A 57,671-nucleotide genomic window follows, 5' to 3' on the forward strand; every position below is an offset into this window, starting at 1 on the left:
ATGAAGACGCTGGCTGCCATTCGCATGGGGCTCAGCGACAACTTGATTGTGAGAGCGGCGGACGTGACCCTCAAAGAGCGGCGACAGCTCGTTCTCGTCGTTCGTGAGGCGCCGCTTCACGAGCTTCACCTGGAAAACATGCATGCGCTCGCGCGCGCTGGCGCGGTAATCTTTCCGCCCGTTCTGGGTTTCTACCATCGACCGCGTACGCTGGACGACGTGATCGATCACGTCGTGGGACGCATCCTCGATCAGTTCGGTCTGTCGATGCCAGTCCCGCGATGGGGAGAGCCTGCGCCGCAAGGCGGTGCTTCCAACGAATCGACCCCACTTTGAAGTCTTGCCTGATGAAAATTCACTTTATTTACGACTTATCATCGGATGATTCACAAGATACTTAATTCCGTCTATGATCCATATCACACGTCGCAGTCAGCGCGGCGGGAGGCGAAAGTCGTGGCGTTTCTTTCATTTCGGGCTTGGCTAGAACATTTGAGGGAGACGGATCGGCTGGTGGACGTTGAGGTCGAGGTCAGCTTGCGGTACGAAGTCGCCGCCATCGCCAAGCGGCTCGACGGGCGCAAGGCCGTCATGTTTCACCGGCCGGCGGGGTCCAGCGTCCCTGTAGCCAGTGGCCTTGTGTCGCAAAGGCGTTGGATCGCGGAGGCGCTCGGGTGTGCGCCGGACGATCTCGTCCATAGGTTTCGCGAGGCATGCGAGCAACCCATGCCCGTGGCGCACGTCTCGGAAGGAGATGCGCCCGTGTACCAACGAGTTCAGACCGAGGGCATCGACCTCCTGAAAACGCTTCCTATCCCGACACATCACGAGCACGACGCGGGTCCCTATGTGACGGCCGGCCTGGTCATCGTCCGCGATCCGGCCACGCGAAAGCAGAACGTGGCCATTCACCGCCTGCAGGTGACTGGGCCAGATAGGATGGGCGTGCTGCTTCTCCCGCGCCACACGCTCCACCTGTTCCGTCAGGCCGAGGCGGCCGGCAGGCCGCTCGAGTGCGCCGTGGCCATCGGCGTCGATCCTGCGACGCTCATCGCGTCCCAGGCCAGCACGCCGTTCGGCGTCGACGAGCTCGAGATCGCGAGCGCGCTTCGCCGCCAACCGCTTCCTGTCGTTCGCTGCAGGACCGTCGACGTCGATGTGCCCGCGGAGGCGGAGATCGTGATTGAGGGCCGGATTCTGCCCCACGTGCGAGAGCCCGAGGGCCCGTTCGGCGAGTTCCCGCGCTACTACGGGCCACGCTCCGACAAGCACGTGATCGAAGTGACTGCCGTGTCGATGCGCGATGATCCCGTCTATCACACCATTGTTCCGGCGGGTTACGAGCATCTCTTGCTCGGCGGCATTCCCCGGGAGGCAAGCCTGTTTGAGACAGTTCGTCAGCTCGTCCCCACAGTCCGAGCTGTCCACATGACACCTGGGGGATCCTGCCGATACCACGCGGTCATTGCGATCCGAAAGACCGAGGAAGGGCAGGGCAAGAACGCGATCCTCGCTGCGTTTGCTAACAGCTTTGACATCAAGCACGTGGTCGTCGTGGACGAAGACGTGGACATCTACAACCCGGAGGAGGTGGAATGGGCCATCGCGACCCGGTTTCAGGCGGATCGCGATCTCGTCTTGGTGGAACAAACCCAGGGCTCCAAGCTCGATCCGTCGACCGACGACGGCCTGGGCAGCAAGATGGGGCTCGATTGCACCGTACCTCTGAACGCCGATCCGTTCCGCTTTCGGCGTATCACAATTCCCGGATTCGGCGAGATGGACTGGAGCCGATATGGGCTGACGGACTCGTTCGAGGGAAAGGAGTGAACGACGTGTTCGATGTGGAAGACGTCGATCTTGGCCAGCCGGAGGACTCACTGGATGAGGCGGCTCATCGCCTGTGGCGAAAGGCCATTGCCTTCGGAACCTGGGATCCTGCGAAGATCGATCTCGAACAAGACAAGCGGGACTACGAGTGCCTTGATCCCGCGATGCGCGCCTATCTGGAGTCGTTCTGCGGGGCATTCTATCACGCCGAGGAGAACGTCGCCCGACTGTTCTGTCCCTGGATCATGGCCATATCGTCCACATGGCAACAGGCCTATCTCAGCACACAGCTCGTCGAGGAGTTCAAACACACGGATTTCTTTTCTCGCTACTTCAAAGAGGTCTTTGGGCTGTCCGCTCCTAAGCGCCGCTTGGAGAACCCCGTTCACGATTCACTGCTCGAACGATCGCGCAAACTGCTCGCCAGCCTGGAAGGACCAGAGGAAGAGAGAGCCGCGTGCATCGTGGAGGCGTTTACGCATTATCAAGGGATCATCGAAGGCGTGCAGGCCAACGCGGGCTACCACATCTTCGTGCACGTGTTTGGCAAGCACGGCCTCTTCCCTGGACTCTCCCAGGGCTTTCGAAACATTCAGCGCGACGAAGGCCGACACGTGGGCTTCGGCATGCGCGTTCTACGCCATTACGCCGAGCGCGATCCGGCCCTCGGGGCGCGGATCCGCGAGGTGTATCAGGCGTATTTGCCGCTCATCCGCGCGCGGTATGGCCAGCCCATCGAGGTGGATGGCGTTCGCTACGATCCGCCAGCGGAGGAGCGCGGACTGGAGCGCTTGATGGAGATGTATGAACGGCGCATGCGCGACATCTTCGGTTCACACTGGGAAGTGACCTTGCAATAAAAATTCTATTATGAGGAGGATTTGAATGTCCATTTCAACGGCTAGCCCTTACGCCGTTCAGCCAACGCGCAAGCAGGTGGTGACCGCGACCATCGCGTCGCTCCTCGGCTGGTCATTGGACTTGTTCGATCTGTTCGTCCTCTTGTACGTCGCGCCGGACGTCGGAAAGCTGTTTTTCCCATCGACCAACGCTACCCTATCGCTCGCCTCCGTGTACGGATCGTTCGCAGTCACGCTGCTCATGCGTCCGCTCGGAAGCGGGCTGTTTGGCTCTCTTGCGGACCGGTTTGGCCGCAAGCGAGCGATGATCACGGCGGTGGTGGGCGTCGGCGTTCTGACCGCGCTCTTCGGCGTCCTTCCCACGGTTCACCAGGTTGGCGTCTTGGCACCCATTCTGTTCCTGATCCTCCGCCTCGTCCAAGGGATCTGTGTCGGAGGCGTCGTGGCTTCCACGCACACCATTGGAACTGAATCGGTGTCGCCGAAGTGGCGAGGACTTGTGTCTGGGCTCATCGGCGGCGGGGGTGCGGGCATTGGCTCGCTGATTGCGTCCATCGTCTACGCGATTTGGTCCTCCGTGTTTCCCGGCCCGGCATTTGACGTGTGGGGATGGAGGTGCATGTTCTTCTCCGGCATTTTGAGCGCCGTGTTGGGCGTGTTTGTGTTCAACTCGCTCGAGGAGTCTCCGCTTTGGCAGCAGGTGAAACATCTGGAGGCCCAGACTGCCCCGAAGGCGCCGGTGCGATCCGTCTTTAGTACCTATCGGCGAATTCTGTTGGTCAACCTGATGATCACCGTTGGCGGCGGGAGCGGTTACTATCTCACGTCTGGCTACCTGCCTACTTTTTTCAAGGTCGTCAACAAGCCCCCGCACGGCACCGTATCCATGGCGCTGATCGCAGCGAGCCTCGTCGTCATCCTTGCGGCCGTCGTGGTGGGGCATCTCAGCGAGGTCGTCGGGCGAAAGCCGGTGTTTTTGACCGTGGGCGTGACCGCGCTTATCGCCGTCCCATTCTTGTATCACGGCATGGCGACCACACATTCGCCAGGAGCGCTGGTCGCGTACGCACTGATCTTGGTCTTCCTGGGCAACGCAGCGTACGCGCCTATCGTGGCGTTCTTGAACGAGCGCTTCCCGACGCAAGTGCGGTCGACGGGAACGGGCCTGTCGTGGAATATGGGTTTCGCCGTAGGCGGCATGCTTCCGACCTTCGTCTCGTTGGCGGCGGGCACCACGGCGAACATCCCGACTGCACTGACCGCCTTCCTGATGGCGGCGCTCGCCTTGTATCTGATCGGTGCCCTGGTCATCCCGGAGACCCGGGGGGCACTTCGAGTGAGTTGACGTCGAGCGGGAGGATTGCTGAATGAAGACCTACCAGAATTACATCGCAGGCGCTTGGCAGCCATCGAGCTCTGGGCAGACGTGTGAATCCATCCATCCGGCGACGGGCCATCTCGTCGCCAGGACGCAGTCCTCCACGCGGGATGATGTGGGGCGAGCCGTGGAAGCGGCTCGCACCGCGTTCGAGGCTACGGATTGGGCGATGAATTCGAGCATGCGCTCACGGGCGCTCGCGGCATGGGCGGACGCCATGGAGAGGAAGCAGGAGGCGTTGGCTCGCCTGTTATCCGAAGAAAACGGCAAGCCCATTCGCGAGGCTCGCGGCGAGGTCGCGAGCGCCATCGATGCCTTGCGCTACAACAGCGTCATGGCCCGCAACGTGTTCGGGCGGACGTTTCAACCGTCGCGTGACGCGTACGGCTTTCTGGTGCGAGAGGCCGTCGGCGTCGTGGCCGTGATCACGCCGTGGAACTGGCCGGTCCTCCTCTTAATGCGCGATCTCGCGCCTTGCCTGGCGGCGGGCAACGCCGCAATAGTCAAACCCGCGGAGCGCACGGGTGCGGTCACGGCCGCCCTGTTCGAACTCGCGGCGGATCTCGGCGCCTTCCCGCCGGGGATCCTGCAGCTCGTCACCGGCAAGGGCAGCATCGTCGGCGACGCGTTGGTTGATCACCCCGGTGTGGACATGATCGCGTTCACCGGCAGCACCGAGGTGGGACAGGGCATCATGGCCAAGGCGAGCCGCGGCGTGAAGAAGGTCGCTCTGGAGCTTGGAGGGAAATCGCCGAATCTCGTATTTGCAGACTGCGATCTCGAGCGAGCCGTGTCGACTGCATGCCGGTCGGTTTTCATGACGAGCGGCCAGATCTGCATGGCCGGGTCTCGACTTTTGGTGGAGGCCCCGGTGTACGAGCAAGCTCTGGCGCTCGCGAAGTCGTACGCGGAGTCGCTTCGAGTTGGCATGCCGCTCGACGAATCGACGGACATGGGGCCCGTGATCTCGGAAACGCAACTGCAAACCATCCTCGCGTTCATCGAGGAGGGGCGCAGGCGGGGCCGTGTCATTGCCGGTGGGAAGCGTCTAATGCAGCCGCCGTACGATCGCGGTCATTTCGTGGAGCCTACCGTGATCGCCGACCTGCCTGTCGACTGTTCGGTCGTTCAGGAGGAGATCTTCGGCCCCGTGCTCGTCGTGGAGCGGTTCGAATCGGAAGAGGAGGCGGTGCGCCTCGCGAATGCGACGCGCTACGGGTTGGTCGCAGGCATTTGGACGAAGGACCTGGATCGGGCGTTCCGGGTGGCCCGTCGCCTGCAGGCCGGGACAGTGTGGTTGAACGGATACAACCGGAATTACGCGGAGGCGGAGTCCGGCGGCTACAAGATGAGTGGGCTCGGGCGATCCCGCGGGATCGAGGGGCTGTACGAGTTTACCGAGCTCAAGCATATTCATCTCACGTTGGACATGTGAGCGAGTGGAGATGAGCCTATGGCATATGGCATTCACATTCCGACGCGGGTGAGGTTTGGTGAGGGCGTCACACGGGAGTTGCCTGATGTGCTGCGCGAGATGTCGGCTTCACGCGTGATCGTCGTGACGGATCCCGGCCTGAAGGAGGCTGGCGTCGCGCGCCAGGTGGAGGCGCTCGCTCGGGAAGCGTGCGATGACGTGCGCGTATACGCCGACGTGGAGCCCGATCCGAGCGTGGACACGGTTCATCAGATCGCGTCCTTCTGCCGCGAAGGCGGAGCCGACGTGCTGGTGGCCGTCGGCGGTGGGTCGGCCATGGATGTCGCCAAGGGTGCTCGCATCGTGGCAGAGCTCGGCGGCGACATCCGCAGGTTTGCCGGAACCCATGCCGACCCTATCCCGGGACCGCTTCGCATGCGGCTGTGCGCGATCCCGACGACGGCTGGCACAGGCAGCGAGGTGACCTTCTTTGGCGTGTACTCCGATTGGGAGCATCAGGTGAAGGTGACGGTCACGAGCCCGCATCTCGCCGCAGATGTGGCGCTGGTGGATCCTCTGCTCACCCACAGCGTGCCGCCCAAGGTGACCGCGGCAAGCGGAATCGACGTGTTGGCTCACGCGCTGGAGGCGTATGTTTCGCGGCAGGCCACGCCCTTTTCGGATGCGCTCGCGCAAAGGGCCATGGAACTCGTCGGCTCGAGCCTGGTTCGGGCCGTGGAGGATGGGAGGGACGCCTCGGCGCGCAGGGATATGGCGGAGGCAAGCCTCTTTTCCGGGATCGCGTTCAATCACGCGTATCTCGGGTTGACGCACGCGATCGCGGCCGCCGTGTCGGGGCACGCGCACGTGCCGCACGGCGTCGCCATCGGCATCTGCCTGCCAGCGGTGATCCGATACAACGCACACGTGTGCGCCGACAAGTACCGCCGCGCCGCCGACATTCTCGCGAGGGGGCGGGGGTTAGGCGCCGGAGATGCGGCCGGGATCGTCGAACAGCTCGCCCGCAACATAGGCCTGCCGTCGCGGCTCCGCGACGTCGGGGTGACGAAAGACATGCTGGCCGGTATCGCGCGACAGACTCTGGTGAGCGTCCAACTACGGCACAACCCCCGCGAAGCGAGCGAGCAGGATGTTCTTAGCCTGGTGGAGTCTCTCTGGTGATGGAGGCGATGGTCCGTGAACCTGGCGCGCATGTTCGAAATGGCGGCGGAGCGGGAGCCTCAGGCGATCGCGATGATCGAGGGCGATCACGCCCTCAGCTATCGGGACATGCACGCTGCGGTCAACCGCGTGGCCCATGCGCTGCACAAGCTCGGAGTCAGGCGGCGAGATCGCGTGATGGCACTGATGAAGAACCGGCAGCAGACAGCCATCCTCTTTTGGGCCGTGCAGAAGCTCGGCGCCGTGTTTGTTCCCCTCAACTATCACATGGCGCCGGGAGATCTGGAGCGATGCATTCTGGATGTGGAACCCAAGCTCATCTGTTTCGAACGCGCCAGCAAAAATGCGCTGCGGTGTATTCATCTCCCCGAGAAGCCGATCTACGTGAGCCTCGATCCCGACGATGGAGACATCACGTGGGAAGAACTCGTGCGCAACGGCGCACCTTCCTTTGACGCTGTGCCTGTGGAAGACGACGATCCGGCCATCATGCTGTACACGTCCGGCACCTCAGGCCATCCCAAAGGTGTACCAAAATCCCATAGAAATGAATACGTATCCACATTGTCGCAGATCATTCAGAATCGGTATGATCGGTCTGACGTCATGCTCGGCGTGATGCCCCTATATCACACCATGGGCATTCATTCGTATCTCGCGATGGCGTTTCTGAACGGCAGGTACATCGTAATTCATGATGTGACAGAAGAGTCTCTCGCCGATACCCTTCACTTCCATACCGTTACATGCCTGTATGCGATGCCGGCGATGTTTCGGCACATCCTGCAATCGCGCCGAGTGGATCCTGTCCGGCTTCGTCAGATTCGGAAGATCGGCTACGCGGGGGCTCCGATGTCCGAAACGCTCATCCAGGCGTGTTTCGAGGCCTTTCAGCCCGAGGTGTTTCTCAACCACTACGGAAGCACGGAGATCCACACCTTCACGACCTGTGCGTATTTGCGCGAGAAGCCCGGTTGCGCGGGCAGGCCTGGGATCAATCAGCTCATCCGCGTCATCGCGATTCGCCCCGACGCCACCCCGGACGACGAGGTCGAACCGGGTGACGTCGGCCAGGTGATCGCCTACACGGGTTCTCCCGAGGCGTTCAAGGGGTACTGGAATCGGCCCGATCTCACCCGCCAGGCCATCCGTGACGGCTGGTACTACACCGGCGATCTCGGCACGCGCGATCTGGACGGTGACCTCTACATCGTCGGCCGGACCGACGACGTGGTGGTCTCCGGCGTGGATCGCGTGTGGCTCGGCAAGGTCGAACACGTATTGGAACATCATCCGGACGTGCAGGAGGTGGCGGTCGTCGGACAGCGGGATGATCAACTAGGCCACATCGTGACGGCGTTCGTCGTCCCACGCCGCAAAGACCTCACTCCATTTGAATTGGACCGATTCTGTCAACGGGACGGTGGCCTGTCGGACTTCGAGCGGCCGCGGAAGTACGTGTTTGTCGACGGTCTGCCAAGAGACGCGTCGGGGAAAGTGATCCGGCGCTCTCTTGTCGAATGGAGCGACTGACACATGGGCAGCGATGCGAGGAGGGATGCGCTCGATGTGTGACGTGCTGATTGTCGACGAAGATCTGGCGGCACGCCAGCACGTGCGGGGGCTCTTGGCCTCAGGTGAGTATCGGTATCTCCGCGCCACCGAGGCCGACAGCGCCGCGCGCGCCCTCCCGATCGTGCGCCAGCATCACCCGTTTGTGGTCCTGTACGATCCGTCCGTGCCTGACGCGGGCGGCCTCGAATTCGGCCGCAAGATCAAAGAGCACGATCCGTTGATTCACGTGGTCATCCACAGCCAACTGAAGATGTTCGAACTGGTGTACCAAGCGATCAATCAAGGCTTCGACGGCTATCTCCTGAAACCCGTGATTCGAGAGGAGCTGAATCACGTATTTGGCCGCTTGATCCAGAACGATCTGCGTCACTCGCTTCACCAAGGCGCGAAGCGCGCTCTGGTGGCGCGGCAGGAATCTCCGGCCGATCTCGCCAACCCCATCGAAAGCGCCATCGCCTACATCGAGGAGCACTTCCATGAGCCGATCTCGCTTCAGGAGGTGGCGGAACGGGTCTATCTCAGTCCTTCCTACTTCAGTCGCCTCTTCAAGTCGGAAGTCGGCACCACGTTCATCGATTATCTGACCCAGTACCGAATCCAGAAATCCAAGATGTTGCTTCGCGTCACGTCGCTTCCCATCGAGATCATCGCGAATAACACGGGATTTTCAAATTCCAGCTATTTCTCGACTACGTTCAAGCGGATCGTGGGCCGAACGCCGAGCGAGTACCGCGCCATGATGAGCGCGCTCAAGGAGCGCTCGGACGACGAACCTGCTCAAGAAAACAAAACTGACCACGAGTGAATCCCGAAAGGTGCGCCGCAGGGCGGCGATACAATGAATCTGAAAGCGTTTCCTCGCGGCCAAGGCCACGAGACAAGGGAGGCGAGCCGCATGGAGGACATTCGGGAGAAATACGAGAACCTGCTGGCTGCGCTTCGGGAGATGGGCCGCGTACTGGTGGCCTTCTCAGGCGGAGTGGATAGCACGTTTCTGTTGAAGGCGGCTCTCGACGCGCTCGACCGCGACCATGTGCTCGCAGTCACGGCGGATTCGGAGACCTATCCCGCGCGCGAACGGACTGAAGCCATTCAGGTGGCTCGACAGTTGGGTGCGCGGCACGAAATCATGGAGACTAGTGAACTCGACATTCCCGGATATGTCGAGAATCCGTCGAATCGGTGCTTTTTTGTAAGCGAAATCTGTTCGATCACCTCTGGGACCTGGCGGCCAGGCGGGGATTTCCCCACGTCGTCTTCGGCGCCATTGCGGACGACCTAGGCGATTACCGACCGGGTCTTCAGGCGGCCAAGAAGATGGGCGTGAGGGCCCCACTCTTGGAATGCGGACTGACGAAGCGCGAGATCCGTCAACTGTCGTACCAGATGGGTTTGCCGACGTGGGATAAGCCGTCGTTCGCGTGTCTCTCGTCGAGGATTCCGTATGGCGAGCGGATCACGCGCGAGAAACTCCGGAAGATCGATCAGGCCGAGTCCTTTCTCCGGGAACTCGGATTCCGCCAGGTCCGCGCTCGCCAGCACGGTGAGTCCATGGTGCGCATCGAGGTGCCGCCGGAGGAGATTCCGGCGCTCGTTGGCGTGCGAGAACTCGTGATCGCCAAGTTGAAGGAGATCGGCTATGCCTACGTGAGCGTGGATCTCGAAGGGTATCGCAGTGGCAGCAGCAATGAGGTGTTGAACACCCCGATGCACACGTCGACATCACAGGTGGGATGAGGGAAGTCATGACATCGACGAGGGAGATTTTGGAGCAGGTTCAATCGGGCCGCCTGTCCGTGGATGAGGCGCTTGACCAGATCCGGGGGCTTACGGTCGAAGACCTTGGTTACGCTCGGATCGATCACGATCGCGTCCGCCGGCGCGGATTTGCGGAAGTCGTGTACTGCGAGGGTAAGACGCCGGAGCAGTCCGCCGAAATCCTCGCGCGCCTGGCGGCCCGGGGCGAATCGAATGTGCTCGGCACGCGGGCGGACGAAGAAACGTTTGAGATCTTGAGGCGGAAGGTGCCCGATGCCGAGTATCATCCCGTGCCGCGGGCTATTGTGGTGCGCCGGGGTACAGAACGGCACATTGGGTCGGTGATAGTGTTGGCGGCGGGAACGTCGGACCTGCGTGTCGCGGAGGAGGCTGCGCTCACAGCGAGCGTCATGGGCAGCCGCGTGGATCGCGTGTACGACGTCGGCGTGGCGGGGCTTCACCGGCTGCTGCGCGAGCTCGACCGCATCCGCAAGGCGAGGGTCGTGATCGTCGTGGCGGGCATGGAGGGGGCCCTGATGAGCGTCGTCGCTGGTTTGATCGATAAGCCGGTGATTGGGGTGCCAACGAGCGTCGGGTACGGCGCGCAGTTGCACGGGCTCACGCCCATGCTCGGCATGCTGACCTCGTGCGTGCCCGGATCGTCGGTCGTGAACATCGACAACGGCTTTGGTGCGGGCTATCTGGCGCACATGATCAACGAGCTCGGGGAGGGTGCCCATGGCCATCGCGAAGATTGACTGTTTTGCGGGGGCAAGCGGCGATATGTTTCTCGGCGCTTGGCTCGACGTGGGCATCTCGGAGGACGCGTGGCTCTCCGGCGTGCGCCCGCTGCTTTGGGGCGAGGGCGAGATCGAAATTGCCCGCGTCATCAAGCAGGAGATTTCCGCCACGCGGGTCCTGATCCGGCACAAGGAAGGGCATGTCCATCGGCATCTCGCGGACGTCGAGGCCATCATCGACGGGGCGGATCTTCCGGATGTGGTCAGGCGAAAAGCCAAGGACGCGTTCTTCCACCTGGCTGTGGCCGAGGCTTCCATCCACGGCACCACGCCCGACGCCATCCACTTCCATGAGGTGGGCGCGATCGACGCCATCGTGGATATCGTCGGGGCGATGTGGGCGTGGCACCTGGCGGGCGAGCCTGATTGTTATGTCTCCCCCATCGAGGTGGGGGCGGCAGCGCGATTTGCGCGCACGGCCGAGTTCCCGTGCCGGCTCCGGCCACGCTGGCCTTGTTGAAGGGCTTCCCCATCTACTCGTCCGGCCTGTGGGGAGAGACCACGACGCCGACGGGCGCCGCGATCATCCGAGTGCTCGCGAAGGCGATGCCCGTGCGGCCGATGCGCGTGGACGCGATCGGCTACGGCGCCGGGACCAAGGATCTCCCGGTCGCGAATGTGCTTCGCATTTCGCTCGGGGAGTGGGTGGGTGCAGGACCGGATGCGAGCGAGGCGCTCCACCGCCCCGAGCCGCACGGCGGTCACGTTCACCATCACCATCATCACCCGCACGAGCACACCAACGGCGGGAATCACACCGAGCATCACCCATCGCACGCAGGGGAGGGATCGACGAGATGAGGCTCGTGAACACGATCGCGAAGATCATCGACGAAAAGTGCACGGGTTGCAAGATTTGCGCACAGGTCTGTCCGACGCTCGCGATTCGCATGGAGCCGTTGAACGGACATCCGTACAAGAAACTGGCGGTGCTCGATGCCGAATACTGCACGGGCTGCACGGCGTGCGAGCAGCGTTGCCCGTTTGACGCGATTCAAATGGAATACCTGGACGAACCTTACACCATCGGCGTGGATGTGTCCGAGGTGGACCAGGGTGCCGTCCGCGAATTGTGTGCGAAGGCGCGGTTTCACCCCGAACAGGTGGTCTGTTACTGCACAGGGACGCGCGCGGAGGAGGTGGCCGCGGCCATTCTCAAGGGCGCCAAGACGCCGGACGACATCTCGCGCGCGACCGGCCTTCGCACAGGTTGCACGGTGGAATGTCTCCAGCCCGCGATGCGGCTTCTCAGGGCCGCGGGGATTGAGCCGGTCCCCCAGAAGGGCTTCTACCAGTGGTATGGCGCCACGCCGACCATCTGGGACATCCCGGACGAGGTCAAGGCGAAGTACGCATCGCGCGGCTTCTACTTCGACGACGATATCGAATTTTTGCAGAGCATTCAAAAGCGATCGACAGAACAAGTGGAAGAGGAGGAGATCAAATGAGCACGGTGCGACCTCCCATTCGTCCCTTGCCGCCTCGGCCCTCTCGCTACGGCGTGGACCCGAAGTACGTCACCAAGCGGATGGCCGATCTCCCGAACATGACGTCCGTCCTGCTGGAGGAGCTCTTTCCAGACAGCCCGAAGGTGCTGTATCCGAGTGAAGAGGGCATCCAGGCGATCCGGCGGGCGACCGAGGCGGCCATGGAACGCATGGATCTGTCGATGATCCAACCTGGCCACACGGTGAACGTCTTGGCTTCTCACCACGGCTTCACGTTGCTCGGTGGAGAGCCGTACGCAGAAATGCTTCGAACGGTGTACGACGTGGTGAAATCGCGCACCGGCGCAAAGGAAGTCCGCCTGCGCGCCGGGGTAGGCCTGCGCTTCCGAGAGACCGAGGAGTACATCCAGAGGTTTAATCTGAAGAAGTACTTCGATCGCGCCCTGGGCATGGCGCCCATCGATGAGGGGATTCCCATCGAGACCGAGATCGGGACCTTGTACGGACTGAAGCGCGCCTACGACGCCGACTGGATCATCCATGTCCACAACAGCGACGTGCGCGAGGTGCACTTCCACCGTCAGGTCGATCGCGCCGTGAAGCCGTTCGGCATGTCGTACGCGCGCATCGAGACGCGATCGACATACCACCAGAACTTGGGTCCCCGAGCCGCCAACTTCACCGCGCGCGCCATTTTTGAGTCGGAATTTGTGCAGAGCAAATTCGTCGGGGCCGTCTTCATGAACATGGCACCGGGCGGCGTGGTGAGCATCGAGGCGGACAACGACCTGTATCGGATCAACGACACGGTGATGTACGATGGCCTGCGGTACTACGGCAAAGTGTTTCATCTGCTAGGGATGATCGACGAATGCATCGTGGGCCTCGACTTCCCTTGCCCGGTCCCGTATGTGTTCTCGGCCGGCGTGATCTACTGCAACTTCGTCGGGGCAAACGTGGACCTGTTTGACCTCAGCGTGAAGCTGCCGCCGTACACCTGGTACACGGAAGCCCTGTACGGAAAAGACGGCAGACCGCTCGTCCCCGATGTGCCGCCAGTGAACCCTGCCATCAAGATGGTGGTGCACAACTATGCGTGGATCGGGTATCCAAGTGCGTTTTTCGCGGAGCATCTTCCCACCATCGTCGTCGGCAAGAAACAGGCGGAGATCTTCGAACACGACCCGCAGAACCTGGAGTACATGAAGTACGCGCTCATCGCGTCGAATCTCGACGAGGCGATGGCGTTCGCGTACCGCACGACGGGGACCGATAAGGTGATTGCATTCGACGGGGCTGTGGGCGGGATCAATGTCAGCGTCTCTCTGGCCGAGGATCTTCGCCGACTGGCGCCGAAGGCGAGCCGCGAGGTCGATACCATCCTCCTGCCCAAATGGCTCAAACAGCGCGGGCTGACCGCGTTGGCGCAGGAGGCGTGACGCGTGGCTGAGACGTTCGACATCCGCGATCCTCTCTTTGCCCCGATTCGCGGTCGCGTATTCCGCGCGACGGTCACGGCCACGCGCCCTGGGCTCGTGGCCGGGATCGAGGAAGCGTCCGCGCAAGCCGACGCAGCAGGCGTCGAAGTATCAGCGGAGGTGTGGGACGGGGAGTGGGTCGCGCCGGGCGACGTCCTGCTGTCACTTCGCGGTGGTCCGAAGGCGATAGCCCTTGCCGAGGATCGCATCCTGGGGCCGCTCATGATGGCTTCTGGCTGGGCGACGCGCGCGGCCGAACTCCGTCACCTTGCCCCAAAAACACGGCTCGTCTGCGGTGGGTGGAAGAAAATACCTAACGCGATCAAGCCGCTTCTTCATAACGCGCTGGTGTCCGCAGGCGTCGGGCTGCGGATGGTCGACGAGCCGTTTGTCTACATCGACAAGAACTACCTGCGCATGTTTGGCGGCATTCGCGAGGCGCTCGCGGCCGCCTCGATCTTTCCCGAGCGGGTGAAGGTCGTGCAGCTTCGGGGCGAATGGGGCGACATCGGCGAGGAGGCTGTCGAAGCGCTGGAGCACGGCGCGGATGTCGTCATGGTCGACACGGGATCGCTCGCCGATCTCGACGTCGTGTGCCGCATCGTGCAATCGCGCCCCGGGGCGCGAGCCCGCGTCGCCTTCGCGGGAGGTGTGACGCCCGAGACCTTGATGGTCCTGGTGTCGCGCTTTGACGTGTACGCGGTGGACATCGGCGGCGCCATCTTGGACGCGCCGCTGCTCGACCTGCGCCTCGACGTGGAGAGTCGACATGAAGCCGGGAGGTGAGGCTGCATGGAATACAACCTGCTCCGCAAGACCGAAATCCGCGTCCATGGCGTTCGCCTGACGGATTGTCATCTTGGCGACCTTGCGCGCGCCGTGGCTTCATGTCTTCGCCTGCCCGAGGAGCGGGTCATCGTAATCGACGTGCGCGAAGATGAGGTGGCGTTCGACGTGTTGCTTCACGAGCTCCCCGCGGAGACCGTGGTGGGCCGGGAAGCGGATCTGCTGTCCGCGCTCGCCGCGGTTCCCGGGGTGACTCTCGGACCAGGCGCACAGGTGGTCGCGGACGGCGTCCTGGGACTCATCGCGCTTCCCGAAGAGATGCGCGATCAACTGCTCGAGGAGTCCGCGCGCATGGGGGACGAGATCGCGCGGCGCGTGAGACAAAGGGCCATCGTGTTCCCCACAGGATTCGAAGTGATGCAAGGGATGATTGAGGACACCAACACGCCCTATCTCGCGGGCGAGCTTGAGCAGATGGGATATCGCGTGAAGCGGGGCGCCGTCCTTCCCGACGATCGCGACGCGGTAATCGGAGCGTTCAACCGGGCCATCGAGGAAGGGTACGGGCTCGTGATCACGACAGGGGGCGTCGGGGCCGAGGCCAAGGATGTGAATGTCGAGGCGATGGAGGCGGTGTGCGATGAGGTGTCCGCGCCTTACGTGGTGCGCTTCGAGCGGCCGAATCATCGCCATCAGAAGCCTGGCATTCGCGTGGGCGCCGGCCGAGCCGGCATCACGAAGATCATCAATCTGCCGGGCCCACACGACGAGGTGATGCTGTGTTTTGAGGCGATCCGCCCGTTGCTTGACGCGCCTCCGACCCTGATCGCGACGGCGATGGCGGACGCGCTGAGGGATCGGTGGGCGCACTATGCGGGTCACCTGAGCGCGCAGGGACATGGTGCGGCGCCAATGGGTTGAGGAGGTCGAGAGGTGGATAGGCTCGCACTGGTGGTGGACGGCTATCGCGGCGCAAGCGCGGCGGCGCTCTGCGCTTGTCTCTATGACGATCGCGACCGTTGGCTCGCGAGTGACGCGGCGAGCACAGGCCTGAACGTGCGTCTGACGTTGCGCACGTGTGGGACGCCTCGGCCCGAATCCACCCGCGCGGCGGGATGGGAAGGCGCGATACCCGAGTGGGTTCGTGCCGGTGATGTCGTGGCCAGGCTTTCCGCAGCCGGCGACACGAGCCGCCGGGCGGCAGAGATCCTGTCCACAGCGTTTCGGTACCTCGGGCTTGACGCCGATGACCGGGCTCAAGGTCGGGACGTGGCCTGGCTCGTGGCCTGCGCCGCTTGGTTCGCGTCACGCGCGGGCATCCCCGTGTACTGCGCTCGCCTCGTCGGCCGTCCGGAGTCGAACCGATCGCTCGACAACGCGAGTGGCCCCATGCTCGATCCCGGCGAGATTCGGTTGTTCGCGGGGGTACCCATCGTGCTCCGACCAGATGGCCCGGTCAAAGGCGATCTCGTCGCGCTTCTCAAGTCAGTGGCGTCGTTCGAACCGCCCGCGCTCGTGTTCTCGGACGTGAGGCTTGGCGAGGACGCGATGGGCCTCGGCATGGCGGTGTATGTCGCGAATCGGGCGGGCGAAGACCTTTCGCCCGGCGCCTTGCGCGGTCTGCTCGACGGGCGGCAGCATGAACCTCCTCATTGCGTCGTGGAGACGAACATCGACGACATGAACCCCGAATGGGCGACCCACCTCATTCCCCGTCTTCTGGACGTGGGCGCAGATGACGCGTATCTCACGCCCGTGCACATGAAGAAAGGGCGCCTCGGCTTCGTGCTCAGCGTGTTGTGTGCCAAGGAGCGACTGGCCGCCGTCGAGCGGGTGATCTTCCGAGAAACCACATCCATCGGCCTCCGCTACCACGAGGTGCGGAAGCGGGCGCTCGCTCGCGAGTTCGTCACCGTGGAGACCCCGTATGGACCCGTTCGGGTGAAGGTGGCGTACCACGACGGGATGGTCGTGAACCGGGCGCCGGAGTATGAGGAGGCGCGCCGTGCCGCGGAGGCGGCCGGGGTATCGGTGAAAGAGGTGTACGAAGCGGTCTACCGAGCGCTTGACGGATCGACACCGTAAGGCGGGGAGGCGGGAGTTTGGCAGCGATGTCCACCTTGATCGCCCTTGTACCCATCGCGGCCATCGCGGTTCTGCTTCTCGCGTTCCGGATGCCGAGCCACCTGGCCTCCGTCGCCGTTTGGGCGCTGACCGCGACGTTGTGCGTGTTGCCCACGCCATTTCACACGGACTGGGGACGGTGTGCGGATGCCGCGGTATACGCTTTGATGTCGGCGCTGCCCATCATGATCGTGCTTGCGTTCGGCGCTCTGCTCTATCAGTTGCTTTCGCTCACGGGCGCAATCGCCGCGCTGGCGCACAGGGTGGCATCCTCGTTTGCAGATGAGGTGGTGAGCGCTCTCTTCATCTCGGCGGCACTCGGCACGGGATTCGAGTGGGCGAGCGGGTTTGGTTTGGGAATCGTGATGGTGGCCCCGCTTTATCGGCTGCTCGGGCGGTCACCGGCGCAAATCGTGCAACTTTCGCTGCTCACGCAGTTTTGGATCCCGTGGGGCGCTTATGGGGCGAGCTCCATGGCCACGAGCGAGCTCACCGGCATGCCTTTGCACGACCTCGCGAGTGACAGCGCGATCGTGGGCTGGCCCCTCGCGTTCGTGTATCTGTGCCTCATCGCCGTGATCGCGGGTGGATGGAAGGGCCTCAGGGCGCGCTGGGTGATTGTCTTGGCGAGCGCCGCCGTGATGGGGATCGTCACGTGGGGCGTGAGCCGATGGCTCGAGCCGACGACGGCCGGGGGATGTGCGGCCGTTGCGCTGGGCACGTTGCTCTGGTGGTATGCGCGCGGATGGCGGTCGGATGAAAGGAGCAGGAACGCGGGCAGGGCGCCAGGGTTGAGCATGTGGCGGGTCATGTCGCCCTACGCCCTGGTGGTGTTCTATCTCGCTGCCGTCAACGGGATTCCGGGATTGCATCGGCGGTTGGCCGAGTGGATGACGTGGTCCGTATCGAATCACGCAACGCGCGTGTCATTTCTCCTGAGCCCCGGCATCGCGCTGCTGCTCGCTTGCCTTCTGGCGGTCGGACTCCTTGGGCCGAGCGGCCAGCGACGGCACCTGTGCCTTCAAGCCGTGGGCAACACGTCTCGCCAGGTGTGGAGGACGCTCGTCGCGACGGTCGCGTTCATGGAGACCTCGTCCTGGATGGCGGAGAGCGGCATGTTCCACGTGCTCGGATTGGACCTGGCGCGACCCGGCGTGATCGCCGTACTCGTGGCCTCTCCCGTCTTGGCGGCTCTCGGCGGATTTATGGCCGGTACGAGCACCGCGTCGAATGCCATGCTGGCCCCGTTGCAGGTTCAGATGGCACACGTCACACACCTTCCGATTGCCATCTTTGCTGTCGCGCAGAACGTGGCATCGGCTCAGGCTGCGTACATCGCACCGTCGCGGATTGCGTTTGCCACGAGCTTCGTCAACGAGCAGGGGAGGGAAGGGCGGTACATGCGCCGGTTGGCGCCGTGGAGCCTGTTGGCTGTGGGCTGGGTGGCCGTCGCTGACCTATTGATGTGGGTATCTCATCTGTGAGGTCCGGCAAAAGGACGAAAGCGTTTGCGGATGGGATGTGAAAATGGCGCATGTCGCACGGGGTTAGAGTGAGGCGTAGCGGCAGGATGTTGCGAAGGGAGAGAATGGAAGGATGCGGAAATTGCAGGCCGCCATTGTGGGATCGGGCAATATTGGGACCGATCTGATGATCAAGTTGCTGCGAAGCCCGTGGTTGGAGCCGCGCTGGATGATCGGGATCGACCCGGAGTCGAACGGGCTGCGCTGCGCCGCGAAGCTCGGACTTGAGACGTCCGCTGAAGGGCTCAAGGCCGTGCTCGATCGCGGCGCGAGGCCGGACGTGGTGTTTGATGCCACCAGTGCGAAGGCCCACGTGCGCCACGCGAAGCTGTTGCGCGAAGCGGGCATTCAGGCGATCGATCTCACGCCAGCAGCGCGCGGGCCATACGTGATCGCGGCAGTCAACCTCAAGGAGCACCTCGATTCGCCAAACGTGAACATGGTGACGTGCGGGGGCCAGGCCACGGTGCCGATGGTGTACGCGGTGAGCCGGATCGTGCCAGTGCGATACGCCGAGATTGTGGCGACCATCGCGAGCAAGAGTGCAGGCCCGGGGACGAGGCAGAACATCGATGAGTTCACGCAGACCACCGCGCGAGCGCTTGAAACCATCGGCGGGGCGAAGAGGGGAAAGGCCATCATCATCCTGAACCCCGCCGAGCCACCGATTCTCATGCGAGACACGGTGTACTGCATGATCGAGGACGCGTCCAAGCCCGTGGTGGACCGCGTGATCGAGTCGATCCACGACATGGTCCGCCATGTGCAGACCTACGTGCCCGGATATCGACTGAACCGCGATCCCATCGTGATGGACAACGTGGTCAGCATCTCGCTCGAGGTGGAGGGACTGGGGGATTACCTCCCGGTCTACGCCGGGAACCTGGACATCATGACGGCAGCGGCGGTCAAGTTTGGAGAAGAGTATGCGAAGCACAGGCTGGCGGCGGAGGGAGTGGAGATCGCGCAATGACGGCGATTCGGATCACGGATGTCACGCTGCGGGACGGCATGCACGCCGTTCGGCACCAGTTCAGCTTGGAAGACGCCAGAGCCATTGCGAAGGCCCTGGACGCAACGGGTGTCGACATTGTCGAGGCCTCTCACGGCGACGGCCTCGGCGGCAGCTCGATTCAATATGGATTTGCGAAGGAGGACGAAGAGGCATACCTGCGCGCCGTCTGCGAAGCGGCGCCGAACACCAAGGTTGCGGCGCTGCTGTTGCCTGGCATCGGCACGGTAGACGACATGAAACGCGCGATCGACTGTGGGATTCGCGTCATTCGCATCGCGACGCATTCCACGGAGGCGGACATTTCTGAGGAGCACATGCAGGAGGCGCGCAAACTGGGCCTCGAGGTCGTGGGGTTCCTGATGCTCTCGCACATGACGCACACAACTGTACTGGTGGAGGAAGCCAAGAAGATGGCCTCGTATGGCGCCCACTGCGTCTACATCGTCGACTCCGCGGGAGCGATGCTGATGGATGAGGTGACAGAGAAGGTCTCCGCATTGCGCGAGTCGTTGCCGCCTGAGGTGGAAGTCGGGTTTCACGCCCACAACAACCTCGGCGTGTCTGTCGCCAATTCGATCGCAGCGGTGCGCGCGGGTGCGGTGAGGATCGACGCCAGTCTCGCGGGATTAGGGGCGGGGGCCGGCAATACGCCGCTTGAGGTGTTGGTCGCCGCGTGTGAGAAACTCGGCATCGACACGGGCGTCGACCTGTACCGGGCGATGGATGCGGCAGAAGACGTCGTCAGGCCCAGGATGCTTCGGCCTGTGATACCCGATCGCGACAGCCTGACCCTGGGCTATGCAGGCGTCTATTCGAGCTTCTTGCTGCACGCGGACCGGGCGGCGAAGCGCTTCGGCGTGGACGCGAGGGATATCCTCGTGGAGCTCGGCAAGCGGAAGGTCGTCGGCGGGCAGGAGGACATGATCGTCGATGTGGCGCTTCAGTTGGCTCAAACCCTTGCTCGTCAGACAGAGGGAGTGGAATCGACGTGATCGTGAAGCGAACGCTCATTCGCCTTGCGGGCGGGATCGCCCTGCTGCACGCGGTGGCGCTCGCGATGCTTGCCCTCGGTGCATGGCACCATCCGGCTCTTATGGGTCTCGGTGCGGTGGCGTACACGCTCGGGATGCGCCACGCGTTTGATGCGGATCACATCGCCGCTATCGATAACACGGTTCGCAAGCTTCGTCAAGATGGGGTGGACGGGACCAGCGTCGGCTTTTTCTTCTCGATGGGGCACTCCACCGTCGTGTGCCTGATGGCGATCGCGACGGCATTCGCGGTGCGTGCGGCGGAACGGAGCTTGCCCACGCTCGAGAACATCGGCGGCTACGTGGGGACCGTGGTGTCTGCCGGGTTTCTATTCATCATTGGGCTCGTGAACCTGGTCATCCTGCTGCAACTCGTTCGCCATTGGCGTGGGCATCGGCTCGGCAGTCCATCTCCCGCAGAAGTGGAACAGTTGTTGCAGTCGCGAGGGTTCATCTACCGGATGACGGGACGTCTCTTTCGGCTGGTTCGGAGGAGTTCCGACATCTATCCCATCGGCTTCCTCTTTGGACTGGGTTTCGACACCGCGAGCGAGATCGCATTGCTCGCCATTTCTGCGGGGGCGGCCAAATCGGCCTTGCCCGCGGTCGGGATCCTGGCTTTGCCGCTGCTCTTTGCGAGTGGCATGAGTCTGTTCGACACCGCCGACGGGGCGTGGATGTGCAGTGCCTATGGGGTGGCGCTCGCATCTCCCGTGCGTCGTCTATCGTACAATGTCCTCACAACCGGCCTGTCCGTCTTCGTGGCGCTGAGCATCGGCGCGTTGGAGGCAGCGCAGGTCCTGACGCAATCCGTCGGATGGACCCGCGGTTTCTGGGGATGGTTGCAGAATCTCGATCTCGGCCCGATTGGGATGGCGATTGTGGCGATCTTTGTCGCCTTGTTCGTGACAAGCTACGTGATTTGGGCGCGTATCCCGCCGTCTGCTGGCCAAGAGACCTGAGCCGGATGTGGGATAGGGTGGATATGGTGAAGGGAAGGGGCTGTCCCAAAAGTGCTGACAACCAAGAACAAGGGGGCTAGCCCCTTTCGCCATCTGACGCATGGGTTTTGGGACAGCCGCTTTTACAGTTTGGTTGGCGTTGGTCGCGATTTTCGAACTTTTTTCGAACAGTTCAGAAAGCCTTTACATGTGCGGCGATTCGAGTGAAAATAGGGGCAGAGGCGCATTCGTCGCTTGCGCGGCGATGCGGTGCATCGTATAATTAACTTAAACAAGCAAGCGCTTGCTTTTGAGGGCTTCTGCAGGAGGGGAGACGAGAATGCCGAGGCCGAGTCAGAAAGACCAAATTCTCGCCGCGGCGAGAAGGCTATTCAGCGAAAAAGGGTATCATGGCACGACGATTCGCGAAATCGCGGTCGAGGCCGGGGTGCTTTCCGGCAGCCTGTACGCTCACATCGAATCCAAAGAAGACTTACTATTCGAAATTGCCGACGAAGGTGCGGAGGCGTTTCTTCTCGCTGCCCGATCCGTGGAGTCCAAGTGGCGGGATCCGGTCGACCGCCTGCGCGAGGGGCTGCGCGCGCATATCCGCGTGGTGGCCGACAAACAGGAGTCCGCGAAGGTGTTCTTTCACGAGTGGCGAGCTCTCTCCGATGACCGGCGTGAGGTGATTCAGGCCAAGCGGGATCGGTACGAGGCCCATTGGCGCAAGTGGATCGAAGAGGGCATGCGAGACGGATCGGTGCGCAGAGCGGATCCGAAGTTCGTGCGGCTGTGCCTGCTTTCCGTCGCGAACTGGGTATATCAGTGGTATCGGCCGGGAGGCGAGCTGACCCCGGAAGACATCGCGGATCATTTCTGGACCCTTTTGTTCAACGGGATCGGCGCGGAGCAGGACGCGGCATGCGAATTGCTGGGCGAGGTTTGAGGCAGCGCTGTGCGCGAACCGAACGGCATCAACAATCGGCATGGGAGGCGAATGCGATGTCGGACGCTCGTATGGAAGATTTCATGGCGCGGATTCAACGCGGAGACAAGATCGAGGCGCACGACTGGATGCCTGAGGACTATCGCCTCCTGTTGTTGCGGCTCATTCACATGCACGCCGTGAGCGAGATCATGGGCGCGTATCCTGAGAAGGAGTGGGTGCCCAAGGCGCCGACCCTGCGCCGCAAGATGTCGCTCATGGCCAAGGTTCAGGACGAGATCGGCCATGGCCAACTGCTGCTGCGCGTGGCTGAGGATCTGGCGGCGCCGCTCGGGCGCGATCGCGTCAAACTCATGGACGACGTGATCACGGGGCGTGTGAAGTTCCACAACGTGTTTCACATGGAAGCGCCGACATGGGCGGACGCGGGCATCATCGGATGGCTGGTGGACGGCGCGGCCATTATCACGCAGACGGCCCTGCTCGACTGCTCCTATGCGCCGTACGCGCGGGTGTTGAAGCGCATCTGCGCGGAGGAGAGTTTCCACATGCAGCACGGGGAGTCGATCATTCTGTCGCTGGCCGAGGGCGAACCTTGGCAGCGGCAGATGCTGCAGGAGGCGCTCAACCGCTGGTGGGAGGCCATCCTCTTCTTCTTCGGGCCGCCCATCGTCACCGACGCGGCCCGGCGCATGATGGAATATCGCATCCGATCGCGCACAAACGAAGAGTTGCGCCAGAAATTTTTGACGCGGTACGTACCCCGGATTCGGGCCGTGGGCCTAGAGATCCCGGATTCCGCACTCCGGTACGACGAAGAAAAGGGGCTGTGGCGCTACACGGAGCCCGATTGGGAGCGCCTGTCGCGCATGGTGCGGGACAACACGGGGCCGAAGTCGCAGGAGCGCATCGCGCTGCGCCGCATGGCTCATCGGGATCAGGTGTGGGTTCGCGAGGCGCTCGTTAGGGTCCGCACGGCGGCCGCGGTGTAGGAGGTGGGACGGATGGCGATGTCACAAATGGAGCGAAATCGCGCGGATGAAGGCGCCACAGCGACGTCCTACGACGTCTACGAAATCTTCGTCCAGACCTCCGATCTCGAACCCCACGTGCATGTGGGCAGCCTGCTCGCGCCCTCGCCCGAATGGGCGCTGCAGCTTGCCCGCGAGAACTTCCTCCGGCGCGCGCAGGCCGTGAGCGTGTGGGCCGTGCGCCGCGACGACGTTCACGCCACACCGGCCGATCCCGACTGGTTCGCGCGCGAATTCGAACGGAAATACCGGGACGTGTCCGGTTATGCCGACAACGCGCGGCGGTGGAAGCGGTTCAAGGCGCAGGCGATGAACATCGACGACGTGATCGCGGACGTGCGAAAGGAGTGAGCGCGGTGGCACCGAACGGGGAGATGGAAAACCGCGACAGCATCGTCGGCGCCCTCGCCCTTCAGCTTGGCGACGAGGAGTTGTTCCTTGGCCATCGAGATTCCGAATGGCTGGGTCTCGCGCCGGAGGTCGAGGAGGATGTGGCATTTGCCTCCATTGCGCAGGACGAGGTCCGGCATGCGGCGTTCTGGTATGAGATCGCGGAGGCCTCCGGGCTCGGACAGGCGGATGCACTGGCGTTCGATCGCGACGCAGCGGAGAGGAGGCACGCGGCGCTGTGCGCGCGGCCGAACGGGGACTGGGCGCACACCGTGCTCCGCCACTACCTGTACGACGCGTGGGACGCCGTTCGGCTCGCCGCGATGGCGGAGGCGGGAGACGAGACGTGGGCGCACGGAGCTCGGCGCATGCTGCGGGAAGAACATTACCACCACCTGCATATGGAGAAGTGGGTGATCGATCTCGGCCGCGCAGGCGGCGAAGCGGCGGCCAGGCTTCGCACCGCGTTTGAGGCGCTGCTCCCGGATCTGCCGGACCTTGCGGCCTTTGCGGTGGATCCACAGGCGCTTCTCGATCTCGGCATCCTGTCGCGGCCCTTCGCGGAATTGCGCCGGGCGTTTGTGGCGCGCATCGCGCCCACGCTCTCGAAGGCCGGGCTGCCGGTGGATCGCGTCGAGGCCGTGATCGCCGCACACGCAGGCGAACGCGCGCGGCCCATCGCGCCGGTGGACGATTCGATGGAACTCCTCGCGACGATGAACGGCGTGCGCAGCCTCGGCGCCGCCACCTGGTGAGGAGGGATGCGCGTGACCATCCGCTCGATGTCTGAGGAGGCGGTCTGGCAGGCGCTCGCCTGCGTGCCGGATCCCGAGTTGCCCGTGGTGAGCGTGATCGATCTCGGCATGGTGAAATCGGTGTCGGTGGACCATCGCGTCGCGCGCGTGGAGCTCATCCCCACGTTTCTGGGCTGTCCGGCGCTGGGCTGGATTGCAGACAAGGTGAGGGCAGCCTTGGCGGAGCAGGGGTTTGAGGCTGAGGTGGCGTTTGCGCTCGACGTGATCTGGGACCCAAGCCGCATCACGCCGGACGGGATCGACAAGCTGCGCCAGATGGGTGTGGCGGTCCCGGTGAAGAGCGACGCCGCGCCCGTCGCATGTCCGTACTGCGGCGCGCGCGACACCGACATTGAGAGCTTGTTCGGCCCAACGCCGTGCCGCGCCGTCTACTACTGCCGAGCTTGTCGCCAGCCGTTTGAGGCGATGAAGCCGTAAACGGAGGAGAACCAAACAGCCGTTCGCGCCTTGATGGAAGCGCTTGCATCGCGTCGGCCGCATGCGTGCCGATAGGAACAGGAGGCGAATGCCGGTGGCCATGATGTATCAGCCCGAGTTGGAGACCATGTCCCGCGCGGATTTGGAGGCACTGCAGCTTGCGCGACTCCGCGCGATGCTAGAGCGGGTCTACGCGCGGGTGCCGTTTTATCGCGCTCGCTTCGACGAGGCGGGCGTGAAGCCGTCCGACTTGCACACGCTCGCCGATCTAGCGCGATTTCCCTTCACGCGCAAGCAGGACTTGCGCGATCACTATCCGCTCGGCCTGCTGGCCGTGGATAAACGCGAAGTGGCGCGCATCCACGGCTCGTCTGGCACGAAAGGCAAGCCGACGCTCGTCGCCTACACCCAGGGCGATCTCGGCCGATGGAGCGAGATCGTCGCGAGGTCCATCGTGACGGCGGGCGGCAGGCCTGGCGACGTGTTTCACGTCATCTACGGATACGGCCTGTTCACGGGCGGGCTCGGCTTCCACTACGGCGCGGAGCGGCTGGGCATGACCGTGGTGCCCGTCTCGGGCGGCCAGACGGCTCGCCAGGTGACGCTGATGGAGGATCTGCGGCCGCGCGGGATTGCGGGCACGCCGTCGTATTGCCTGACCATCGCCGAACATATGCGGGCAGAGGGGAAGGATCCGCGCGCCATCGGGATCCAGTACGGCATCTTCGGGGCGGAGCCTTGGACGGAGGAGATGCGGCAGAAACTCGAGGACGCCTATGGGCTCAAGGCGATGGACGTGTACGGGCTGTCGGAGGTCATTGGGCCTGGCGTTGGGATTGAGTGCATCGACGCGCAGGAAGGGCTCCACATCGCGGAGGACCACTTTCTCGTCGAGGTCATCGATCCAGAGACGCTCGAGCCTGTGCCACCCGGCACCTACGGAGAGCTGGTGTTTACCACGCTCACGAAGGAGGCTATGCCCGTCGTGCGCTACCGCACGGGCGACGTGGCGGCCCTCATCCCCGAGCCATGTCGGTGCGGCCGCACGCACGCGCGGATGACGCGCATCAAGGGGCGGATCGACGACATGCTCGTCGTGCGCGGGGTGAACGTGTTTCCTTCGGAAATTGAGGCGGTCCTATTCGCCACCGAGGGGCTTTCGCCGCACTACCAGATTGTGGTGGAGCGTGAGAGCGGTTTGGATCGGCTGACCGTGCTCGTCGAGCCCGACGTGGTGTGGGCGCGACAGGCGGGCGATGCGGCCGAACCGGGCGTCGAGCAGGCCCTGTGCGCCCGCGTCGCCTCGAGGCTGCGGGACGTCCTTGGGCTCAGCACGGACGTGCGTGCGGTGCCTACGGGCAGCTTGCCGCGCAGCGAGGGCAAGGCCGTGCGGGTGGTCGATCGCCGGCACGTGTACGCGTGACGCGTGCGAAACGCCCGGGCATCCATTTCCTATGCGAGAAAGGAAGAGTTGAGAGGTATGATCAAATTGATTGCGCTTTACAAAAAGCCCGCGGACGTGGAGGCGTTCGAGGCGCATTATCGCGAAGTGCATCTGCCGCTGGTGGAAAAGGTGCCAGGGCTCGTGCGCGCCGAGGTGACGCGCATCAAGTCCGACGCCATGGGTGGCGAGGCGCCTTACTATCTCATGGCGGAGATGTACTTCGAGAACGAGGAGACGTTCAGGCAGGCCATGAAATCGCCGGAGAACAAGGCCGCGGCGAAGGACGTCATGAGCTTCGCGGGCGACATCGTCACGATGATGGTCGGCCAGGTCGACGAGGGGTGACGCTCGGGGCGGAGGTGAAGGCGATGCGCGAAGGGCTGGCGCCAGGTCAACAGAAGTCGTGGGAGATCACGGTGACCGAGGACATGTGTCCTTCGTTCCTTGGAAAGCGCGTACATCCCGTGCTGTCGACGGCGACCATGATCTCGTACATGGAATGGGTGGCTCGGCGAACCATCCTCGACTACCTTGAAGACGGCGAGGAAGGCATCGGCCACAGCGTGTCCGTGCGGCATCTGGCGCCCGCGCCCGTCGGCAAGCGCGTCTCGTTTTACGCCGAGGTGACGCGCGTGGAGGGTCCGAGAGTGGACTGCCGCGTCTGGGCGGAACACGACAAGGCCCGCATTGGCGAGGGCGAGGTCGTGCAGTACATCTTGCCGAAGGCGAAGATCGAGGCGCGTATTCGGGCGATGGCGTGACGGCGTGGGCCGAACAGAGAAGGGAGATCGACATGACAGACACCCGGAAGATGTACATCGGTGGGGAATGGGTGGATTCGATTTCGGGGGAATCGCTGGAGGTGAGAAATCCCGCGACTGGCGAGGTGGTGGGACGCGCGGCATTCGGGGATCATCGCGACGCGCTCCGCGCCATCGACGCGGCGCACGCGGCGTTCCCGGAGTGGAGCCGGCTTTTGGCGAGAGAGCGCTCCCGCTACCTGTATCGTTTGTACGAGCTCGTGTATGAGCATCGGAATGAGCTCGCGGAGCTCGTGTCGGCCGAGATGGGTAAGCCCGTCCGCGAGGCGAAGGGAGAAGTGGTCGGTTCGGCCGACTACTTCCTGTGGTACGCGGAAGAGGCGAAGCGCGTTTACGGGGAGACCATTCCGTCGAGTTTTCCCAACAAACGGATTCTCGTGCATCGGCAGCCCGTGGGCGTCGTGGCGGCCATCACGCCTTGGAACTTCCCGGTGAACATGGTGGCGCGCAAAATCGCGCCGGCGCTCGCCGCGGGATGCACGGTCGTGCTGAAACCGGCTGAGGCGACGCCGCTCTCCGCCATTCGGCTGTTTGAGCTGATCCACGAGGCGGGCTTCCCGCCAGGCGTGGCCAACCTCGTGATTGGGCAACCCGACAAGGTGGGAGAAGCGTTCCTCAAGAGCCCGAAGGTGGCGAAGATCGCCTTCACTGGCAGCACGCGCGTCGGCAAGCTGCTTATGGCGGGCGCAGCCGAGCATGTCAAGCGCGTCAGCCTCGAGCTCGGCGGACACGCCCCGACTCTCGTGTTCGCCGACGCCGATCTCGATCTCGCGGTGAAGGGCGTATTCGAGAGCAAATTCCGCAACACCGGCCAGATGTGCATCTGCACGAACCGCCTGTATGTCGAGCGCTCTGTCGCGGAGCCCTTCGTCGAGCGGCTGGTGGAGCGCGTGAAAAAGGCGAAGGTGGGCGACGGCAGGAATCCGGATGTCGAAGTCGGCCCGGTCATCAATGAGCGCGGCCTCGAGAAGGTGCTCAACCACATCGAAGACGCGCGCCAGAAGGGCGCAACCGTGGTCTGCGGAGGAAACCGCCTGACCGAGGGAGACTACGCCAAAGGTTACTTCGTCGAGCCGACCGTTCTCACTGGCGTCGAGCGCGGCATGCGCGTCCTCGAGGAGGAGACGTTCGGGCCTGTGCTCCCCGTGGCGGTCTTCGACACCGAGGACGAGGCCATCCGCCTTGCGAACGATTCGCCCTATGGACTCGCGGCCTACGTGTACACGCGCGATCTCGGCCGGGCCGTTCGGGTCGCCGAAGCGCTGGAATTCGGCATCGTAGGTGTCAACGACGGGGCGCCGGTGCAGACGCAGGCTCCGTTCGGCGGCTTCAAGGAGAGCGGGCTCGGGCGCGAGGGCGGCCATCACGCCATGGACGAGTTCCTCGAAATCAAGCACATCTCGCTCGGATGGTGATGGGAGATGGGGGAGAAGCTGCGCGGGATCCCGCGCAGCTTCTAGCCGCTCCAGCGGATTTTGCGCTATGATGAACAGGGGAGAGAAGGGGGCATTCGCGCATGCATAAAAGCGTTCGCGTGGAACACCAGGGGGCTGTGATGGTCGTCACCCTCAACCGGCCGGAAAAGGTGAATGCCTTGACGCGGGATACGCTGTTCGCCCTGCGCGAGGCGTTTCAAGCCGCAGGAGAGGACGACGGCGTCCGCTGCGTCCTTCTGACGGGTGCGGGCCGCGGCTTCTGCGCGGGTCAGGATCTGGATCTCGGCGGCGGCGACGCCGATTACGCCAAGGTCATCCGAGAGACGTACAATCCGCTCATTCTCACCATGACGCACCTCGAAAAGCCCATCGTCTGCGCCATCAACGGCGTTGCGGCCGGCGCCGGCGTCAGCCTAGCGCTCGCCTGCGATCTTCGCATTGCCTCCGAAACGGCGACATTCATTCAGGCTTTTGTGAATATTGGGCTCATTCCGGACTCCGGCGGAACCTGGTTCTTGCCGCGCATCGTAGGTCTCGGCCGGGCCATGGAACTCGCCATGTTGGGCGATCGCGTCGATGCCTCCCGCGCCTTCGAGATGGGGCTCGTCAACCGCGTCGTGCCCGCCGACAGGCTGATGGCCGAGGCGATGGCGCTCGCCGAGCGGCTGGCTTCGATGCCCACTCGCGCCATCGGGCTCATCAAGCGCGCGCACTACGAGGGCATGGAGCAGACGCTGGCGCAGTCACTCGAGCTCGAGGCCGTGCTGCAGAAAGAGGCCGGCCAGACGGCGGATCACCAGGAGGGTGTGCGGGCATTTCTGGAAAAAAGACCACCGCGTTTTCAGGGCCGATAGGCTCTGACTTCGCTGTATTTCTTCGATGAAAGGAGATTTCACATGCGAAATGTGTGGATCGTCGAATACGTGCGGACGCCCATCGGCAGACAGGGCGGGGCACTGAAGCGCGTCCGCCCGGACGATCTCGCCGCGCACGTGTTGAAGCACGTCTGCGATCGAGCCGGGATCGAGCCGGGCCAGGTGGAGGAAGTGTACATGGGCTGCGCCAATCAGGCGGGCGAGGACAACCGGAACGTGGCGCGCATGGCGGTGCTCCTCCCGGGCTTTCCCGAGCACGTCCCGGGCGTCACGGTGAATCGCCTGTGCGCCTCGGGACTGGAGGCCGTGAATCAGGCGGCAAAGGCGATTGCGCTTGGCGAGATCGACATCGCCATCGCGGGGGGCGTGGAGAGCATGACGCGCGCGCCGCTCGTGTTCCCGAAGCCGGAGATGGAATACGTGCGCGGCAATCAGATCATGTGGGACACGACGCTGGGCTGGCGCATGCCGAATCCGCAGTTTCCGTATCCGCTCGAGAGCATGGGCGAGACGGCCGAGAACGTGGCGGAGCAATTTGGCATCTCGCGCGAGGATCAGGACGCCTTTGCACTCGCGAGCCAACAGAAGGCCGCGAGAGCGCAGGCGGAGGGGATCTTCGCGGAGGAGATTGTGCCCGTCGTTGTGAAGGAGAAGAAGCAGGAGATGGTGGTGGATCGCGACGAGCATCCGCGGCCTGACACCACCATGGAGGCGCTCGCGAAGCTCAAGCCCGCTTTCCGCGAGGGAGGCACGGTGACGGCGGGCAACTCGTCGGGCATCAACGACGGCGCGGCGGCGCTCGTGCTCGTGTCGGAGGAAAAGGGGCGGGAATTCGGCCTGAAGCCGCTTGCGCGTTGGGTGGCGAGCGCGACGGCGGGCGTCAGCCCGCGCGTGATGGGAATTGGCCCTGTGTACGCCGTGCGGAAGCTCCTCGCCAGGACGGGCGTTCGGGTGGACGAGATCGACTGGGTGGAGTTGAACGAGGCCTTTGCGGCGCAGTCGGTGGCGTGCATCCGCGAGCTGGGGTTCGATCCGGCCAAGGTGAATCCGAATGGCGGCGCCATCGCGCTGGGGCATCCGCTCGGCTGCTCGGGGGCGCGCCTCGCTGGGACGCTCGCGAAGCAGCTTGTGCGCACGGGGGCGCGCTACGGCATTGCTACGCTTTGCGTCGGTGTGGGGCAGGGCGTGGCGACGCTTCTCGAGCGGGTGGACGCGTGAGGTAGGACCGCGAGACGCAGTTTCTCGGCGCGCGAATGGCGTACCGCTGTGGCGTCGCACGAGGTACAATGGAGACAGCGAGGACGGCCTCCGGCCGGCGGAACAGGTCTTCCCCGCGCCGGCAGGCCGTTTCTGGCAGACGCGTAGGAGGTCGTGGTTTGCACGCAATCGACATCGTTCTGCTTCTCGTGTTGCTGGGGCTTGCGGCATGGACAATCTGGCGAGTGGAGTTGACGCAGCGCAACCAGCAGCGGTTATTTGCTCAGCTCGAGGCCCACGAACGGGCGCTGCGAGACCTGCGCATGGAGATGTCCCAGGCGATTCAGTCCCAGAGCCAGGCGCTGATGAGCGCGCAGGCGGAAGCCTCGCGCAGTCTCGCGCAGACCATCTCGCTGCAACATCAGAACCTGCTGCACGCTCTGGGCGAGTGGAACGAGAAGGATTGGGCTCAGCTTGAGTCGTTCAGCCAGCGATTCAGCGAGTGGGCGCAGCTCACGGCCCGCCAACTCGAAGCGACGCGCGAGACGGTCGAGCGGAGGCTCCAGTATCTGCAAGAGGAAAACCGCAAGGAACTCGAGCGCATGCGCCTGACGGTCGACGAAAAGCTTCATCAGACGCTCGAGCGCCGCCTGGGTGAGTCGTTCCAGCTCGTGAGTCAGCGCCTCGAGCAGGTGCACCAGGGCCTCGGCGAGATGCAGTCACTCGCCGCTGGCGTCGGCGATCTCAAGCGCGTCCTTTCCAACGTGAAGGCGCGCGGAATTCTCGGGGAGGTCCAGTTGGATGCACTCCTCGAACAGCTGATGAGCCCCGAGCAGTATGCGCGAAACGTCGCGGTCAAGCCGGGATCGGACGAGCGCGTTGACTTTGCCATCCGGCTGCCCGGACGGGAGGGGGACGATCCCGTCTGGCTGCCCATCGACGCCAAGTTTCCGCTCGAAGACTATCAGCGGCTCGTGGACGCGCAGGATGCGGGCGACCAGGCTGGATTCCTGGAGGCGGCGAAGGCGCTTGAGGCGCGCATCCGCGACGAGGCAAAGTCCATCCGCCAAAAGTACATCGCCCCGCCTCACACCACCGAGTTCGCGCTCCTCTTCCTTCCAATAGAAGGGCTGTTCGCCGAGGTCCTGCGCCGAAGTGGCTTGTGGGAGTCGCTGTCGCGCGAGTACCGCGTGATTGTCACCGGGCCGACGACGCTCACGGCGCTCCTCAACAGCCTGCAGATGGGATTTCGTACGCTCGCGATTCAGAAGCGTTCAAGCGAGGTCTGGCAACTGCTCGGCGCGATTCGGACGGAGTTCGGTAAGTTCGGCGAGCTGCTCGCGCGAACGCGCAAAAAGCTGGAGGAAGCATCGAATGCCATCGATCGCGCCGCGACGCGATCGCGCCAAATCGAGCGAAAGCTCGTGGCCGTCGAGGCGCAGCCGGAGCTTCCGGATGCCTCCTGGGGAGAAGACGCGTAAACCAGTAGGGCAGCACGGGCTGCGTGCCCGCGCTGCTTTTTTCAGTGTTTGTGGCTCGTCTTGATGCGGCGCCATTTGCGGTCGTCGTTGGTGGTCTCGGGGAACCGTTCGCCTTTGTGAAGGTATACGCGCTTCGGATGGTGGAGATCCTCGCTGTCGGGATGCACCCCCACCTCGATGTAGACGCCGTTGTTCGGCGCTTTGTACCCCGGCGTGAATTCGGATCGCTCGCCCACGGCCATCACCTCAGGCATAGCATGTCCGGAACGCGCGGCTGCATGACCGGAGCTTGTTTCCTGGTCTCGTCATCCGAGTGCGCTCACGAGCGCAGGCGCGAGGCCGAGCGTGATGAACGCCGCGACAATCATCGCGAGGCTCGAGCACGTGCCTTCCATGGCGCCATATTCGAACGCGCGCGCGGTGCCAATGCCGTGCGAGCCCATGCCGAACAGCGCGCCGCGGGCCACGGGGGATTTGAGGCGCAACAGCCGCAAGAGCCACGGTCCCACGACGACGCCGGTGATGCCGGTCAAAATGACGAATACGGCCGTCAAGGTCGGGATGCCGCCAATGGCCTGCGAAATGTCCATGGCGATAGGCGTCGTGACCGATCTCGGCGCGATGCTCGTCACCACGGCGTGGTTGAGGTGCAACAGCCTGGCCAAAAGGACCGAACCCGTGATCCCAGTGGCGGATCCGAAGGTGAGGCTCACCAAAAACTCCGGCCAGTGCGCCTTGAGAACGGGAAAGTGGCGGTGCAAGGGCACCGCGAAGGCCACAGTCGCTGGGCCGAGGAGCGAGGTCAGCCAGCGAGCGGAGGCGTCATACGTGGCGTAGGACACGTGCGCGAAGTGCAGGAACAGGACGAGCGCCACGAGCGACGTGATCATAGGGTTGAGGAAGACCACGTGGAAGCGGCGATACAGCGCTTTGCAAGCGGCGTAAGCTATCAGCGTGGATGCGAGGCCGAGCCACATCACGACGCGTTCGCCTCCCGCGACGGGTTCTGTTCAACGCGGGGCGTCCGGTTGCGTGCGCGCCACACCGCTTCCGCCACGCCTCCGGTGACCACCATCACCAGTACGGTGCCCACGGCAACAACGGCGACGACCTTCCAGCCGTCCTGTCGCATGAGCGGCGCATAAGCCATCACGCCCACCGAGGACGGAATGAAAAACAGCAGGAGCTCTCGAATGAGAAGATCTGCGCCTTGCTCCACCCAGCGCAATTTCACGATGCCGGATTGAAGCAGTGCAAACACCAGGGCCACGCCCAGGATGCTGCCCGGGACAGGCAGGTGCAGCCACCGCACCACAGCGTTGCAAAGCGCCGTGACGGCATAGAGCCCTGCGATTTGTACAAGCGCGATCCCGACATCTCTCAGGCGAGATGGTTGAAGGAATGATGGCACGAATGACCGCACGTGAATCCCCCCAGACAGTGCGATGCTTTGCTGATTTCAGGATACGCCACACAAAATGAGACGTCTAATATATAATTTTATTGTTAATGATATGTATCGTGAATCAAAAGTCCGAAGGGGCGGATGGATACGGAATTGCGCCAACTCGAATACTTCGTGGCCGTGGCCGAGGAACTTCACTTCGGAAGGGCGGCCAAGCGCCTGGGTCTCACTCAGCCCCCGCTCAGTCAACAGATTCAAAAGCTCGAGGACGAAATTGGCGTGACCCTGTTCGACAGGACGAACCGGCGCGTGCAACTGACGCACGCGGGCCGCGCGCTGCTCGCAGAAGCGCGGAAGGTGCTCGCCGACGCGCAGACGGCGGTGAAAGCGGCTCGAGACGCGGCCGCGGGCCGAGTGGGAAGGCTGTCCGTGGCGTTCGTGGGGTCTGCGACGTACGGCTGGCTGCCCGAGGTCATACGCGCGTACCAGGAACGGCATCCCGACGTCGAACTCGTGCTCAGGGAGATGCCTACGCCGGCGCAGATGGAGGCGCTCACTGCGGGCGAGGTGGACGTGGGGGTGGTTCGGCTGCCCGCGCAGCATCCGGATCTCCACATCCGGCTCGTCGAGCGGGACGACTGCGTCGCTGTGGTGCCGAGCGAGCACTCGCTGGTGGCGCGATCGTCGCTCTTCTTGGTGGAACTCGCGGAGGAGTCGTTTGTGCTGGTGTCCCGCGCCATCTGGCCGGGACTTTACGACGGGTTTATCACGCTCGCGCGCGCACTGGGGTTTGAACCACGGGTGCGGCTCGAGGTGACGGAAGTGCAGACAGCCGTGGGGCTCGTGGCGGCGGGACTCGGCGTCAGCATCGTCCCGAGCGCCGCGGAGCGCGTGCACCGTCGCGATGTCCGCTATCTGCACATCGATGGCCAGTCACCTACGGTCGAGCTCGGCGTGGCGTGGCGCCGTCGGGACACGTCTCCTTTGGTGGCCGCGTTTTTGGCGATTGCCGAGTCGGTTCGATCAGGGCTATCGTAGGCCATGTCGGCCTCACCGCGGGCGTCACCGCAGGCGCATGGCGTCGGGGACGCTCACCACCACCGCGCGCGCCTCGACGCACACCGTGTCGCCGGAGAAGACCAGGGTCTCGATCACGGCCTTGCGATCCGTCACCTCGACCACGCGTCCCACGGCGCGCAGGGTTGCCCCCATGGGCGTGGGCTTGCGGTACTCCACATGCAGGGAGGCCGTCACGCAGCGCGGCACGGGTGTGCCATCCCCCAGTTGTCCTCCTGCGGCCCGCAGCAGCGCGAGCGACCCAGAGCCGGTGCTGTGACAGTCGACAAGGCAGGCCAGGTAGCCGCCGTACACAAAGCCCGGCACCGCCGTGTACATAGGGTCAGGTTGCGCTTCCGTGACGGTGACGTCGCCGTCCCAGCGCGTCCGAAAGTGATGTCCGTGCTCGTTGAGTCGACCGCACCCGTAGCACCAGGCGAAGTCGTCCGCATAGTGGTCCTGAACGTAAGGCGAGACGCACATGTCAGGAGGCTCCCTTCGGCTTGGATTCATTTCCGGCGTGGTCACCGGGGTGGGTGAGGCTCAGGCGCCGCATCCAAGCGGCGACAGCGCGAGAATCGGCGTCGTCTTGGGATTCAAGCGCTTCCACGACGCGCGCACGGACTTCGGGTGGCTTGTTCTGGCTGAGTTTCGCCGCCGCCTCGATTCGCGCAATGTCGATGCGAAACGCGACGATGCCGCGCATTAGGTTTCGATAGTACGCGCGATCGCGGTCGGCGGGAAGTGGGGACCGCGGATCGTACGCGAAGACGAGGCGCTGCAAAAGATCCGCGACGGTTTCCTCATCTTCGATCACGCGCGCGCGGCCGTACACGTGGACGGCGACGTAGTTCCACGTCGGTACCTGCTCAGCAAGTCCGTACCAGGCGGGTGAGACATAGGCGTGCGGCCCCTGAAAGACGGCCAGGCACTGAGCCTCATGAAGATGCTTGGCCTGGAGATTGGCCCGCGCCAGGTGTCCGAAGAGCGCCGCCTCGACCGGATCGTAGACGAGAGGGACGTGAGTCGCCATGATGTCTTCGCCGACCGAGGTCACGAGGACGGCAAAGCTGTGCTCGCGAAGCACGGTTTCGATGAGACGCGCGTCTTTTAGTTGAAAGGATCTTGGGATGTACATGAGCCACCTCCCCCGTGGATGGGACGACCCAGACTCAACGTCCTGTCGATCTCCAGAATAACACGGAATGGAAGATCCGTCTGCGACCTCTCTTGACATTCTCGCGGAGTCTGGTATGCTTACGATAGTCAAGCAAGCGCTTGTTTTGGTCGAACCGGAGGTGTCGGCGGTGGGGACGGGGTCCATTTTGGCGCGCGGTTCACTGGCACACGTCGGCCGCTACGCGCCCGGCAAGCCCATTGAAGAGGTTCAGCGCGAACTCGGCCTCGCGCGCGTCATCAAATTGGCTTCCAATGAAAACGCTTACGGATGTTCACCGAAAGCCGTGGCGGCCGTCTCGGAGGAGATGGCGCGCGCGGCGCTGTATCCCGAGTCTTTTTCGCCTGCGCTCGCGCAAAAGCTTTCCGTGAGGCTCGGCGTCCGCGAAGATCAGTTGCTGTTCGGCAACGGCTCTGACGAGATCATCGGCCTGTTGACGCGCGCATTTCTCGAGGTAGGCGACGAGGTGGTCATGGCCGATCCCACCTTCACGCGCTACGAGCAGAACGTGGCCATCGAAGGCGGGGTTTCGGTCAAGGTGCCTTGCCGCGATGGCGTACACGATCTCGACGCCATGCTCGGCGCCATCACGGCGAAGACCAAGCTCGTCTTCGTGTGCAATCCCAACAATCCCACGGGCACGACCGTCGGCAAGGATGCCTTGCGTCAGTTCATCGAACAGGTGCCCGACCGCGTGATGGTGGTCGTGGATGAGGCGTACTACGAGTACGTCACGTCGGATGACTACTTGCAGACGCTTCCGCTGCTCGACGCGCATCCGAATCTCGTCGTCCTGCGCACGTTCAGCAAAATCTACGGGCTCGCGGGGCTCCGCATTGGATACGCCGCGCTGCACCCGGACGTGGCCTCCGTACTACACAAGGTAAGAGGGCCATTCAACACCAGTCGTTTGGCGCAGGTGGCCGCGCTCGCCTCCCTGGACGATCCGGACTTCGTCGCGATGTGCCGCGAGCAAAACGCCAAAGAGCGGGACCGCGTCGCCCAGGCGCTTCGCGAGATGGGCCTTCGCGTTTATCCGTCGCAGACCAACTTTCTTCTGTTTGAAGTGCCTGGATCCGGCGCGGCGGTCGCCGATCGCCTGTTGCGCCAGGGTATCATCGTCCGAGCCGGGGAAGGGCTCGGCGTTCCCGGGACGGTGCGGGTCTCGCTGGGAACGCCCGAGGAGAACGACGCATTTCTTCGCGCTATGAAGCATTCCATCGAATGAGGAGGTCTTGGCATGTTGGCCGAACACGATAGGGCAGAGCGGCTCACGGAAATCGCCAAGGCGGAAGGGTTGTACGAGGAGATTCACCTGCTGAAGGAAGACGGCACGCTGGCGGGGCCGGTGGACGACATCCCGCCCGAGGTCATGGTGGCGATGTACCGCCACATGGTGTTCTCCCGCGCGTTTGACCGGAAGGCCATTGCGCTGCAGCGGCAGGGGCGCATCGGCACCTACGCGCCGTTCGAGGGCCAGGAGGCCGCGCAGGTGGCGAGCGCTATGGCGCTCGCGCCGGAGGACTTTGTGTTCCCGTCGTATCGCGATCACGCCGCCACGATGGTGCTCGGTCAGTCGCCCGCAAACGTCCTTCTCTACTGGTCGGGGCGCGTGGAGGGCATTCGCAGTCCGGAGGGCAGGCACATCCTTCCGCCCAGCGTGCCGATTGCGACGCACGTGTTGCACGCCGTCGGCGCCGCCTGGGCCAGCCGGTATCGCAAGGAGAGCGCGGTCAGCATCGCGTACTTCGGCGACGGCGCGACGAGCGAGGGCGATTTTCATGAGGCGCTGAACTTCGCAGGCGTCTTCCACTTGCCGGTGATTTTCTTCTGCCAAAACAACGGGTACGCCATCAGCGTCCCGTTTGCTCGCCAGTCCGCATCCCGCACCATTGCCCAGCGCGCCATCGCGTACGACATCGTGGGCGTGCGCGTGGACGGCAACGACGCGTTCGCGGTGTACCGCGCCGTGAAGGAGGCCAGGTCGCGCGCGCTGCACGGCCTCGGGCCGACGCTCATCGAGGCGGTGACCTTCCGTATGGGCGCGCACACGACGGCGGACGATCCGACGCGCTACCGCGATCAGAAGGCGGTCGTGGAGGCGTGGCAGAAGAGAGATCCCATTGTGCGCCTGCGCCTGTACCTCGAGTCGCAAAAGCTGTGGTCGGAAGCCGACGAGGCGAAGCTTCAGGATGAGGTCAAGAGGCGGGTGGAGGCGGCTGTGGAGGAGGCGCTCGCCATCGCGCCGCCCGACATGGAGATGATGTTCGATCACGTCTACGCGGAAGAGCCATGGCATCTGGCCGCCGAGCGCGAGGAGTACCGCAGGACCCGCGAGGGGGTGTCCGTATGAGCAGGATGTTGAACTTGGTCCAGGCCATCAACGAGGCGCTCGATCTGAAGCTCGCGGACGATGCGCGCGTCGTGCTCCTCGGCGAGGACATCGGTAAAAACGGCGGGGTGTTTCGCGCGACCGACGGCCTTCTCGAGAAGTACGGCGAGGAGCGCGTGATCGACACGCCGCTCGCGGAGTCGGCCATTATCGGCACCTCCATCGGGATGGCGGTCAACGGCCTTATCCCGGTGCCAGAGATTCAGTTCTTGGCGTTCATCTTCCCTGCGCTGGATCAGCTGTTTTCGCATGTCGCCCGAATGAGGTATCGATCGCAGGGGCAGTTCCCGGTGCCGATGACCATCCGCACGCCGTACGGCGCGGGCATTCACGGCCCGGAACTCCACGCCGAGAGCGTGGAAAGTTTCTTCGCGCACACGCCGGGGCTGAAGGTGGTTGTCCCGAGCGGCCCGTACGACGCCAAGGGACTGCTTATCTCGGCCATTGAAGATCCGGATCCAGTGGTGTTCCTGGAGCCCACCAAGCTGTACCGGGCGTTTCGCGAAGAGGTCCCCGAAGGACTGTATCGCGTGCCCATCGGCAAAGCCAAGCGGGTGCGCGAAGGCGAGGACGTGTCCGTGTTCGCGTGGGGCTCGATGCTGCGCACCGCGCTCAAGGTGGCGGAGGCCCTCGAGCGCGAGCGAGGCTTCACGTGCGACGTGATCGACCTGCGCACGCTGTATCCGCTCGATCGCGACGCCATCGTGGAGTCGGTGCAGAAGACCGGGCGCGCGGTGGTGGTGCACGAGGCGCACAAGACGGCGGGGCTCGGGGCCGAGATTGTGTCGCTGATCAACGAGGAGGCGCTGCTCTACCTTCGGGCGCCCGTCAAGCGGATTGCTGGGTTCGATGTGCCGGTGCCGTTCTTCGCATTGGAGGACGAGTACATGCCGACCGAAGCGCGCATTCGCGCGGGGATTGAAGAGACCATCACGTTCTGAGGCGGGAGACGGATATGGAGTTCAAACTGGCGGACATCGGCGAGGGCATTCATGAGGGCGAGATTCTGCGCTGGTTGGTGAAGGAAGGCGATCAGGTGGAGCAGGATACGCCGCTCGTGGAGGTGCAGACGGACAAGGTGGCGGCGGAGCTTCCGTCCCCGGTGGCGGGCGTGATCGAGCGTATCGTGGCGCGCGAGGGCCAGGTGGTGCCCGTGGGCACGGTGCTCGCGGTTATCCGCGAGGCGGGCGCCCATCCGGCGGCTGCGGCAGCTTCGGTGGCGGCGCCTGTTGCGATGGACGCGCAAGCATCCGCGCAGGAGAAGCCCGCCACGCAGGCAAGTGCAGCGCAAGAGGAGCGAGCAACTGCCGCACCTGAGGCCAGTGGAGCCGCGCGGCGAGGAGGCAAGCGGCGCGCGCTCGCCACGCCGCACGTGCGCGCGTTGGCTCGCAAGCTCGGGGTGGACATCGACGAGATCGACGGGACGGGCCCGGTCGGCCGGGTGACGGAGGAAGACGTGCGCCGCTTTGCGGAGGGCGGACGCAGGCCCGCGGTGGAGCCGGCGCGTGGGCACACCGAGCATGCGGTGGAAGCTCAGCCGACAACCGCATCCCGAGTCGCAACGCCCGAGGCGTCCGGTGAGCTCGTGGAGCAGGTGCCGCTGCGCGGGCTGAGGCGGCGCATTGCCGAGCACATGGTGCTGGCCAAGCGCATCATTCCGCACGCGACGCACATCGACGAGGTGGAGATGGATGGCATCGAGGCGCTACGCGAGCGGCTGCGGCCGTACGCCGAGGCGCGCGGCGTGAAACTCACTTTGCTCGCGTTCTTCGTCAAGGCGGTGGCCATCGCGCTCAAGGAGTTCCCGTACGTCAACGCGTCGGTGGACGAGGCGCAGGAGCATGTGCTTCTCAGGCGCTATTATCACATCGGCATCGCGGTCGACACGGAGCATGGGCTCATCGTGCCCGTGGTGAAGCATGCGGACCAGAAGTCCGTCTTCGACATCGCGCGCGAGGTGTCCGATCTCGCCCGGCGGGCGCGGGAAAACCGCCTGTCGCTCGACGAGGTGACAGGCAGTACGTTCACTATCTCGAACGCCGGCGCGCTCGGGGGACTGTACGCGACGCCCATCATCAACTATCCCGAATCGGCGATTCTCGGGATCCACAAGATGGCCCCGCGCCCCGTGGTGCGCAACAACGAGATTGTCATCCGCAACATCGCCCACGTGTCCCTGTCGTTCGATCACCGCATTATCGACGGCGGCATGGCCATTCGCTTCACCAACCGCGTGCGGGAACTGTTGGAGGAGCCGGACCGGCTGTGGGCGGAGCTTCGATAGGGAGGTGCTCGCGTGGCGTACCTTTCCATCCACGATGACGGCCCCGTCCGCGTCATCCACATCGCGCGCGACGAGCGGCTGAACGCGCTCAATCTTGCGCTTGTGGACGAACTGGTTGCGGCTCTCGAGGCTGCGGACACCGAGACGCAGGTGCGCGCCATCGTCGTGACGGGCGGCGACAAGGCGTTTGCGGCGGGCGCGGACATCGCGGAAATGGCGGACAAGACCGCGGTCGACATGAAGCTGCGCGATCAGTTCCGCGCCTGGGATCGGATTCGCGGCGTTCACAAGCCCGTGATTGCGGCCGTGCGAGGCTTTGCGCTGGGCGGCGGTTGCGAGCTCGCCCTGGCGTGCGATCTCGTCATCGCTGGCGAGAGCGCGAAGTTCGGTCAGCCCGAGGTGAAGCTCGGGCTCATGCCGGGCGCGGGCGGCACACAGTGGCTGGCCCGCAGGCTGGGCAAGGCACGGGCCCTTGAGCTTCTGTGGCTGGGCGAGCCCATCACCGCACAGGAGGCCATGGCGCTCGGGCTCGTGAACCGCGTCGTCCCGGACGAGGCGTGCGTGGCTGCGGCGGTGGAACTTGGCAAGCGCTTGGCCGAGATGGCGCCCGTGGCGCTTCGCTGCATCAAGGAAGCGGTGTATCAGGCGATGGACACGGCGCTCGCGGACGGCCTCGAGGCGGAGAGAAATCTCTTTTATTTGCTGTTTGCGACGGAGGATGCGCACGAAGGGATGCGCGCGTTCATGGAACGGCGGACGCCCACGTTTCGCGGCCGCTGATGACGCGGAAGGTTCGGCGCACGGCTGCTCGAGGTCATCCGCAAACTCGCCCGCGGGCACGCCTGCGCGCAAAAGGGGGTGCGCGCGCCGTCATCCTGCGCTATGATGAAGGGCGTTGAACGAGAGAGAAACGGAGTGGCGCGCGGTGACGGATCGCAAAGGGCTGTGGTACGCGTTTTTGGCCTACGCGGGCTGGGGGCTCCTCCCTGCGTATTGGAACGTGTTCGAGCGGATGTCTCCGTATGAGCTCCTGTCGTATCGGATGGTGTTTTCGGCGTTGACCATCTGGATTTGGGTGGCGCTCGCGCGCCGCGTGCGAAACGTGGCGGGCGTGATGCGCGACGGACGCCGGGCGCGGCTCATGGCGCTCGGTTCGCTCATGATCACGGTGAACTGGCTGACGTTCATCGTCGCGGTGAACACCGGCCATGTGGTGGAGTCGAGCCTCGGTTATTACATCAACCCCATTGTGAACGTGCTCTTGGGCCTGCTCCTCTTTCGCGAGCGGCTCGACGGCTGGCAGTGGGGGGCGCTCACCATCGCCATGGCGGGTGTGGGCATTATGATGGGCGCCTACGGACAGGTGCCCTGGCTGGCGCTCGCGCTCGCCGGATCGTTCGGCCTGTACGGCGTGGTGAAAAAGCGCGTGGACGCAGACGCCGTGCAAAGCCTCACGTGGGAAACCACGCTGGCCCTGCCGCTCGCTGCCGCGTATCTCGCCGCCACGTTCGCCACACATCGCGTGACCATCACTCAACTCACAAGCTGGCAGATGGCGTTGCTTGTCCTCAGCGGCCTTTTCACGGCCGTGCCGCTGCTTCTGTTCGCCATGGCCGCCAAGCGGTTGAGCCTCGCGACCCTCGGCATGGTGCAGTACATCTCCCCAACCCTGCAACTCGTCATTGGCCTCGCGGTCGATCACGAAGCCTTCACGCGGGCCGACGCAGTAGGATTTGCGTGCATCTGGATGGCGCTTGCGCTCTACACCATCTCCCTCGTGCGAAACGAGCGGCGTCACCGCCATCGTCCGGCGAATTGCCAAGCGATGAGCGAGGCCGCGAAAGGGTGATATGAATCCATGCCCATGACGCCTAAAGCCGTGTTCCGCTCGGCGATGTTGGATATCACGCCGCTTCGCACGTCGCCCGCGTTTTGCGGCTCTGGATTGGCAGCGGCATCTCCTCGCTCGGGGGCACCATGACGCCCTTCGCGGTCATGCTGCAGGTGTATCGAGCCACGCACAGCACCCTCGATGTCGGGCTGACCGGCCTCGCCAGCGTGCTGCCAGGTGCGCTGTTCGTGCTCCTCGGCGGAAGCGTGGGCGATCGCGCCAATCGCCGCAAGCTCGCTCTTCTCGCCACAACCGGGCAGATGCTCGTGTCCGCAGTCCTCGCTGTGCAGGCGCTCATGGCGTGGTCCGCGTTCTGGCTCATCTACGCGCTGTTGTGCGCGCAGTCGGTGCTTGGAGTTATCAACGCCCCGGCGCGCCGGACGTTTGTGCCGCGCCTTCTGCCCAAGGAGCAGGTGCGAGCGGGGCAGACGCTGAACACTTTGGCCATTCGCTTTGGGGAGGTCGCTCGGCCTTCGCTTGCGGGCGTGATTGCCAGTTTCGCCGGACTCGGATGGTGTTACGCCTGCGACGCGGCGACCTTTCTCGCGGCGCTCTACGCCATCTATCGTTTGCCGCCCATGTTGCCAGAGGCCAATGCCAAGCAGGGGGGCATGTTGGACGGCGTGATGGAGGGGGTGCTTCTTGGGCGATGGCGCGCCCTTCTCGGCGCCATGTTGGCTGATCTCAGCGTCACCGTGCTCGGCGTGCCCACCGCGCTCCTGCCGGCGCTTGTGAGCGAGCGCTTTGGCGGCCGGCCGGAGACGCTCGGCCTGATGATGGGCGCCACCGGCATCGGCGGCCTGGTCATCCTGGCCCTGTCGGGCCCTGTGCGCCACATTCGGTCCGAAGGCAAAGCGATTCTGGTCGCCTGTGCCGCCTGGGCCATGGCTGCCGGGTGTCTCGTGGGGACGGGCGGTCCGCAGCTCGGCAATCTCCGCGCAGGGCTTGTGGGGAGTCTGCTCCCGCCCGGTGCGGCCATTGCCGTCGGCGGACTTTCCACGCTCGCCGCCATCTTTTGCGTCGGTTGGTTCGTGCCCGAGCTGCGGAGGGCGCGCGGGGATGGAGACTTCTGACCCCATTTGCCTTCTCCGCACTCGGTTTTTGAACCGTTTCTCAACCGCGCCGGTATTCGGCCTCCGTGACGTGCTCCATCCAATCGACCGGCGAGCCGTCGAGAGCTTCCTGAATCGCCACGTGCGCCATGGCGTGCTCTGGTGAAGCGCCGTGCCAGTGCCTTTCGCCAGACTCGAACCAAACGATGTCCCCAGGGTAAACCTCCTGGACCGATTCGCCTTCTCGTTGGACCCAGCCTACGCCTTCTAGGATGATCAACAGTTGGCCAAGCGGATGCGTGTGCCACGCCGTTCGTGCACCGGGTTCAAATCGGACGACCGCCGCGCCCACGCGGGATGGCTCCTCCGCGTTCCAGACGGGCGTGATGGAGACGCGCCCTGTGAAGGTCGCGGAGGACCCAGCGGACGGTTTGCGCTCTCGGTTGCGGACAATTTTCATGAGAACTCCTCCCTTGACGTCTCGCGACAAGACTCACGCGTCCGGCCACAATAAGGCTTTGATGGCGCGGCGCTCGTGCATGGCTCGATAACCTTCCGCCACCTGTTCAAGCGGCAGTTCGAGATCGAACACTTTCCCGGGCTGAATCTTCCCTTGCCAGACCAACTGGATGAGATCCGGCAGGTATCGGCGGACCGGCGCCGGACCTCCATGCAGGTGAATCTGTTTGTAAAACAGCAGCCGTCCGTCCAAGGACACGCCGTGTGGCACGCCGACGAAGCTCATATGTCCGCCCGGGCGCGTGCACTGGATGGCCTGCATCATGGCTTCCTGCGTGCCGACGCACTCGAGCACCGACTCCGCGCCGAGGCCGTCCGTCATGTCCAGAATGCGCTTGACCCCTTCGTCGCCTCGCTCCTCTACAATGTCCGTGGCGCCAAACTCCTTCGCCAGGGCCTGTCTCTTCTCGTGCCGGCTCATCACGATAATCCGCGAGGCGCCCATCTGCTTGGCCGCGATCACGGCGCAGAGTCCCACGGCGCCGTCGCCCACAACCACGGCGGTCTTGCCTGGACGTACTTCCGCAGCGTCTGCGGCAAACCAGCCTGTGCCCATCACGTCCGAGAGCGTGAGAAGGCTGGGAATGAGGGCGCGATCCGGCATGCCCGGGGTGGGCACGAGGGTGCCGTCTGCCCAGGGGATGCGCACGTAAGGCGCCTGGGCGCCGGGGATGCTGCGCCGATTGACGCACGAGGACGGGTACCCCGCTTGGCAGATGGGGCACGTGCCGTCGGTCGCGAAAAACGCCCCAATCACAAATTGTCCTGGCTTCACGTGGCGGACGTCCGGGCCGACCTCTTCGACGATGCCGACGTATTCATGTCCCATGGGGATGGGTTTCTCGATAGGGTTCAGCCCGCGATACGTCCAGAGATCAGAACCACATACGCAGGTGGCGACGATGCGAATGATGGCGTCGGTAGGTTCCTCAATCCGCGGGTCTTCTCGATCTTCGTAGCGGACATCCCACGGAGCGTGGATCACGGTACCTTTCATGCGCAAGGCCTCCTTCGTCAAGGTTCAGGTCTATTCTTTCACATCGCTTGTCCCAATGCCTAATCGGTTGTGACTCGTTGCGAGGATCCGTGAGGATTTCTACACAGGGGGCAAGATTTCGTGTAGATTGATCAACTTGATGGTTCGTGATGGCGTGTTTGTCGCGGGTTGTCGCCTTGGTTCTTGTCTTGACGCGCAAGTGACCGGCCCCATAGTTCACGGCCCCAGGGGGCGGTCACTGCTCAAAGCTATTCAAGCGAATAGCAGCGCGCAGGGATCCTGCCCAGGCGTCGGTGCCTGAGCATCGGTGCCGCGAACTCCGGCGCTCTTCTCGTTGTTCGTAAGTGTACTATACTTGCAATATTCGTCCATGCGGCCGTTGTTCTGCCTCCGAGGTTCTTCGGCGTTGACGCGCTTCACCAGAAGTGATATGTTCAATTCTGACAGTCTGCACGGAAGAGGGGAGGTCGAAGCCCGTGGTTCGGATGACGAAGCGACCCGTCAACCCATTCGCGCTTTCATTTGCGGCTCGACCTCCTCGCGCGAGCGCCATGTAGGGCGCTGGCGCGAGCTGCACAGGCGGCTCGCGCCAACTCATTCCACACTCGGACTGGGCATGCCGCGTGGGCATGCCTTTTTGCGTCTAGGGGGCCTGTTTGTGTTTCAAGTGTTGTGGAAGCTTCGCCATTTTTTCTGGGAGGAACGCAAGCGATACGGGATCGCCGTCGGACTCCTGCTGTTCCTCAATGTCGTCGATGTCATTCCGCCCTATCTCATCGGGCGAGCTATCGACCTCATGAGCCAGCACGGGATGACGCTCAGGGCGCTTGCCGAGCTCGTCGGCGCTCTGCTCCTCACCATTGTGGTGTCGTACGTGTGCGGCGTGACGTGGCAGTATCAGCTGTATTCCGGCGCTCGGACGCTGGAATTGTCGCTGCGCCGTCGGCTCATGGAGCACTTTCTCAAGATGACCCCGCCCTTCTTCGAGCAGAATCGCACGGGCGACCTCATGGCGCGATCGACGAATGACCTGAATGCGGTCATGCAGACGGCGGGATTCGGCATCCTGACGCTCATCGATTCGACGACGTATTCGGCGACCATCCTCGTCACCATGGCTGTGCTCGACGGATGGAAGCTTACCTTGTTCGCGCTCGTGCCCATGCCGTTCATCGCGCTCGCCATGACGAAATTCGGCCAGATGCTGCACGACCGGTTCGAGCGGGCGCAGGACGCCTTCGGGGACATGAATGATCGCGTCCTGGAGACGGTCGCGGGCATTCGCGTAGTGCGCGCGTACGCGCAGGAGCAGAACGAGGAGCGCCGCTTCGCCGAGACGATGGCGGACGTGTATCGGAAGAACATTGCCGTCGCGAAGATCGACGCCCTGTTCGACCCGACCATCAGCCTCCTCGTCGGCGTGACGTACCTCATTGGCCTGGGCTACGGCACGTACCTCGTCTTCCAGAGCCAGCTCACCGTGGGGCAGCTCACTTCGTTCAACGTCTACCTAGGCATGCTGATCTGGCCCATGCTGGCCTTTGGGCAGCTCATCAACATCATGCAGCGCGGCAATGCGTCTCTGGACCGCGTGAACGAGACGCTCGCCTACGAGCCCGACGTGGTGGACGCGGACGGAGCGGTGGAGGTGGCGCGCATCGACGAGATCCGCTTCGAGGGCTACTCGTTCCGCTACCCGTCGTCCGAGCGTGACAACCTGGTGGACATCGATCTCGTCATTCGCCGCGGCCAGACTCTCGGTATCGTGGGCAGGACGGGCAGCGGCAAGTCGACGCTCGTGAAGCAACTCCTGCGTGAGTATCCCGTGGGGCATCGCGGCCGCCTGTTGGTGAACGGCCTGCTCATTCAGGATGTCCGGATCGACGCGCTCCATCGTTTGGTGGGCTATGTCCCGCAGAATCCGATGCTGTTCTCGCGCAGCGTGCGGGACAACGTCCGCTTCGCCAAGCACGACGCGACGGACGAAGAGGTCCTTCGCGCGCTCCATCTCGCCGGATTTGCGGAGGACATCCCGCGGCTCCCGGACGGGCTCGACACGCTCGTCGGCGAACGGGGCATTTCGCTGTCCGGCGGGCAGAAGCAGCGCATCGCGCTCGCCCGCGCGCTCATTCTGGATCCGGATCTGCTAATTCTCGACGACGCGATGTCGGCCGTGGACGCGCGCACGGAGGCGCACATCCTGCGCTCCATCCGCCGCGTGAGGCAGGGGCGCACTACGCTCATCGTCAGCCACCGCATGTCGGCCGTTCAGCACGCGGACTGGATTGTGGTGCTCGACGAGGGACGCATTGCCGAAGCGGGCACGTTTCAGGACCTCATGCGGCTCGGGGGTTGGTACGCCAAGCAGTACCTGCATCAACAGGCGTTTGGCGAAGCCTCGGGCGATCTCGCCGAAGACGCGGAAACACCTGAAGAGGATGCGCCCGGCGCGCAACCGTCGCTCGCCGGGGCGGACAGGGGGGATGTGCGATGAATCGTTCCGCATCGGTCCGCGTCGGACGGCGCCTCGTGCAGTATGCGGCGCACGCGCGCGGCGCCATTGCCGCGGCGCTCGTCTTGCTTGTGCTTGCGGTGGCCGCGCAACTCGCGGGTCCGTTTGTCGCCAAAACCATCATTAACCGGGACATCGAGGGCGTGCAGCAGGTCTGGTATCGAGCGCCTGCGGGCGTGCCCGGCGCGGTGCGCGTGGATGGACAACTGTACGTGCGTGGCGACAAGTTGCCACACGGAGCGCCGAGACAACAGCCGCACACGCTCATGACGCTCGGAACGACCGCATACTTCCTGCCGGGGACGGTGCAGGCCATTGCGGCGGGGCCTCGCTCCGGCGAAATTCGCGAGGAAGTCGGGGGTCACTGGCGCACCGTATCTGCGCACCCCATCAGCCGGGCGCAGATGTTCGCGTTCTACCGGCCGGAAGTGCCGAACGTCATCCGGCTCGCCCTATTGTACTTCGCACTGCTCGTCGCCTCCGCCGTCTTTTTATACGGCCAGCAGTATCTGTTGGAGGTGTCTGCCAACCGCATCCTGCAGCGCATGCGGCGCGATGTGTTTCATCGCATCCACTGCCTGCCCGTTTCGTACTTTGACAACACGCCTGCAGGAAAATCGTGTCCCGCATTACGAACGACACGGAGTCGATTCGCGACTTCTACGTGAACGTGCTGGCGAACGTGCTCTCGAGCGCCGTGACGATGCTCGGCATCTATGTCGCGCTTTTCATCCTGAATGTCGATCTCGCCCTCCTGGCCTGCGCGCTTTTGCCTATCCTGTTTCTCTGGATCTGGCTGTACCGCCGGTACACGGTGCAGGTCAACCTGCGCGTGCGCGCACTCATCTCCGAGATCAACGCCATGCTGAACGAGACCATCCAAGGCATGCCGATTATCCGCGCGTTCAACCGGGAGACGCGGACGGCCGCCGAGTTCAACGAGATGAACCAGGCCTACTACGAGGGCCAGACGAGGCTTCTGCGCGTCAACTCTGCTACGGGGTTCAACCTCGCGGCCGTCCTGCGCAACTTGTTCTTCGCGGCTATCATCGCGTGGTTCGGGTGGCGATCCCTCCATCTCGAGTCCATCGTGTCGCTCGGCGTGCTGTACGCGTTTGTCGATTACCTGAACCGCCTGTTTCAGCCGCTCACCCAGATTGTCAACCAGCTCGCGACGCTCGAGCAGGCGCGGGCATCCGCCGCGCGCGTCTTTGAGCTCCTCGACGAACCTGGCGTGGAGCCCGAATACGGCGCCATCCCGCGCTTTCGCGGCGAGGTCGAGTTCGATCACGTCTGGTTCTCGTATGACGGCGTTCATCCGGTGCTGCGCGATATCACGTTTACCGCGAAGCCCGGGCAGACCGTCGCGCTCGTCGGCCACACCGGCTCCGGCAAGAGCTCCATCATGAATCTCCTGTTGCGCTTCTACGATCCGGATCGCGGCGCCATCCGGATCGACGGGCAGGATATCCGCGAGATTCCTCCGCAACAGCTGCGGCAGCACATGGCCATCGTGCTTCAGGATCCGTACCTGTTCACGGGGACCATCGCGTGGAACGTCGGCCTCGGGGACCCTCGTGTAAGCCGCGAGCGCATCGAAAAGGCGCTTCGGGACGTCGGGGCGGATCGGCTGCTGAGGAACCTGCCGGGCGGCATCGACGAGCCCGTGCTCGAAGGCGGCAGCACCCTTTCCGCCGGCGAGCGCCAGCTCATCTCGTTCGCACGCGCACTCGCCTTCGATCCGGCCATCCTGGTGCTCGACGAGGCCACCGCGAATGTCGACAGCGAAACCGAGCGCCTCATCCAAGATGCGCTCCAGGTCCTGAAGCGGGGGCGCACCACGTTCATCATTGCGCACAGGCTGTCGACGATTCGCGATGCGGATCTCATTCTGGTGCTCGACCAGGGCGAGATCGTCGAGCGTGGGACGCACGACGAGCTGATGGCGCTCGGCGGCCGCTATCGCCAGATGTACGAGTTACAGACGAAGGCGCTGGGTGTCACAGGTTGACGACGGCGCGGCCCTTCATCCGGCCCGCGAGGATCTCCTTCAGGGCGCTGTCGAGATCGTCGAGTGTGATGTCGTGGCCGATGTGGCTGAGCGCCTCGTCGCTCGGCTTCCACGGCCCGGCGAGCCGCCGCCAGATCTCGCGGCGCGTCTCCATGTCGAGCCACACGGAGTCGATGCCGATGATGGCCGCCTGGCGGCGGAGGAACGGGAACACGCTGGCGGTGAAGTCCGGCCCGCCCGTGTAACCGCTGATGGCGATGACGCCGCCGTACTCGAGGCGCTGGAGCAGGTGTGGCACGTACTTGCCCGACACCGGGTCGATCACACCGGCGTAGCGAGCCTGCACATTCAGGTACGATTCGCCTTCCTGCAGCAACAGCGCGTCGGGGCGCACCACGTCGTCCGCGCCGAGAGTTTTCAGCCAGTCGGCGGCTTCATCCTTGCGGGTCGACGCCACCACGCGGTACCCGGCCCGTTTGGCAATGGCGATGCCGGTCGCGCCGACGCCGCCGGTGGCGCCCGTCACGAGCATGGTGCCCATGGCGGGAGACACGCCGTTTTGCTCCATGCGGTACAGGGACAGTGCGGCGGTGAACCCGGCGGTGCCGAGCACCATGGCGTCGCGCAGCGACAGCCCGTCGGGAAGCGGGACCACCCAGTCGGCAGGCACGCGAGCGTATTCGCTGAAGCCCCCGAAGTGGCCCGTGCCGAGATCGTAACTGGTGCAGATGACGGGATCGCCCGGTCGGAACCGGGCATCCCGCGATTCGACGACTTCCCCGGCGAGATCGATTCCGAGCACCATGGGGTAGCGCGTCACGAGTCGGCTGGCGGGCTGGGAACAGATCCCGTCCTTGTAGTTGACGCTCGAGTAGCGGACGCGGATGAGCACCTCGCCTTCGGGCAGTTGGTCCAGGGTGAGCTCGCGGACGCCGGCGCGGTGTGCGTGGCCGTCCTGTTCCACCATGTAGGCGCGAAACGTGGTCATCTCGTGTACCTCCTTCGGTAGGCATGAGTGCATCAGGAAGCGGTTGAACGCTTTGGCGACACGCCGATGTGGTAGAGCAAAAACGCGTGGATCTCGGCCGACTCCCGCAAATGCTCGAGCCTGCCAGAGGATCCGAAGTGCCCGGCGCCCATGTGGGTTTTGAGCACGAGCGCCTCCTGGCCTGTCTTGGTGGCGCGCAGCTTCGCGACCCACTTGGCAGGTTCCCAGTACGCGACGCGCGGATCGTTGAGCCCTGTGGTGACAATCAGATGCGGGTAGCGCTTCGGCTCGACATTGTCGTACGGGCTGTACGACTTCATGTAAAAGTAGTACGTCTCGTCCCGCGGATCGCCCCACTCGTCCCATTCGAGCGTCGTCAGCGGGATGGTGGGATCGAGCATGGTGGTGACGACGTCGACAAACGGGACGCCGGCGGAGATGGCGGCAAACCGATCCCCGCCCATGTTGGCCACGGCGCCCATGAGGAGGCCGCCCGCGGACCGCCCGTCGGCCGCCAGTTTTTCGGGCGACGTGTAGCCCTCGCGGATGAGCGCATCTGCACAGGCGATGAAGTCGGTGAACGTGTTCTTCTTCCGCAGCATTTTGCCGTCTTCGTACCAGTGCCGGCCCATCTCGGATCCGCCCCGGACGTGCGCGATGGCGTAAATCACGCCGCGATCGAGCAAGGGGAGGAGCAGCGTCGGCATGAAGACGGGATCCAGGTTGTGTCCGTAGGAGCCGTATCCGTAGAGAATGCACGGCGCGGGTCCGTCTGCGCGCGCATCCTTCCGGTACACGAGCGAGACGGGGACGTCGGTCCCGTCGTTCGCCTTCGCCCAGAGGCGCTCCTGTACGTAGTCGGACGGATGGTACGGGCCGTTGACCGGCTGGCGGTGAAGTTCCTTCCTGGTGACGCTCACGGGATCGAGCGCGTAGGTGGTGCGCGGCGTCAGAAACGACTCGTATTGAATCAGCACCTCGCGCGTGTCGTAGCGGCGATTCGCCGATACGGAGACGGTGTAAAGCGGCTCGTCCCACTCGAGCCGCGTGAGGCGCCCGTTGGCAAACGTCCAGATCTGCGTCAGGCCGCCTTCCCGGCCTTCGATCACGACGGCCTCACGGAACGGGTGAACGCCGGTGAGATACCGGGCCTCGTCGTACGGGAACAGCTCCTCCAGGCGCTCGTCATCGCACGGCGCGATGGGGTGGCGAAACAGGCTGAAGTTCGGGCGATGGAGATTCGTCAGGACGAGAAACGCGTCGTCCCAGTGCTCGAGCTCGTATTCCACATCGGCCTGGCGCGGGCGAAACACGGTCCACTCGCTGAGCGGATCGTCCGCCGGCAGGTAACGGACCTCCGTCGAGGTCTTCGTGGAGGAGGTGAGGAACAAATACCTGCCGCTCTGCGACTTCGCGAGCGTGAGGATGCAGGTCTCGTTGTCCTCCTGGTACAAGAGCGCGTCGTGCTCGACCGGATCGCCAAGCCGATGCCGGTACAGGCGGTACGGTCGCTGCGCCTCGTCGACCGTGATGTAGAACAGGTACTGGCCATCCGCGCTCCAGGCGACGCTGCCGTCGATGAATACGCCCTCGATGCGATCCGGCAACATTTCACCCGTGGTGAGATCCTTCACGAGAAGCGTGTACCGATCCGTCCCGTCCCGGTTTTCCAGGTACGCGAGCCGCTTCTCGTCCGGGCTCGTGGCGAGCACGGTCACACTCAGGTAACCGTCGCCGGCGAGGTCGTTCAAATTGAGGACAATCTCCTCCTCGGCAGCGGCCAGGGCCTCGCGCGAGGCCGCCCGCTTGCGAGCGTGAATGGGATATTGCAAGGACTTTTCCATGCGCGTGTAGTAGAAGTATTGGTCTCCCTGGACGGGAACGCGCTCTTCCGCGTCGGGAATGCGGGCCACCATGTCGTCGTACAGCTCGTCGGTGAGCGGCTGGATGCGCTCCATGAACCACCGGTAGTATGTATTCTCGTCTTCGAGATACTGGATCACATCGGGATTGTCGCGTTCACGAAGCCAATAATACGGGTCCATTCGGCGGTCTCCGTGAATTTCGAGCACTTTCGGAATCGCTTTTGCCTTCGGCGCTTCCATGAGGTCACTCCTTCGCGGCGTTGATGGCGGTTTCAACGCGATTTCAAGGCTTCACAAGTATCATACCATGCGGCGTTTGCTGGCGCCTGTCGCTGGCGCACATGGGGGTGGGTGGCTTGCGCAAGCTGTTTCCCTATCTGCGGCCGTACCGGCTGCGCATTGTTCTCATCGTGACGTTTATCTTCCTGCAGGTGCTCGGAAACCTGTATTTGCCGACGCTCATGTCCGAAATTGTCGACAACGGTGTCTTGAAAGGCAACCTGGCGTACATCGTCCGCATGGGCGGGTTCATGCTCGGGGTCTCCATCGTCGCGGTGGGCTTCTCCATCACGGCGAGCTACCTGTCCTCGCAGACGGCGGCGAGCTTCGGCAAGCACCTCCGGCGGGACCTGTTTGCGCACGTGCAGACGTTTTCACTGGAGGAGATCGACCGGTTTTCGACGGCGTCGCTCATCACCCGGACGACGAACGACATCACCCAAGTGCAGCAGCTCGTCAACATGATGCTGCGCATGATGATCATGGCGCCGCTCAACTGCATCGGCGGCGTGCTCATGGCTGTCTACACGGATGCCAGGCTCTCCGTCGTGGTCTGGATGATGCTCCCAGTGCTCGCGGGCGTCATTGTGCTCGTGTTTGGACGGGCGAGCCGGCTGTTCCGCCTCATGCAGGGAAAGATTGATGTGCTGAATCGCGTGTTGCGCGAGAACCTGACCGGTATTCGCGTCATCCGGTCGTTCAACCAGGTTGCGCGCGAGGCGGCGCGGTTCGATCGCGCCAACGCCGATCTCACGGGCACAACCACGCGCGTGCAAAAGATCATGGCTGCCTTGTCGCCGGCGCTTATGCTCGTCATCAACCTGGCCGTGATCGCCATCCTCTGGTTTGGCGGTGTGCGCGTGGCGAGCGGAAAGATGGAAATTGGCTCGCTGATGGCGTTCATCCAGTATGTGACGCAGCTGTTGTTCGCCATCATGATGGTGTCCATGATGTTCTTCATGATCCCGCGCGCAAATGCGTCTGCCAACCGCATCTGGGAGGTCCTGTCGAGCGAGACGCGCATTCGCAATCCGGAATCGCCAAGGTCGGAACCTCAGGCCGCAGGGCTGGTCGAGTTTCGGGGCGTGACGTTCCGGTATCCCGGCGCGGAGGCGCCTGCGCTGTCGGACATTTCGTTCGTCGCAAGGCCGGGTGAGGTGACGGCCATCATCGGCGGGACGGGATCGGGCAAGTCGACGCTCGTGAGCCTCATCCCTCGCTTCTACGACGTGGAGTCCGGGTGCGTGCTCGTGGGCGGGATCGACGTGCGCGCGTGGGACCAGGAGGCGCTGCGCGCGCAGATTGGCTATGTGCCACAGAAATCCGTCCTGTTTAGCGGCACCATCGCGGACAACATCCGGGTGGGCCGCGAGGACGCGACGGACGAAGAGGTGCGCGAAGCGGCCCGCATCGCGCAGGCGCTCGAGTTCATCGAGCAGATGCCAAACGGCTTCGACGCGGTGGTGGAGCAGGGCGGGAGGAATCTTTCGGGCGGTCAGAAGCAGCGCCTTTGCATCGCCCGGGCACTTGTGCGCCGAGCACCCATTTACATCTTCGACGACAGCTTCTCGGCGCTCGACTTTCGGACCGACGCGCGCCTCCGCCAGGCGCTTCGCGAGGCCGTGAGCGCGGCGACGGTCATCATTGTCGCGCAGCGCGTCAACACGATTCGCGATGCGAACCAAATCGTTGTGCTGGACGAGGGACGCGTGGCCGGGATCGGCACACATGAGGAGTTACTCGCCAACTGTCAGGTGTACCGGGAGATTGTCCGGTCGCAGCTCGGAGAGGAGGTCACGGCATGAGTCAGGATCGGCGGGAGATGCCGGCCATGCGTCCGCCCATGCCGATGCGCCACGGCGGCATGAGACCGGGAATGCCCGTGCAGAAGCCGAAGGATTTCGGCGGCACTGCGCGCCGGCTCATGCGGTACTTTCGGCCGCACGCATGGCGCATCGGGCTGGTGTTCGTGATGACCGTGCTCGGGACGCTCTTTTCCATCCTCGGCCCGGACGTCATGAAGGGCATCACGAACGATCTCGTCGCAGGCCTGCGGCACAAGTGGATGCATTTGCCCGGTCCTGCATTCAATTGGACGGACATTGTGCGCGTGCTGGAGGAACTGACAGGTCTCTACGTCCTGTCGAGCCTGTTCAATTACCTGCAGCAGTACATGATGGCTGGCGTGGCTCAGAAGACTGTGTACGCGCTCCGGCGGGACGTGTACGCGAAGCTCGAGCGTTTGCCGCTTTCGTTCTTCGACGGCCGGCCCATCGGCGATGTCATGAGCCGGTTTGTGAACGACTTCGACAACATCGGCAACACCCTGCAGCAGGCGTTGCTCCAGTTCGTATCGAGCATCGTGACGTTTGTCGGCGTGATCGCGGTGATGTTGTCCATCAGCCCGCTGATGACACTCGTGATGTTTCTCACGTTGCCGCTGTCGTTTTACGTGACGCGGTTTGTCACGAAGCGATCCCAGGGGTTTTTCGTGGGCCAGCAGCGGGCGTTGGGGCTCTTGAACGGCCACATCGAAGAGATGTACACCGGACACGCCATCGTGCGCGCGTTCAACATGGAGCGGCGGGCGCTGGAGACGTTCGATCGGCATAACGAGGCGCTGTACGAATCCGGATGGAGGGCGCAGTTCGTCTCGGGTCTCATCTTCCCGCTTAACAACTTTATTGGCAACCTGGGGTACGTGCTTGTCAGCGTGATTGGCGGGCTGTTTGTGGCGCGCGGCGCCATCAGCATTGGGGACATTCAGGCGTTCATCCTGTACGCTCGCCAGTTCTCCCAGCCCATCACCCAGCTGTCCAGCATCTCGAACGTCATCCAGTCGACCATCGCGTCTGCGGAGCGGATCTTCGAGCTGTTGGATGAGCCGGAGGAGGCGCCGGATCCCGCGGACCCTGTGTGCCTCCGTGAGCCGCGCGGCGCCGTGGCGTTTCACCACGTCTCCTTCCGCTACAGGGACGATCAGCCGCTCATCGAGGATCTGAACCTCGAGGTCGCCGCAGGCCAGACCGTGGCCATCGTCGGCCCGACCGGGGCTGGCAAGACGACGCTCGTGAATCTGCTGATGCGGTTCTACGACGTGCGCGAGGGTTCCATCACCATCGATGGCATCGATATCCGCGACATGACGCGCGCGGATCTCCGCAGCCTCTTTGGCATGGTGCTCCAGGACACGTGGCTGTTCCATGGCACGATACGAGAGAACATCGCATACGGACGACCGGGGGCAAGCGAAGAGGAAATCCTGCGCGCCGCGCGCGCCGCGCGGGCGGATCACTTCATTCGAACCCTGCCGGACGGCTATGACACCGTCATTAATGAAGAGGCATCGAACCTGTCTCAGGGACAGAAGCAGCTCATCACCATCGCCCGCGCCATTTTGGCCGATCCCGCCATTCTCATTCTCGACGAGGCCACTTCGAGCGTGGACACGCGTACCGAGCTTCTGATTCAAGAGGCGATGCAGCGATTGATGGAAGGCAGGACGAGTTTCGTCATCGCGCACCGGCTGTCCACCATTCAAAACGCCGATCAGATCCTCGTCATGAACCGAGGGCGCGTCATCGAACAGGGCACGCACCGCGAACTCGTGCAGAAAGGTGGCTTCTACGCCGAGTTGTATCGCAGCCAGTTTGCAGGATCCAGCGTCGACGAAGCCCTGCGCGAGGCGTCCCGAAGCGGGGCGGCGCAAATCAGCGGCTTGTGATCAAAAAATGGATGAAATGGGGGAATAGCGGGCAAGCTAGGGTCATCGAAATTCGATGGAGGCGATGACCCATGGGGCCCGCTCTTCTGCTTTCTATCGCGTTCTTCGGATGGTCCCATCCGAGCACGAACCCCGCCCTCGCTGCGACGCGGCAGGCGGTGTACGGGCCGATGATGCACGCCGTTCACCTGGACGAGGCACATCACGTGGTGACGGTCGATCTGCAGCCCGTGGCAGGACCTCGCGCGTCTTCGCCGCTGGAGGCGACGGACGGGCGCGGCGTGACGGCGCCTGTCTCTCCCGACGCGTACACGGACGGCCGGGACACGGGCCGCACGATGCGTGCCAACCGCGGCGCGCTCGTGCTGTCCGTGCCGCTTGGCTGGGAGCTCGACGTCGAGGGGATAGGGGCCGACAGGTGCCAGATGCGCACCGCGGACCTCGATCACCTGGCGTTTCAACCCATCCCTGGTGCGGCGGATGGGCTTCATCGTCGTTTCCTGCTGGGGCATCCCGGCACGTATCGGCTCGTAACCGCTGACGCCGGGCAGGTGTCGAGCGTACTCGACACCGTCGTCGTATCGCCCCACTTGCGCGAACCCGTCATCGGTGCGCCGTAACCGTTCGCACGCTCGGGCATCGCTCGCCGTCACACCAACTGCGCGCACAGCATGCCGAAATAGGTCGGCCGCTCGTAGGACAACACGCGCGGGTGCCGCTCGCCCTTGGGCACGGCACCCGCGAGGACCAGGGCTTGCCACAGGCCGTCCGGCCGAGCGTGTTGAATCATCTCGCCTGGAAAGTCTGCTAGGCGTTCCAATTCTCCTGCCGCGATGACTCGCACCACTTCCTCGTCGAGCCTCGCGGCGTCTTCGTGGTAGCCGTACGGCCCGTCTTCTGCATGCGCGTGCGCCCAATCGCAGCTCGCAATCAGGGCGGCCCGGCGACGGAGCGCATCGCACGCGGCTCGGATCGCCTGGCCCAGGCGGACGTGTTCCTCAAACGGGCGGGATGGCGCCGTCTGAATCACGACCACAGGGCGATCTGGCACGAAGAAAAGCGGGATCATCGTTCCCCAGTCGAGCGGGAGCGTGGACAGAGGACCTTCCGCGGTGGCGAAGTTGAGGACCGCGATGGGCAGGTGGGGTGACGCGAACTTTGCGATCTCGCGCGCGAGTTCGCGATCCACGGCGCGGCGCATGTGAACGCGGTTGCCCTTGTCGAGGCGGTGCACACGCACCATCAGCGCCGCGGTCTGCTCGCTCAACTCGCCTTCCATGTAGGCGCTTGCAGTAAGGGTGAACTGGCCCTCCGCGCGGATGCCGTGCGGGGTGATGACGATGAACGCGTCGGGATCGGCAGTCTGGGCGGTGCGACCGAGTTCCACGAGACTTGCGCGCGTTTTGGCCATGAGATCCGGGCTCTCGCCGGCCAGTTCAGGGAGAACAGGCAGGCCGTGTGGTGCAATGGCTGCAAAGACGATGCTCATGGAATCGCCTCCTGACGCCACTGTAGACGAA

54 protein-coding genes and 2 pseudogenes (1 of these 56 running past the window's edge) are annotated in these 57,671 nt (G+C 63.8%); 46 read left to right on the forward strand and 10 right to left on the reverse strand.

All coding sequences use genetic code 11. From position 1 onward, the window contains the following. From TC41_RS03590 to rmuC, 33 genes and pseudogenes are all read left to right on the forward strand, one after another. A protein-coding gene (locus tag TC41_RS03590) for a UbiX family flavin prenyltransferase (protein ID WP_049784324.1) crosses the window boundary here: on the forward strand, positions 1-336 show its 3' portion. Its footprint begins 258 nt before the window's first position; the window shows 336 of its 594 coding nt (coding positions 259-594); its start codon lies beyond the left edge, outside the window; the stop codon is at positions 334-336. Positions 337-456: 120 nt separating this feature from the next. Then, positions 457-1,830 carry a UbiD family decarboxylase gene (locus tag TC41_RS03595; RefSeq protein ID WP_041694988.1) on the forward strand — a complete coding sequence of 458 codons (1,374 nt, stop codon included), beginning with the start codon at positions 457-459 and terminating at the stop codon, positions 1,828-1,830. Positions 1,831-1,835: 5 nt separating this feature from the next. After that, positions 1,836-2,690: a R2-like ligand-binding oxidase gene (locus tag TC41_RS03600; RefSeq protein ID WP_237700025.1), complete on the forward strand. Its 855-nt coding sequence runs from the start codon at positions 1,836-1,838 to the stop codon at positions 2,688-2,690. Between the two features lie 25 nt (positions 2,691-2,715). Next, positions 2,716-4,035 carry an MFS transporter gene (locus TC41_RS03605; RefSeq protein WP_014463643.1) on the forward strand — a complete coding sequence of 440 codons (1,320 nt, stop codon included), beginning with the start codon at positions 2,716-2,718 and terminating at the stop codon, positions 4,033-4,035. Positions 4,036-4,057: 22 nt separating this feature from the next. Beyond that, positions 4,058-5,503, forward strand: a complete 1,446-nt coding sequence (locus TC41_RS03610; protein WP_014463644.1) for an aldehyde dehydrogenase family protein — start codon at positions 4,058-4,060, stop codon at positions 5,501-5,503. An 18-nt stretch (positions 5,504-5,521) separates the two neighbouring features. Beyond that, the gene (locus tag TC41_RS03615; RefSeq protein ID WP_014463645.1) at positions 5,522-6,664 is read left to right on the forward strand and encodes an iron-containing alcohol dehydrogenase family protein; all 1,143 of its coding nucleotides are present in this window, start codon (positions 5,522-5,524) and stop codon (positions 6,662-6,664) included. Between the two features lie 15 nt (positions 6,665-6,679). Continuing rightward, positions 6,680-8,197, forward strand: coding sequence for a class I adenylate-forming enzyme family protein (locus tag TC41_RS03620; protein WP_014463646.1), 1,518 nt, complete (start codon positions 6,680-6,682; stop codon positions 8,195-8,197). Between the two features lie 34 nt (positions 8,198-8,231). Continuing rightward, the gene (locus TC41_RS03625; RefSeq protein WP_041694989.1) at positions 8,232-9,044 is read left to right on the forward strand and encodes a helix-turn-helix transcriptional regulator; all 813 of its coding nucleotides are present in this window, start codon (positions 8,232-8,234) and stop codon (positions 9,042-9,044) included. Between the two features lie 90 nt (positions 9,045-9,134). Continuing rightward, positions 9,135-9,976 (forward strand): annotated as a pseudogene (gene larE / locus TC41_RS03630) (ATP-dependent sacrificial sulfur transferase LarE). 8 nt (positions 9,977-9,984) lie between these two features. Next, entirely contained in the window at positions 9,985-10,755 is a 771-nt protein-coding gene (gene larB / locus TC41_RS03635; RefSeq protein WP_041694990.1) for a nickel pincer cofactor biosynthesis protein LarB, read from the forward strand. Then, positions 10,736-11,257: a nickel insertion protein gene (gene larC / locus TC41_RS03640; RefSeq protein WP_049784325.1), complete on the forward strand. Its 522-nt coding sequence runs from the start codon at positions 10,736-10,738 to the stop codon at positions 11,255-11,257. The genes larB and larC (TC41_RS03640) overlap by 20 nt, the downstream gene beginning before the upstream one ends. After that, the gene (larC, locus tag TC41_RS15360; RefSeq protein ID WP_014463652.1) at positions 11,227-11,598 is read left to right on the forward strand and encodes a nickel insertion protein; all 372 of its coding nucleotides are present in this window, start codon (positions 11,227-11,229) and stop codon (positions 11,596-11,598) included. Before larC (TC41_RS03640) ends, larC (TC41_RS15360) begins: the two co-directional genes overlap by 31 nt. Then, on the forward strand, positions 11,595-12,245 hold the full coding sequence (locus TC41_RS03645) for a 4Fe-4S binding protein (RefSeq protein ID WP_014463653.1): 651 nt from the start codon (positions 11,595-11,597) through the stop codon (positions 12,243-12,245). The genes larC (TC41_RS15360) and TC41_RS03645 overlap by 4 nt, the downstream gene beginning before the upstream one ends. Then, on the forward strand, positions 12,242-13,684 hold the full coding sequence (locus tag TC41_RS03650; protein ID WP_148260115.1) for a hypothetical protein: 1,443 nt from the start codon (positions 12,242-12,244) through the stop codon (positions 13,682-13,684). Before TC41_RS03645 ends, TC41_RS03650 begins: the two co-directional genes overlap by 4 nt. 3 nt (positions 13,685-13,687) lie before the next feature. After that, a complete protein-coding gene (locus TC41_RS03655; protein WP_014463655.1) occupies positions 13,688-14,509 on the forward strand; it encodes a nicotinate-nucleotide pyrophosphorylase in 822 nt (273 codons plus the stop codon). 6 nt (positions 14,510-14,515) lie between these two features. Further along, on the forward strand, positions 14,516-15,430 hold the full coding sequence (locus tag TC41_RS03660) for a molybdopterin-binding protein (protein WP_014463656.1): 915 nt from the start codon (positions 14,516-14,518) through the stop codon (positions 15,428-15,430). Positions 15,431-15,442: 12 nt separating this feature from the next. Then, positions 15,443-16,594 carry a nickel insertion protein gene (larC, locus tag TC41_RS15365; protein WP_014463657.1) on the forward strand — a complete coding sequence of 384 codons (1,152 nt, stop codon included), beginning with the start codon at positions 15,443-15,445 and terminating at the stop codon, positions 16,592-16,594. Between the two features lie 26 nt (positions 16,595-16,620). After that, a complete protein-coding gene (locus TC41_RS03670; RefSeq protein WP_014463658.1) occupies positions 16,621-18,117 on the forward strand; it encodes an L-lactate permease in 1,497 nt (498 codons plus the stop codon). Positions 18,118-18,229: 112 nt separating this feature from the next. Continuing rightward, positions 18,230-19,129, forward strand: coding sequence for an acetaldehyde dehydrogenase (acetylating) (locus TC41_RS03675; RefSeq protein WP_014463659.1), 900 nt, complete (start codon positions 18,230-18,232; stop codon positions 19,127-19,129). Then, positions 19,126-20,163 (forward strand): 4-hydroxy-2-oxovalerate aldolase, encoded by a 1,038-nt coding sequence (gene dmpG / locus TC41_RS03680; RefSeq protein ID WP_014463660.1) that lies wholly within the window; start codon positions 19,126-19,128, stop codon positions 20,161-20,163. Before TC41_RS03675 ends, dmpG begins: the two co-directional genes overlap by 4 nt. Beyond that, positions 20,160-21,164: a HoxN/HupN/NixA family nickel/cobalt transporter gene (locus TC41_RS03685; RefSeq protein WP_014463661.1), complete on the forward strand. Its 1,005-nt coding sequence runs from the start codon at positions 20,160-20,162 to the stop codon at positions 21,162-21,164. The genes dmpG and TC41_RS03685 overlap by 4 nt, the downstream gene beginning before the upstream one ends. A 319-nt stretch (positions 21,165-21,483) precedes the next feature. Continuing rightward, positions 21,484-22,092, forward strand: a complete 609-nt coding sequence (locus TC41_RS03690) for a TetR/AcrR family transcriptional regulator (RefSeq protein ID WP_014463662.1) — start codon at positions 21,484-21,486, stop codon at positions 22,090-22,092. A gap of 56 nt (positions 22,093-22,148) precedes the next feature. Beyond that, complete coding sequence (gene paaA, locus TC41_RS03695) at positions 22,149-23,084, forward strand: 1,2-phenylacetyl-CoA epoxidase subunit PaaA (RefSeq protein WP_014463663.1); 936 nt, start codon at positions 22,149-22,151, stop codon at positions 23,082-23,084. Positions 23,085-23,096: 12 nt separating this feature from the next. Then, a complete protein-coding gene (locus TC41_RS03700) occupies positions 23,097-23,474 on the forward strand; it encodes a phenylacetic acid degradation protein (protein ID WP_014463664.1) in 378 nt (125 codons plus the stop codon). 5 nt (positions 23,475-23,479) lie between these two features. Then, the gene (gene paaC, locus TC41_RS03705) at positions 23,480-24,268 is read left to right on the forward strand and encodes a 1,2-phenylacetyl-CoA epoxidase subunit PaaC (RefSeq protein ID WP_148260116.1); all 789 of its coding nucleotides are present in this window, start codon (positions 23,480-23,482) and stop codon (positions 24,266-24,268) included. Between the two features lie 6 nt (positions 24,269-24,274). Beyond that, entirely contained in the window at positions 24,275-24,745 is a 471-nt protein-coding gene (gene paaD, locus TC41_RS03710) for a 1,2-phenylacetyl-CoA epoxidase subunit PaaD (RefSeq protein ID WP_014463666.1), read from the forward strand. Positions 24,746-24,845: 100 nt separating this feature from the next. Then, positions 24,846-26,168, forward strand: a complete 1,323-nt coding sequence (locus TC41_RS03715; RefSeq protein ID WP_041695686.1) for a phenylacetate--CoA ligase family protein — start codon at positions 24,846-24,848, stop codon at positions 26,166-26,168. A gap of 57 nt (positions 26,169-26,225) precedes the next feature. Further along, the gene (locus TC41_RS03720) at positions 26,226-26,534 is read left to right on the forward strand and encodes an EthD family reductase (RefSeq protein WP_041694994.1); all 309 of its coding nucleotides are present in this window, start codon (positions 26,226-26,228) and stop codon (positions 26,532-26,534) included. Positions 26,535-26,557: 23 nt separating this feature from the next. After that, positions 26,558-26,950, forward strand: a complete 393-nt coding sequence (locus TC41_RS03725) for a thioesterase family protein (protein ID WP_041695688.1) — start codon at positions 26,558-26,560, stop codon at positions 26,948-26,950. A 32-nt stretch (positions 26,951-26,982) separates the two neighbouring features. Further along, complete coding sequence (locus TC41_RS03730) at positions 26,983-28,425, forward strand: NAD-dependent succinate-semialdehyde dehydrogenase (protein WP_041694995.1); 1,443 nt, start codon at positions 26,983-26,985, stop codon at positions 28,423-28,425. A 101-nt stretch (positions 28,426-28,526) separates the two neighbouring features. Further along, entirely contained in the window at positions 28,527-29,300 is a 774-nt protein-coding gene (locus TC41_RS03735; RefSeq protein WP_014463671.1) for an enoyl-CoA hydratase-related protein, read from the forward strand. 42 nt (positions 29,301-29,342) lie between these two features. Then, entirely contained in the window at positions 29,343-30,539 is a 1,197-nt protein-coding gene (locus tag TC41_RS03740; protein WP_014463672.1) for a thiolase family protein, read from the forward strand. A gap of 158 nt (positions 30,540-30,697) precedes the next feature. After that, entirely contained in the window at positions 30,698-31,999 is a 1,302-nt protein-coding gene (gene rmuC / locus TC41_RS03745) for a DNA recombination protein RmuC (protein WP_014463673.1), read from the forward strand. A 41-nt stretch (positions 32,000-32,040) separates the two neighbouring features. Here the strand turns inward: rmuC and TC41_RS03750 are convergent, their stop codons facing one another. From TC41_RS03750 to TC41_RS03760, 3 genes are read right to left on the reverse strand one after another with little or no spacing between them, the layout of a single operon-like run. Beyond that, on the reverse strand, positions 32,041-32,253 hold the full coding sequence (locus TC41_RS03750; protein WP_014463674.1) for a YjzC family protein: 213 nt from the start codon (positions 32,251-32,253) through the stop codon (positions 32,041-32,043). 51 nt (positions 32,254-32,304) lie between these two features. Next, a complete protein-coding gene (locus tag TC41_RS03755) occupies positions 32,305-32,976 on the reverse strand; it encodes an LrgB family protein (RefSeq protein WP_014463675.1) in 672 nt (223 codons plus the stop codon). Beyond that, positions 32,976-33,410: a CidA/LrgA family protein gene (locus tag TC41_RS03760; protein WP_014463676.1), complete on the reverse strand. Its 435-nt coding sequence runs from the start codon at positions 33,408-33,410 to the stop codon at positions 32,976-32,978. Before TC41_RS03760 ends, TC41_RS03755 begins: the two co-directional genes overlap by 1 nt. A gap of 135 nt (positions 33,411-33,545) precedes the next feature. Here TC41_RS03760 and TC41_RS03765 point away from each other — a divergent pair, with 135 nt between their 5' ends. Next, entirely contained in the window at positions 33,546-34,442 is an 897-nt protein-coding gene (locus TC41_RS03765) for a LysR family transcriptional regulator (RefSeq protein ID WP_014463677.1), read from the forward strand. Between the two features lie 24 nt (positions 34,443-34,466). Here TC41_RS03765 and TC41_RS03770 read toward each other — a convergent pair whose 3' ends face one another. Together TC41_RS03770 and TC41_RS03775 are read right to left on the reverse strand one after the other, a co-directional pair. Continuing rightward, positions 34,467-34,943, reverse strand: coding sequence for a PaaI family thioesterase (locus tag TC41_RS03770; RefSeq protein WP_014463678.1), 477 nt, complete (start codon positions 34,941-34,943; stop codon positions 34,467-34,469). 1 nt (position 34,944) lies between these two features. Then, positions 34,945-35,598, reverse strand: coding sequence for an FMN-binding negative transcriptional regulator (locus TC41_RS03775; protein ID WP_014463679.1), 654 nt, complete (start codon positions 35,596-35,598; stop codon positions 34,945-34,947). A gap of 115 nt (positions 35,599-35,713) precedes the next feature. Between TC41_RS03775 and hisC the strand changes: the two genes are divergently transcribed. The 7 genes from hisC (at position 35,714) to TC41_RS03810 (ending at position 43,277) form a co-directional block, all read left to right on the forward strand. Further along, positions 35,714-36,865 (forward strand): histidinol-phosphate transaminase, encoded by a 1,152-nt coding sequence (gene hisC, locus TC41_RS03780; RefSeq protein WP_041695691.1) that lies wholly within the window; start codon positions 35,714-35,716, stop codon positions 36,863-36,865. A 12-nt stretch (positions 36,866-36,877) separates the two neighbouring features. Beyond that, entirely contained in the window at positions 36,878-37,990 is a 1,113-nt protein-coding gene (gene pdhA / locus TC41_RS03785; protein WP_014463681.1) for a pyruvate dehydrogenase (acetyl-transferring) E1 component subunit alpha, read from the forward strand. Beyond that, positions 37,987-38,970: an alpha-ketoacid dehydrogenase subunit beta gene (locus TC41_RS03790; RefSeq protein ID WP_041694997.1), complete on the forward strand. Its 984-nt coding sequence runs from the start codon at positions 37,987-37,989 to the stop codon at positions 38,968-38,970. Before pdhA ends, TC41_RS03790 begins: the two co-directional genes overlap by 4 nt. A 14-nt stretch (positions 38,971-38,984) precedes the next feature. After that, positions 38,985-40,313, forward strand: coding sequence for a dihydrolipoamide acetyltransferase family protein (locus TC41_RS03795; RefSeq protein ID WP_014463683.1), 1,329 nt, complete (start codon positions 38,985-38,987; stop codon positions 40,311-40,313). 12 nt (positions 40,314-40,325) lie between these two features. Further along, complete coding sequence (locus TC41_RS03800; RefSeq protein ID WP_014463684.1) at positions 40,326-41,093, forward strand: enoyl-CoA hydratase-related protein; 768 nt, start codon at positions 40,326-40,328, stop codon at positions 41,091-41,093. A gap of 115 nt (positions 41,094-41,208) precedes the next feature. After that, on the forward strand, positions 41,209-42,162 hold the full coding sequence (gene rarD / locus TC41_RS03805) for an EamA family transporter RarD (RefSeq protein WP_014463685.1): 954 nt from the start codon (positions 41,209-41,211) through the stop codon (positions 42,160-42,162). Between the two features lie 83 nt (positions 42,163-42,245). Beyond that, positions 42,246-43,277, forward strand: coding sequence for an MFS transporter (locus TC41_RS03810; protein WP_014463686.1), 1,032 nt, complete (start codon positions 42,246-42,248; stop codon positions 43,275-43,277). A 40-nt stretch (positions 43,278-43,317) separates the two neighbouring features. Here TC41_RS03810 and TC41_RS03815 read toward each other — a convergent pair whose 3' ends face one another. Together TC41_RS03815 and TC41_RS03820 are read right to left on the reverse strand one after the other, a co-directional pair. Further along, a complete protein-coding gene (locus tag TC41_RS03815; protein WP_014463687.1) occupies positions 43,318-43,716 on the reverse strand; it encodes a (R)-mandelonitrile lyase in 399 nt (132 codons plus the stop codon). Between the two features lie 33 nt (positions 43,717-43,749). After that, positions 43,750-44,772: a zinc-dependent alcohol dehydrogenase family protein gene (locus TC41_RS03820; protein WP_041694998.1), complete on the reverse strand. Its 1,023-nt coding sequence runs from the start codon at positions 44,770-44,772 to the stop codon at positions 43,750-43,752. Positions 44,773-45,430: 658 nt separating this feature from the next. Here TC41_RS03820 and TC41_RS03825 point away from each other — a divergent pair. Beyond that, positions 45,431-47,266: an ABC transporter ATP-binding protein gene (locus TC41_RS03825; protein WP_041694999.1), complete on the forward strand. Its 1,836-nt coding sequence runs from the start codon at positions 45,431-45,433 to the stop codon at positions 47,264-47,266. Next, positions 47,263-49,295: pseudogene (locus TC41_RS03830) on the forward strand (ABC transporter ATP-binding protein). The gene TC41_RS03825 and the pseudogene TC41_RS03830 overlap by 4 nt, the downstream one beginning before the upstream one ends. Here the strand turns inward: TC41_RS03830 and TC41_RS03835 are convergent. Both TC41_RS03835 and TC41_RS03840 read right to left on the reverse strand, forming a co-directional pair. After that, the gene (locus tag TC41_RS03835; RefSeq protein ID WP_014463692.1) at positions 49,285-50,283 is read right to left on the reverse strand and encodes an acrylyl-CoA reductase family protein; all 999 of its coding nucleotides are present in this window, start codon (positions 50,281-50,283) and stop codon (positions 49,285-49,287) included. The pseudogene TC41_RS03830 and the gene TC41_RS03835 sit on opposite strands and share 11 nt — an antisense overlap. Positions 50,284-50,315: 32 nt before the next feature. Next, on the reverse strand, positions 50,316-52,388 hold the full coding sequence (locus TC41_RS03840; RefSeq protein WP_014463693.1) for a S9 family peptidase: 2,073 nt from the start codon (positions 52,386-52,388) through the stop codon (positions 50,316-50,318). Between the two features lie 116 nt (positions 52,389-52,504). On the opposite strand from TC41_RS03840, the gene TC41_RS03845 reads away from it, so the two are divergent. The 3 genes from TC41_RS03845 (at position 52,505) to TC41_RS03855 (ending at position 56,771) form a co-directional block, all read left to right on the forward strand. Beyond that, positions 52,505-54,232: an ABC transporter ATP-binding protein gene (locus TC41_RS03845; RefSeq protein WP_041695000.1), complete on the forward strand. Its 1,728-nt coding sequence runs from the start codon at positions 52,505-52,507 to the stop codon at positions 54,230-54,232. Continuing rightward, a complete protein-coding gene (locus TC41_RS03850) occupies positions 54,229-56,151 on the forward strand; it encodes an ABC transporter ATP-binding protein (protein WP_041695001.1) in 1,923 nt (640 codons plus the stop codon). Before TC41_RS03845 ends, TC41_RS03850 begins: the two co-directional genes overlap by 4 nt. A 71-nt stretch (positions 56,152-56,222) precedes the next feature. After that, on the forward strand, positions 56,223-56,771 hold the full coding sequence (locus TC41_RS03855) for a hypothetical protein (protein ID WP_014463696.1): 549 nt from the start codon (positions 56,223-56,225) through the stop codon (positions 56,769-56,771). 29 nt (positions 56,772-56,800) lie between these two features. On the opposite strand, the gene TC41_RS03860 is transcribed toward TC41_RS03855, so the two are convergent. Further along, on the reverse strand, positions 56,801-57,640 hold the full coding sequence (locus TC41_RS03860; RefSeq protein ID WP_041695002.1) for a DODA-type extradiol aromatic ring-opening family dioxygenase: 840 nt from the start codon (positions 57,638-57,640) through the stop codon (positions 56,801-56,803). Positions 57,641-57,671: the final 31 nt, after the last annotated feature.

Source organism: Alicyclobacillus acidocaldarius subsp. acidocaldarius Tc-4-1 (assembly GCF_000219875.1).
Lineage (GTDB): Bacteria > Bacillota > Bacilli > Alicyclobacillales > Alicyclobacillaceae > Alicyclobacillus > Alicyclobacillus acidocaldarius_A.

Bases quoted from the DNA above. Each gene is read 5' to 3' on its own strand.
- TC41_RS03605 (WP_014463643.1), top strand. From the start codon at position 2,716: ATGTCCATTTCAACGGCTAGCCCTTACGCCGTTCAGCCAACGCGCAAG.
- TC41_RS03610 (WP_014463644.1), top strand. From the start codon at position 4,058: ATGAAGACCTACCAGAATTACATCGCAGGCGCTTGGCAGCCATCGAGC.
- TC41_RS03615 (WP_014463645.1), top strand. From the start codon at position 5,522: ATGGCATATGGCATTCACATTCCGACGCGGGTGAGGTTTGGTGAGGGC.
- TC41_RS03625 (WP_041694989.1), top strand. From the start codon at position 8,232: ATGTGTGACGTGCTGATTGTCGACGAAGATCTGGCGGCACGCCAGCAC.
- larB (WP_041694990.1), top strand. From the start codon at position 9,985: ATGACATCGACGAGGGAGATTTTGGAGCAGGTTCAATCGGGCCGCCTG.
- larC (WP_049784325.1), top strand. From the start codon at position 10,736: ATGGCCATCGCGAAGATTGACTGTTTTGCGGGGGCAAGCGGCGATATG.
- TC41_RS03645 (WP_014463653.1), top strand. From the start codon at position 11,595: ATGAGGCTCGTGAACACGATCGCGAAGATCATCGACGAAAAGTGCACG.
- TC41_RS03650 (WP_148260115.1), top strand. From the start codon at position 12,242: ATGAGCACGGTGCGACCTCCCATTCGTCCCTTGCCGCCTCGGCCCTCT.
- TC41_RS03660 (WP_014463656.1), top strand. From the start codon at position 14,516: ATGGAATACAACCTGCTCCGCAAGACCGAAATCCGCGTCCATGGCGTT.
- TC41_RS03670 (WP_014463658.1), top strand. From the start codon at position 16,621: ATGTCCACCTTGATCGCCCTTGTACCCATCGCGGCCATCGCGGTTCTG.
- TC41_RS03675 (WP_014463659.1), top strand. From the start codon at position 18,230: ATGCGGAAATTGCAGGCCGCCATTGTGGGATCGGGCAATATTGGGACC.
- dmpG (WP_014463660.1), top strand. From the start codon at position 19,126: ATGACGGCGATTCGGATCACGGATGTCACGCTGCGGGACGGCATGCAC.
- TC41_RS03690 (WP_014463662.1), top strand. From the start codon at position 21,484: ATGCCGAGGCCGAGTCAGAAAGACCAAATTCTCGCCGCGGCGAGAAGG.
- paaA (WP_014463663.1), top strand. From the start codon at position 22,149: ATGTCGGACGCTCGTATGGAAGATTTCATGGCGCGGATTCAACGCGGA.
- TC41_RS03700 (WP_014463664.1), top strand. From the start codon at position 23,097: ATGGCGATGTCACAAATGGAGCGAAATCGCGCGGATGAAGGCGCCACA.
- paaD (WP_014463666.1), top strand. From the start codon at position 24,275: ATGCGCGTGACCATCCGCTCGATGTCTGAGGAGGCGGTCTGGCAGGCG.
- TC41_RS03715 (WP_041695686.1), top strand. From the start codon at position 24,846: ATGATGTATCAGCCCGAGTTGGAGACCATGTCCCGCGCGGATTTGGAG.
- TC41_RS03720 (WP_041694994.1), top strand. From the start codon at position 26,226: ATGATCAAATTGATTGCGCTTTACAAAAAGCCCGCGGACGTGGAGGCG.
- TC41_RS03725 (WP_041695688.1), top strand. From the start codon at position 26,558: ATGCGCGAAGGGCTGGCGCCAGGTCAACAGAAGTCGTGGGAGATCACG.
- TC41_RS03730 (WP_041694995.1), top strand. From the start codon at position 26,983: ATGACAGACACCCGGAAGATGTACATCGGTGGGGAATGGGTGGATTCG.
- TC41_RS03735 (WP_014463671.1), top strand. From the start codon at position 28,527: ATGCATAAAAGCGTTCGCGTGGAACACCAGGGGGCTGTGATGGTCGTC.
- TC41_RS03740 (WP_014463672.1), top strand. From the start codon at position 29,343: ATGCGAAATGTGTGGATCGTCGAATACGTGCGGACGCCCATCGGCAGA.
- TC41_RS03750 (WP_014463674.1), bottom strand. From the start codon at position 32,253: ATGCCTGAGGTGATGGCCGTGGGCGAGCGATCCGAATTCACGCCGGGG.
- TC41_RS03755 (WP_014463675.1), bottom strand. From the start codon at position 32,976: ATGTGGCTCGGCCTCGCATCCACGCTGATAGCTTACGCCGCTTGCAAA.
- TC41_RS03765 (WP_014463677.1), top strand. From the start codon at position 33,546: ATGGATACGGAATTGCGCCAACTCGAATACTTCGTGGCCGTGGCCGAG.
- TC41_RS03770 (WP_014463678.1), bottom strand. From the start codon at position 34,943: ATGTGCGTCTCGCCTTACGTTCAGGACCACTATGCGGACGACTTCGCC.
- TC41_RS03775 (WP_014463679.1), bottom strand. From the start codon at position 35,598: ATGTACATCCCAAGATCCTTTCAACTAAAAGACGCGCGTCTCATCGAA.
- hisC (WP_041695691.1), top strand. From the start codon at position 35,714: ATGCTTACGATAGTCAAGCAAGCGCTTGTTTTGGTCGAACCGGAGGTG.
- pdhA (WP_014463681.1), top strand. From the start codon at position 36,878: ATGTTGGCCGAACACGATAGGGCAGAGCGGCTCACGGAAATCGCCAAG.
- TC41_RS03790 (WP_041694997.1), top strand. From the start codon at position 37,987: ATGAGCAGGATGTTGAACTTGGTCCAGGCCATCAACGAGGCGCTCGAT.
- TC41_RS03795 (WP_014463683.1), top strand. From the start codon at position 38,985: ATGGAGTTCAAACTGGCGGACATCGGCGAGGGCATTCATGAGGGCGAG.
- TC41_RS03815 (WP_014463687.1), bottom strand. From the start codon at position 43,716: ATGAAAATTGTCCGCAACCGAGAGCGCAAACCGTCCGCTGGGTCCTCC.
- TC41_RS03820 (WP_041694998.1), bottom strand. From the start codon at position 44,772: ATGAAAGGTACCGTGATCCACGCTCCGTGGGATGTCCGCTACGAAGAT.
- TC41_RS03835 (WP_014463692.1), bottom strand. From the start codon at position 50,283: ATGACCACGTTTCGCGCCTACATGGTGGAACAGGACGGCCACGCACAC.
- TC41_RS03840 (WP_014463693.1), bottom strand. From the start codon at position 52,388: ATGGAAGCGCCGAAGGCAAAAGCGATTCCGAAAGTGCTCGAAATTCAC.
- TC41_RS03850 (WP_041695001.1), top strand. From the start codon at position 54,229: ATGAGTCAGGATCGGCGGGAGATGCCGGCCATGCGTCCGCCCATGCCG.
- TC41_RS03855 (WP_014463696.1), top strand. From the start codon at position 56,223: ATGGGGCCCGCTCTTCTGCTTTCTATCGCGTTCTTCGGATGGTCCCAT.
- TC41_RS03860 (WP_041695002.1), bottom strand. From the start codon at position 57,640: ATGAGCATCGTCTTTGCAGCCATTGCACCACACGGCCTGCCTGTTCTC.